The organism is Paenibacillus tabacirhizosphaerae (assembly GCF_040812395.1).
Classification (GTDB): domain Bacteria; phylum Bacillota; class Bacilli; order Paenibacillales; family NBRC-103111; genus Paenibacillus_E.
Genome location: NZ_JBFNXH010000006.1, coordinates 1,626 through 59,296 on the forward strand (window position 1 = coordinate 1,626; position 57,671 = coordinate 59,296).

48 protein-coding genes, 2 pseudogenes and 1 riboswitch (1 of these 51 only partly in view) are annotated in these 57,671 nt (G+C 45.6%); of the genes and pseudogenes, 12 read left to right on the top strand and 38 right to left on the bottom strand.

Annotated features, from left to right (window positions below; translation table 11 throughout):
* On the bottom strand, positions 1–1,260 hold a 1,260-nt coding region (locus ABRS97_RS12505; protein ID WP_367814303.1), incomplete at its 3' end, for a DUF7948 domain-containing protein.
* A gap of 503 nt (positions 1,261–1,763) precedes the next feature.
* Positions 1,764–3,050 (bottom strand): DUF3800 domain-containing protein, encoded by a 1,287-nt coding sequence (locus tag ABRS97_RS12510; protein ID WP_367814304.1) that lies wholly within the window; start codon positions 3,048–3,050, stop codon positions 1,764–1,766.
* Positions 3,051–3,543: 493 nt separating this feature from the next.
* Between ABRS97_RS12510 and ABRS97_RS12515 the strand changes: the two genes are divergently transcribed.
* Positions 3,544–4,248: a toll/interleukin-1 receptor domain-containing protein gene (locus ABRS97_RS12515; protein ID WP_367814306.1), complete on the top strand. Its 705-nt coding sequence runs from the start codon at positions 3,544–3,546 to the stop codon at positions 4,246–4,248.
* Between the two features lie 440 nt (positions 4,249–4,688).
* Here the strand turns inward: ABRS97_RS12515 and sigK are convergent, their stop codons facing one another.
* A complete protein-coding gene (sigK, locus tag ABRS97_RS12520; protein ID WP_367814307.1) occupies positions 4,689–5,390 on the bottom strand; it encodes an RNA polymerase sporulation sigma factor SigK in 702 nt (233 codons plus the stop codon).
* Between the two features lie 327 nt (positions 5,391–5,717).
* Here sigK and ABRS97_RS12525 point away from each other — a divergent pair, with 327 nt between their 5' ends.
* Positions 5,718–6,425 (top strand): HEAT repeat domain-containing protein, encoded by a 708-nt coding sequence (locus ABRS97_RS12525; RefSeq protein ID WP_367814308.1) that lies wholly within the window; start codon positions 5,718–5,720, stop codon positions 6,423–6,425.
* Between the two features lie 55 nt (positions 6,426–6,480).
* Positions 6,481–7,167, top strand: a complete 687-nt coding sequence (locus ABRS97_RS12530; RefSeq protein ID WP_367814309.1) for a hypothetical protein — start codon at positions 6,481–6,483, stop codon at positions 7,165–7,167.
* A 116-nt stretch (positions 7,168–7,283) separates the two neighbouring features.
* Here the strand turns inward: ABRS97_RS12530 and ABRS97_RS12535 are convergent, their stop codons facing one another.
* Entirely contained in the window at positions 7,284–8,018 is a 735-nt protein-coding gene (locus ABRS97_RS12535; RefSeq protein ID WP_367814310.1) for an MBL fold metallo-hydrolase, read from the bottom strand.
* A 220-nt stretch (positions 8,019–8,238) separates the two neighbouring features.
* A riboswitch (purine riboswitch) is annotated at positions 8,239–8,337 on the top strand.
* A 59-nt stretch (positions 8,338–8,396) separates the two neighbouring features.
* Here ABRS97_RS12535 and ABRS97_RS12540 point away from each other — a divergent pair.
* Together ABRS97_RS12540 and ABRS97_RS12545 are read left to right on the top strand one after the other, a co-directional pair.
* A pseudogene (locus tag ABRS97_RS12540) lies at positions 8,397–8,795 on the top strand (FAD-dependent oxidoreductase); the annotation flags it as partial.
* 158 nt (positions 8,796–8,953) lie between these two features.
* Entirely contained in the window at positions 8,954–9,316 is a 363-nt protein-coding gene (locus ABRS97_RS12545; protein ID WP_367814311.1) for a LytTR family transcriptional regulator DNA-binding domain-containing protein, read from the top strand.
* A 47-nt stretch (positions 9,317–9,363) separates the two neighbouring features.
* On the opposite strand, the gene ABRS97_RS12550 is transcribed toward ABRS97_RS12545, so the two are convergent.
* The 14 genes and pseudogenes from ABRS97_RS12550 to ABRS97_RS12615 all read right to left on the bottom strand — a co-directional run bounded on the left by ABRS97_RS12550 (position 9,364) and on the right by ABRS97_RS12615 (position 23,995).
* A complete protein-coding gene (locus ABRS97_RS12550; RefSeq protein WP_367814312.1) occupies positions 9,364–9,789 on the bottom strand; it encodes a hypothetical protein in 426 nt (141 codons plus the stop codon).
* A gap of 99 nt (positions 9,790–9,888) precedes the next feature.
* Positions 9,889–10,015 (bottom strand): annotated as a pseudogene (locus ABRS97_RS12555) (sodium:solute symporter family transporter); the annotation flags it as partial.
* A 50-nt stretch (positions 10,016–10,065) separates the two neighbouring features.
* Positions 10,066–11,325, bottom strand: a complete 1,260-nt coding sequence (locus ABRS97_RS12560; RefSeq protein ID WP_367814313.1) for an MFS transporter — start codon at positions 11,323–11,325, stop codon at positions 10,066–10,068.
* A complete protein-coding gene (locus tag ABRS97_RS12565; protein WP_367814314.1) occupies positions 11,322–11,771 on the bottom strand; it encodes a MarR family winged helix-turn-helix transcriptional regulator in 450 nt (149 codons plus the stop codon). The genes ABRS97_RS12560 and ABRS97_RS12565 overlap by 4 nt, the downstream gene beginning before the upstream one ends.
* 633 nt (positions 11,772–12,404) lie before the next feature.
* Positions 12,405–12,773 carry a hypothetical protein gene (locus tag ABRS97_RS12570; RefSeq protein ID WP_367814315.1) on the bottom strand — a complete coding sequence of 123 codons (369 nt, stop codon included), beginning with the start codon at positions 12,771–12,773 and terminating at the stop codon, positions 12,405–12,407.
* A 60-nt stretch (positions 12,774–12,833) separates the two neighbouring features.
* A complete protein-coding gene (locus ABRS97_RS12575) occupies positions 12,834–14,603 on the bottom strand; it encodes an ABC transporter ATP-binding protein (RefSeq protein WP_367814317.1) in 1,770 nt (589 codons plus the stop codon).
* A gap of 256 nt (positions 14,604–14,859) precedes the next feature.
* Positions 14,860–15,948: a lactonase family protein gene (locus tag ABRS97_RS12580; RefSeq protein ID WP_367814319.1), complete on the bottom strand. Its 1,089-nt coding sequence runs from the start codon at positions 15,946–15,948 to the stop codon at positions 14,860–14,862.
* Between the two features lie 108 nt (positions 15,949–16,056).
* Positions 16,057–17,160 (bottom strand): GerAB/ArcD/ProY family transporter, encoded by a 1,104-nt coding sequence (locus tag ABRS97_RS12585; RefSeq protein WP_367814321.1) that lies wholly within the window; start codon positions 17,158–17,160, stop codon positions 16,057–16,059.
* A gap of 68 nt (positions 17,161–17,228) precedes the next feature.
* Positions 17,229–18,362, bottom strand: a complete 1,134-nt coding sequence (locus ABRS97_RS12590; RefSeq protein WP_367814323.1) for a Ger(x)C family spore germination protein — start codon at positions 18,360–18,362, stop codon at positions 17,229–17,231.
* Between the two features lie 2 nt (positions 18,363–18,364).
* A complete protein-coding gene (locus tag ABRS97_RS12595; RefSeq protein WP_367814325.1) occupies positions 18,365–19,459 on the bottom strand; it encodes a GerAB/ArcD/ProY family transporter in 1,095 nt (364 codons plus the stop codon).
* A gap of 46 nt (positions 19,460–19,505) precedes the next feature.
* Positions 19,506–20,627, bottom strand: coding sequence for a Ger(x)C family spore germination protein (locus ABRS97_RS12600; RefSeq protein ID WP_367814327.1), 1,122 nt, complete (start codon positions 20,625–20,627; stop codon positions 19,506–19,508).
* A gap of 37 nt (positions 20,628–20,664) precedes the next feature.
* A complete protein-coding gene (locus ABRS97_RS12605) occupies positions 20,665–22,203 on the bottom strand; it encodes a spore germination protein (protein ID WP_367814329.1) in 1,539 nt (512 codons plus the stop codon).
* Between the two features lie 164 nt (positions 22,204–22,367).
* A complete protein-coding gene (locus ABRS97_RS12610; RefSeq protein ID WP_367814330.1) occupies positions 22,368–23,000 on the bottom strand; it encodes a DUF2238 domain-containing protein in 633 nt (210 codons plus the stop codon).
* A gap of 152 nt (positions 23,001–23,152) precedes the next feature.
* A complete protein-coding gene (locus ABRS97_RS12615) occupies positions 23,153–23,995 on the bottom strand; it encodes a helix-turn-helix transcriptional regulator (protein ID WP_367814332.1) in 843 nt (280 codons plus the stop codon).
* A gap of 133 nt (positions 23,996–24,128) precedes the next feature.
* Here ABRS97_RS12615 and ABRS97_RS12620 point away from each other — a divergent pair, with 133 nt between their 5' ends.
* From ABRS97_RS12620 to ABRS97_RS12630, 3 genes are all read left to right on the top strand, one after another.
* Complete coding sequence (locus ABRS97_RS12620; RefSeq protein WP_367814334.1) at positions 24,129–25,133, top strand: Gfo/Idh/MocA family protein; 1,005 nt, start codon at positions 24,129–24,131, stop codon at positions 25,131–25,133.
* A gap of 24 nt (positions 25,134–25,157) precedes the next feature.
* Complete coding sequence (locus ABRS97_RS12625; RefSeq protein ID WP_367814336.1) at positions 25,158–26,096, top strand: aldo/keto reductase; 939 nt, start codon at positions 25,158–25,160, stop codon at positions 26,094–26,096.
* 211 nt (positions 26,097–26,307) lie between these two features.
* The gene (locus ABRS97_RS12630) at positions 26,308–27,063 is read left to right on the top strand and encodes a DeoR/GlpR family DNA-binding transcription regulator (protein ID WP_367814337.1); all 756 of its coding nucleotides are present in this window, start codon (positions 26,308–26,310) and stop codon (positions 27,061–27,063) included.
* A gap of 71 nt (positions 27,064–27,134) precedes the next feature.
* Here ABRS97_RS12630 and ABRS97_RS12635 read toward each other — a convergent pair whose 3' ends face one another.
* The gene (locus tag ABRS97_RS12635) at positions 27,135–27,863 is read right to left on the bottom strand and encodes an SDR family NAD(P)-dependent oxidoreductase (RefSeq protein WP_367814338.1); all 729 of its coding nucleotides are present in this window, start codon (positions 27,861–27,863) and stop codon (positions 27,135–27,137) included.
* 438 nt (positions 27,864–28,301) lie between these two features.
* Here ABRS97_RS12635 and ABRS97_RS12640 point away from each other — a divergent pair, with 438 nt between their 5' ends.
* Positions 28,302–29,279 (top strand): ABC transporter substrate-binding protein, encoded by a 978-nt coding sequence (locus ABRS97_RS12640; RefSeq protein WP_367814339.1) that lies wholly within the window; start codon positions 28,302–28,304, stop codon positions 29,277–29,279.
* 157 nt (positions 29,280–29,436) lie between these two features.
* On the opposite strand, the gene ABRS97_RS12645 is transcribed toward ABRS97_RS12640, so the two are convergent.
* From ABRS97_RS12645 to ABRS97_RS12685, 9 genes are all read right to left on the bottom strand, one after another.
* Positions 29,437–30,687 (bottom strand): MFS transporter, encoded by a 1,251-nt coding sequence (locus tag ABRS97_RS12645; RefSeq protein WP_483312509.1) that lies wholly within the window; start codon positions 30,685–30,687, stop codon positions 29,437–29,439.
* A gap of 195 nt (positions 30,688–30,882) precedes the next feature.
* On the bottom strand, positions 30,883–32,238 hold the full coding sequence (locus tag ABRS97_RS12650; protein WP_367814340.1) for an extracellular solute-binding protein: 1,356 nt from the start codon (positions 32,236–32,238) through the stop codon (positions 30,883–30,885).
* A complete protein-coding gene (locus tag ABRS97_RS12655; RefSeq protein ID WP_367814341.1) occupies positions 32,235–33,842 on the bottom strand; it encodes a response regulator in 1,608 nt (535 codons plus the stop codon). The genes ABRS97_RS12650 and ABRS97_RS12655 overlap by 4 nt, the downstream gene beginning before the upstream one ends.
* Complete coding sequence (locus tag ABRS97_RS12660; protein ID WP_367814342.1) at positions 33,839–35,656, bottom strand: cache domain-containing sensor histidine kinase; 1,818 nt, start codon at positions 35,654–35,656, stop codon at positions 33,839–33,841. The genes ABRS97_RS12655 and ABRS97_RS12660 overlap by 4 nt, the downstream gene beginning before the upstream one ends.
* Positions 35,657–35,788: 132 nt before the next feature.
* Positions 35,789–36,259, bottom strand: a complete 471-nt coding sequence (locus ABRS97_RS12665; protein ID WP_367814344.1) for an OsmC family protein — start codon at positions 36,257–36,259, stop codon at positions 35,789–35,791.
* A gap of 162 nt (positions 36,260–36,421) precedes the next feature.
* On the bottom strand, positions 36,422–38,140 hold the full coding sequence (locus ABRS97_RS12670) for a methyl-accepting chemotaxis protein (protein WP_367814346.1): 1,719 nt from the start codon (positions 38,138–38,140) through the stop codon (positions 36,422–36,424).
* Positions 38,141–38,609: 469 nt separating this feature from the next.
* Positions 38,610–39,386, bottom strand: coding sequence for an AraC family transcriptional regulator (locus ABRS97_RS12675; protein WP_367814348.1), 777 nt, complete (start codon positions 39,384–39,386; stop codon positions 38,610–38,612).
* Positions 39,387–39,411: 25 nt separating this feature from the next.
* Positions 39,412–39,987, bottom strand: a complete 576-nt coding sequence (locus tag ABRS97_RS12680; protein WP_367814350.1) for a LysE family translocator — start codon at positions 39,985–39,987, stop codon at positions 39,412–39,414.
* 202 nt (positions 39,988–40,189) lie between these two features.
* The gene (locus tag ABRS97_RS12685) at positions 40,190–41,026 is read right to left on the bottom strand and encodes an SDR family NAD(P)-dependent oxidoreductase (protein WP_483312450.1); all 837 of its coding nucleotides are present in this window, start codon (positions 41,024–41,026) and stop codon (positions 40,190–40,192) included.
* Positions 41,027–41,186: 160 nt separating this feature from the next.
* Here ABRS97_RS12685 and ABRS97_RS12690 point away from each other — a divergent pair, with 160 nt between their 5' ends.
* Entirely contained in the window at positions 41,187–41,630 is a 444-nt protein-coding gene (locus tag ABRS97_RS12690) for a MerR family transcriptional regulator (protein WP_367814354.1), read from the top strand.
* Positions 41,631–41,774: 144 nt separating this feature from the next.
* Here the strand turns inward: ABRS97_RS12690 and ABRS97_RS12695 are convergent, their stop codons facing one another.
* Positions 41,775–42,293, bottom strand: a complete 519-nt coding sequence (locus ABRS97_RS12695; RefSeq protein ID WP_367814356.1) for a DinB family protein — start codon at positions 42,291–42,293, stop codon at positions 41,775–41,777.
* 127 nt (positions 42,294–42,420) lie between these two features.
* On the opposite strand from ABRS97_RS12695, the gene ABRS97_RS12700 reads away from it, so the two are divergent.
* Positions 42,421–43,371 carry a helix-turn-helix transcriptional regulator gene (locus tag ABRS97_RS12700; protein WP_367814357.1) on the top strand — a complete coding sequence of 317 codons (951 nt, stop codon included), beginning with the start codon at positions 42,421–42,423 and terminating at the stop codon, positions 43,369–43,371.
* Between the two features lie 41 nt (positions 43,372–43,412).
* Here the strand turns inward: ABRS97_RS12700 and ABRS97_RS12705 are convergent, their stop codons facing one another.
* Complete coding sequence (locus tag ABRS97_RS12705) at positions 43,413–44,765, bottom strand: DJ-1/PfpI family protein (protein WP_367814359.1); 1,353 nt, start codon at positions 44,763–44,765, stop codon at positions 43,413–43,415.
* Between the two features lie 905 nt (positions 44,766–45,670).
* A complete protein-coding gene (locus ABRS97_RS12710; protein WP_367814360.1) occupies positions 45,671–47,449 on the bottom strand; it encodes a methyl-accepting chemotaxis protein in 1,779 nt (592 codons plus the stop codon).
* A gap of 247 nt (positions 47,450–47,696) precedes the next feature.
* Here ABRS97_RS12710 and ABRS97_RS12715 point away from each other — a divergent pair, with 247 nt between their 5' ends.
* A complete protein-coding gene (locus ABRS97_RS12715) occupies positions 47,697–48,635 on the top strand; it encodes a diacylglycerol/lipid kinase family protein (RefSeq protein WP_367814361.1) in 939 nt (312 codons plus the stop codon).
* On the opposite strand, the gene lplT is transcribed toward ABRS97_RS12715, so the two are convergent.
* The 7 genes from lplT to ABRS97_RS12750 all read right to left on the bottom strand — a co-directional run.
* Complete coding sequence (gene lplT, locus ABRS97_RS12720) at positions 48,632–49,807, bottom strand: lysophospholipid transporter LplT (RefSeq protein WP_367814363.1); 1,176 nt, start codon at positions 49,805–49,807, stop codon at positions 48,632–48,634. The two genes, ABRS97_RS12715 and lplT, sit on opposite strands and share 4 nt — an antisense overlap.
* A gap of 1 nt (position 49,808) precedes the next feature.
* A complete protein-coding gene (locus ABRS97_RS12725) occupies positions 49,809–51,986 on the bottom strand; it encodes an AMP-binding protein (protein ID WP_367814364.1) in 2,178 nt (725 codons plus the stop codon).
* Between the two features lie 815 nt (positions 51,987–52,801).
* Positions 52,802–53,809: an LLM class flavin-dependent oxidoreductase gene (locus ABRS97_RS12730; protein ID WP_367814366.1), complete on the bottom strand. Its 1,008-nt coding sequence runs from the start codon at positions 53,807–53,809 to the stop codon at positions 52,802–52,804.
* A 67-nt stretch (positions 53,810–53,876) separates the two neighbouring features.
* Positions 53,877–55,307, bottom strand: a complete 1,431-nt coding sequence (locus ABRS97_RS12735; protein ID WP_367814368.1) for a DUF7402 domain-containing protein — start codon at positions 55,305–55,307, stop codon at positions 53,877–53,879.
* Between the two features lie 14 nt (positions 55,308–55,321).
* On the bottom strand, positions 55,322–56,185 hold the full coding sequence (locus ABRS97_RS12740) for a class I SAM-dependent methyltransferase (RefSeq protein WP_367814370.1): 864 nt from the start codon (positions 56,183–56,185) through the stop codon (positions 55,322–55,324).
* A 22-nt stretch (positions 56,186–56,207) separates the two neighbouring features.
* Entirely contained in the window at positions 56,208–57,059 is an 852-nt protein-coding gene (locus ABRS97_RS12745; RefSeq protein WP_367814372.1) for a sugar phosphate isomerase/epimerase family protein, read from the bottom strand.
* On the bottom strand, positions 57,049–57,671 hold the 3' portion of the coding sequence (locus tag ABRS97_RS12750; protein WP_367814373.1) for a hypothetical protein. It continues 337 nt past the right edge of the window; 623 of the gene's 960 nt are visible here — the last part of the coding sequence; its start codon lies beyond the right edge, outside the window; the stop codon is at positions 57,049–57,051. The genes ABRS97_RS12745 and ABRS97_RS12750 overlap by 11 nt, the downstream gene beginning before the upstream one ends.

Here is a 57,671-nt window from a genome sequence, read left to right on the forward strand (position 1 = left end):
GCTGCCCGCTTTGTCTGGATACCCCGAGTTAAAAGTTGTTACGTCGTAGGAACCACTTTCAAAACTTTCCTTGTACCAATCAATATTTTTATTTATTGTGTTACCATTATTATCATATGTCCAATTTTGTTCTAATCTTTTACCATATTTGGAGAAAATAAATGATCGTAATCTTCCCGAATTATCATAAACATATCTATTCATACTATAGTAACTTGAGTCTATAATAACCATTTCCGTAGTTGGATCAATAACTAAAGGATACTGTAACCCTTTATCTTCCAACGTCATCTCAATTAATGTCTTGTCCCCTTTCTGCTTCACATCCACCTTCAACTTGTCATAACGCTTGGCATCACTCGAAGTATCCTGAACCCACATTTGCGGTATCTTGAATTGGACTTTCCCATTCTTGTCTACAAAATCAATAGAACCATCAGAATTTAATCGAGGTTTCACACCTTTTGTTTTCATTTCAAATGAAAATATCTTTGGCGCCCTGTTATCCTGAAGAATCATCTGCATCTTAAGCTGATCATTTTGCACCTGATACTGTAAATCCGTACTCTGCCATGCATTCGGATAAGTGATGGTGTTTCCATATACGATTCCCGTAACATCGTTCATCCCTTCAGCTTTATATGTAACAGCTTGATCATACACCGAGAAGGTGACTGATTCTTTGCTGCTACGGCTATCGAGCTTCACCTTAAAATTGTTTGCCAGTACACTATGCGTGAAAGAGATATCATTATTGCTTACGACTCTCATTTCGAAACTAGGGTCAGTATTATCTAGTCGAATCGTATTATCGATATCTTGCCAAGCTTGACCATCAAAGTAATGTAGCGAATATGTAGCAGTCTGGACTGTTGTTGTTCCATCGTTGTTAAGGAAAGTTTTACTGTTTCTTGTGCGTTTATTGATGAGTTCTTTTACCGCTTGCGTAGGATTAAATATTTTGGATTTCTTATCATTGTATGTCACTGATGAAACAGTACTTGATTCATGGGGATTGAATGAACTGATAGCACTTGCAAATATATCCGTATTATTTGAGGATTTGTTTGAAAATAGAATCTCTGATGGATTCGTTAAATTATTGGGTGTTTGGGAAGTGATTGGAGCAAACGACTCATATAAAGGACTAGCTAATGGTTCTGTTAGAGGCAATGCTGCAATACCTCCAAACGGTATTAATGAAAATAAAACTGTACTCACTATAAGCGTCGATACTCTCTTTCTCCACTTCCAAGTCATATACTGACTCCTTTCGGTATTTAATTCCAATAGAATCTACTATATCGTACATAAGTCTCCTTATCTTTGAGATATATTGTCGAATCGAGTCAAAATTAGTGAAATTTGCATTAATTTTTTTGAGCATGAAAAATAGCCCTCTCAGCTTTAAAAAGGGCTGCGTTATATACAATAATATTCGACTAGTCTCCCCGATATAGCCTTACCACGCGCACTCCACATGCCTTGAATAGATAATAATGATGCTCTAAAAAGCTAGTATTCCATTGGTGGAAGATGTTTATCTCAATCATATCAATAAATACTTCCTTCAATCTATTAGACTATAAAATCTGCATAAAAACTGTCATTACATTTTGTAATCGCTACTTTTGAGGGAAAATTACTAATCCCCATGTTTGCTAGAGCTACACAGTCCATTGCCCACGCATATAATTCTTGGGGCAGCTTATAGCAAACAGGAACCTCACTTTCACTAACTGTAATCACTGGAGTCCCATCCTTCATAAAACATTTATTCTTAATGGCGGTTGCTTACTCGAATCAAAGAAGACTTTTCCTCCTCTTTGGTTAAAAAAATAATCCTTATCAGTCTCTGCTATCTGATCAACCTGCAATTTTGATCTCATATCATCATAATGTTTTGCTAAGCGTTCACATACCAGTGTATTAAAGTATTCGCCATGCATCTTTTTATCAATGGCTCTAACATCATCAATTGTCCTGTAGCTACTCATATAATCGAGCAAAGAAATAATAGCAATCAGGTCATCTGAGTAATTTCCTGAAAAAGCCTTATACCACGCATTATTCAAACGGCATATGACATGTAACAATCGTTTATATAAATAGAGTTGACGATCATTTAATTCGAACCACTTTTCCCCTAATATTTTCTTATTGACTCCATCTTCAAAGGAATCATATTGCAATTCAGTATGTAAAGATTTAAGCAATTTAGAGATTATACCAGCCAGCATATCCGCCATCCTAACCCCTACATGTTCTTTTGAATCAACCTCTGTAACAGGGGAGAGTCCTACTTGTTTTGCCGCTTTCAACGTATCGCTATCATCACCTTCTTTATCAATAAACAGCGCATATTTAGAAATATTTTTCTCTAACAAATATTTTTTAAAACCATCAAAAGCAATTCGATAGTTCCAATTAATATCCCTGTGCTCATTAATATCTTCAAGTAACCTTACTATTTGCGAAAAAGCTGATGTTTCGTGCCTCTTCAATTTTGTGTTTGCTCGATTCGCAGCGATTCGTTTATGGAAAAATGCTTTTAATAACTGAACCAATTCGCCTGTGTTTTCATACATTCCACTAATAATTTCCTGTGGTCTGTACATCACTATTGCCTTAACGATTGAATACTTCAAGGCATCCGCATCTACAAATACACTATTCATATAATTTAGAAAGAGTTGGTTTACGATATATTCTATTTTGCTTGTTACAGAAAAATACAAAAAGATGCGATTGTCAAACACATCTAAAAAGTCATGGATAAATGCTAAATTGTCGGAGCTTAAAGAAGCCAATCCATTTTTTAATTGTTTTGTCTTCAATGTCGAGCTTTTTAACTCTCCATTTGATTTGCGGTCTGAAAGCTTCTCTTCAAACTCAAGATATCGTTGAAATATAGAATTTTCATCTTCAGTACGCCATCCAACAATTGTTGTAACAAAATTATCGTAGTAATTATCAGAAACAACTGTAGAATGATTAATTTTTCTACTATGCTCAGATTCATCATAATAAAAATTAACGTTGTTTTCCATAAACACTATACCCCTTGTAGTATACGAAGTATTATTCCATTTATACCATGCAGTAGTAACTTGATCACAAGAACTAAAATGATTCACAACTCACTTTATAAAACACAAAATACTATTATAGCAATAAATATAGCAAGGGAGACCTTACACACTACAAAATCCCTCAGTGCAGTCACTGTCACATCTCCATTTCCGCACCATTATTATTAGGCGCTCCACATGTGAGGAGCACTTACGCTACTATTTGCAGATTGAGCATTGCCGCTCCCACCTTCAACTCGACCCTCTGCTTTACCACACTATCGATGATACAGTTCTTCGTTTCCTTGCTGAGGTGAATGAGCACCCGTCTGAATTTATTACAGTTAAAACAGGAAAGTAACGTGGTGGGACAGCTCTACGAATCAAGATTCGACAACACATCAAATATATGGAATTTTTTCCTGTTTTAAATTACTATAATACTAGGAAAATCAAATTAGGAGGTAGGGACATGACTAGATGTACAGCTCCAGTAAACGGACATCGCTCAGCAAGTGCCGCAGCCAACTGCCCAGCGTGCAGAGGGCGTTATGGCCGCTATGGTAGTGGTGGCGGCTACAATTCGTACTCGCCCTCATCTTACTCCTCGTCCTTGACAAGTGGAGGGGGTCGAAGCAGCGGCGGCGGTTCCGTCCGCAGTTCAAAACCACGCTGGTCAGGAGTAGGTTCGTCCATATTGTACACTTCTGAAGAAATTAGGTCATTAACACCAATCCGCAACAGCGTCGAAACCCTAGCAAAACAACCTGACCTTCGAGACGTCTTCCTTTGCCATGCGTGGGACGACCGGAAGGGAGCCGCAAAGGAGTTGCACGATCTGCTTGAGTCACACGGTGTCTCCGTCTGGTTTAGCGAGAAAGACGTTAGCCTCGGTGTTCCGTTGCTTCGCGCTATCGACAAAGGCTTGGCTAACTCGCGAGTTGGAATTGTGCTGGTGACCCCTGCACTGCTACGCCGCCTCCCAGCAGAGGGCATCGCCGACAAAGAACTTTCGGCACTCCTTGCAGGTGATCGGCTCGTTCCGATTGTGCATGATACAACGTATGAAGCTCTCCGCGAAGTCAGTCCCTTGCTCGGATCACGAAGCGGCTTGAACACTGCAGAAGAGCCAATGGCAGACGTCGCGGCCAAGCTCGCAGAGTTAGTCGCCCTTTAAGCTCTGTTGATCTACCAAAGTTTGCTGTTCAGTTGGGGCTGTTAGGATGCTTTACCGCTTCTCGCTTACTTGGCAGACGCCGTTGTACAAGGCTTAGTAAAGGAGACCTTGCATATAGCAAGGTCTCCTTTACTTTAGACTTGAGCAGTACTGTCACATCTCATTTCGCACCATCAATATTAGGCACTCCACATGTGTTATGTGTGGGTACATAAAGATAGGTGGTTCCGTAATCTGTTGAAAACTGGAAGATCGAGTATTTTGCCAAGAAATTGAGTGCTTTTAAAGAAACTAATCCGAAAAGAGAACAAGTAAGTATGTTAGGTAGTATGAAATTGCCACCGCGACAGACGAATTCGAATCGAAAAGATGCAGATGATCAAAATGGGGCAGATCGAATTTAAATTTTGTTGCCCCATTTTGTTCAACTCTATGAAAAATCAACGCTTCGCCTTATAAAACTCATGATAAAGCTTCATGAGCGCCCTTTTCTCAATCCGCGAGACATACGAGCGGCTAATCCCCAGCTCCTTCGCAATCTCCCGCTGCGTCCGCTCTTCCCCGCCGAGCTCCAACCCAAACCGGCCCACGACGACCTCTTTTTCCCGCTCATCCAATATATCTAAATTCTTATAGATTTTGCTTTTCTCAATCTTGAGCTGCACCTTATCCACGACATCATCCGCTTCAGTCCCGAGGATGTCGATCAACGTAATTTCATTCCCCTCTTTGTCCGTTCCGATGGGATCATGCAAGGACACATCCTTGCGCGTTTTCTTCAGTGAACGCAGATGCATGAGGATCTCGTTCTCGATACACCGCGCGGCGAACGTCGCGAGTTTCGTCCCTTTATTCGGCGAGAAGGATTCGATCGCCTTAATCAATCCAATCGTCCCGATGGAGATCAAATCCTCGAGATCTTCACCTGTGTTGTCGAATTTTTTGACGATATGCGCAACTAATCTTAAATTGTGTTCGATAAGCATGTTCCGGGAGTGATCATTACCTTCTGCCATGAGCCTGAGATGCTTTTCCTCTTCTTCTTCGGTGAGAGGTTGCGGAAACGCGTTATTTTTGACATAGGATACGAGCAAGGTTAGCTGTTTAATTAATATGGCAATCGCACTAAACAATCCAGGCATACCAGCCACCCCCCTTTAGTGTTTGCGGATCATAGCTGTTTCGGAAGCCTCCGCGCAGAGATTAGTATTAGTGTATGTGGGTGGGTGCCTAGAAGTGCATGTACGCAAAAGATAACCTCAATCACTCACTTTCCCTTCATCATAGATAAGAAAAGTTGCTCTTTTTGGTGTCATTTGTTGATGCAAAAAAACTGAATTTCATGATTTTGCTAACATTTTTTAGATGAATAATCATTTCTCACCATCATATATTTGAAATGTCTGAGCCTCAATTGCAGTAACAAAACGCTGCTATTAGGTTGGCAATATTTTATTAGGAGGATACCTGTGAGTAAAATCAAGAATGATTCCCCGAAAGTAGCGAAAGACAATTCACTCACGCTGGAAATTAAGTCGAAGGCGTTCAGCTTCAAAAGTTTCCCGGACAATCCGCTGAATGAGAAGATCGCCGAAGCAGTTAATGGAATGGGGCGCGTAGGGGCGGATGCCGACCACAAATACCAGAAAACCTTAGCGGGTCTGTCAAGATCCGCCAAAGAAGTCACGGCGCTAATCTCGGCCGAATACCATCAATTGCAGGAAGATGAATATTTGAACCGTTGGTCTTTGGTTCAGTTGTTGAATGATTTGAAACAACCGTCGACGTTAACAGCGCTGGAAGATATTGTTGCAAAGGCGATCCCGCCGGAGAGATCGGATGATCCGCACAGTTTTAGCACAGTCGGAGAAGAAGTCATTATTCGAACTACAGCGATCGAGGCGATTACCCGGATAGCGGCTTCAGGCGACGAACATGCGAAAGCGCTTTTACTTAGACACACGGCTCACGACAACTTTTCAGTAAAAAGAGCTTCAATCCAAGGGTATTTAACATATGGCGGCAAAGACGCGCACGAAGTGCTGTTAAAAACACTCCCGGAGGAAGATCATTACATTCTCGATATCAAACGGACGGATGTACGCAAAGTGCCGCAAGCGGAAGGCGGTCTTCATGTTGTCAACCGTGATAAAGATGTGTTACCCCCGCCGGTATAATGGTTCATAATGAGCTGCTGTTTTCCATAACTAACATCACCTGAGGAGGTATTTTATGGCAAGCTGTACATATACGGTTCCTGATAAAAATGTAAGCGGGGATAACTTTTACGGAGCTATTATTTGCAATCAGGCTTATATCGATTATTTTTGGAACACTTACGGTTTCAGCGGAAATAAAGATTATTGGGACGACGGTTTCGGTTGGGAAGATCCGTGCAATACAAACAAACCGCTCGCACGCGCTTTTAATGCTTGCTATTTGCTCACTTATTCAGCGGAAGACTACTCGAATGAAAGTTGGAGCTCCCCGATTCTCAACTGGGGCCGACGCTATGTTCGGGATAATATTGACGATTTGCGTTCTCTATGCGGCGACGGCAGTGCGATTGCCAGATCCTATTACGGGCCATTCACAGACGATCGTGTTGAGCTGTACTTGGGTTTCTTCTACTCTAAGGATGTTCCCGGCCGTGCAGAAACGCTCATTCATGAAGCGCGCCATATGGGAGGTAAAAGCCACAATGCCAATTTCCCGGCTGGTTCGGTCTTCGGCGGCGGAAAAAGCGGAGCAGATTCCAACTGGGGCTATGAAGGCGCGTGGATGTATGGGGCTCTGTACTTATGGTGGTTTTATGCGGCCGGCGCCCGCACCACTTCGGCTATGAGGGAGCGTGCCCGCCAACGGGGCAATCTTGTCATTGATAATGCGTTTGCGACACATCCCGGATTTAACATCTGATTCAACGGAACTTGGATGGGGCTGTCTCATAAGTCAAGAAAATGGCTTATGAGAGGCCCCTGCCAATGAATTTGGCGTAAGACGCTTTTGCAGTATTGAAGAAGCCGAGCGTCGGGTTATCTGTACCGCCACACGGGCTCCGCCAGCCGAACCCTATGTGACGCATGAAACTGCGCCCTCGCACCAGGTTCCACATAATCGTCCACATAGTGCATTAAAATCAGCTTCTCCTGAATCTCCTCAGGCAAAGTGAGCAGCTCCGCGAGCGACGTATGCGATGGCAACTCATCATTTTGCATGTGGCACTCATGATAAATCATGCGCACATTATCTGCCACGCTCCGAATGTAGCTCGTATCCAATCTTGTATCCCCGCTGAAATAGAAATGCGGTTTGCATAAGATCCCGTAGCTTAGCATGCCCGGCACATGCAGGGTTGGGATCGCCTCAAAGGTAACGCCAGCTATCGAGAAATGTTTTTCCACACGTTCCATATCGAAATAATCGGTCAGCGTTCGTTTCCCCCGCGTTGTCAATTCGAGACCATGGCGCAGACATTGCCATAAATCTTCTTCGAGGCCACCGGGCACAAAAAGCTTAGGCTTTACTTTGCCTGGATACACGCGATGAAATAAAGCCAGCTTCTGCAGTCCGTTGATATGATCCTCATGCAGATGCGTGATGAAAATGTTCGTGATTTGATTCAAGGACAAGCCCAATTGATGCAAGGCATAATGATTGGATTCCGGAAAATCAATGGCCAGATGTGTGCCTTCGAACTCAAACATGGCGCTATTGTGGCCTTGCAGAACGCTAAATCCATCCCCGCAGCCAAAAAAAGTAACTTTCATGCTAATCTAACCCCTCCAACTCCAAATGAACCCATCCGTATACGCCCGCTCTTTAATTTCCATCTATGAATACCGTTATCCATTGTACTACTTACAGACTGCACATTCTACTCAACTGCGCGCCCCGTCAGAAGCACTGATTGCAAAAGCAAATATACGAACATTAAACCATTGACATCATTTAATGTTCGTATTATGATATTCAAGGCATTAATAAACAGCTACATAGACTCGAATCGTTCGTATATCCTTGAGAATTGGCTTAAGGGTTTCTAGAGGGAGCCATAACTTCCTAGCTACGACGGGGCCGCTTTGGCATACCCGTGTGGCTGGGATTTTTTGCGTTTTCATGCGTTAAAAAAAGGAGATCGAATCGAAATGAGTACTTATGACTTCATTGTAGTCGGTGCTGGACCTGCCGGAATTTTTGCATGCTATGAAATGACGCTTCGCCATCCCTCAGCCCGCATCTTGCTAATTGATAAAGGGCACGACATTTACCGCCGCAGCTGCCCGATCCTCGAAAGTAAAATCAAGCTTTGTCCACCGCCTGCCGGGAAAAAGGATTTCGCAGGCTGTCTTCCTGCCTGTTCCATTACTGCCGGCTTCGGCGGCGCTGGCGCGTACAGCGATGGCAAATTCAATATTACAACCGAGTTTGGCGGCTGGATGACCGATTATTTGGCTCCATCCAAGGTGCTGGAATTGATTCGCTATGTCGATGACATCAACTTGCTTCATGGCGCAACGCCGAATGTAACAGACCCCACGACTGAAGCTAAACCACATACAAATTCAAACGAATTCCTTGCTGCAGCAGGCAATTCGTTCTTTATTTTTTTAGCCCGGAAACCCTTTCCCAAACGTTAATACTGTGTTAAAATGAAAGCGTTCTCAGTTGTAAGCGTTAACATTGTATAAGAGGGGGCCAAACAATGAATGTAGCGCTCGATATGAAAAACACCTATGAAGACTTTGTACTCCAAAAAGATATTGTGTACTTTCGGGTCGGAGAACGCGGACTTGTCAGTTTTCACGGTAAAAACTATCATATCAAGAAACGCATGTCGACTGAGGAGATTGTTGAAATCACTTCAGATCTCGACTTCTTTAAAGTCAACACGGACTGTTACGTAAATACGCGGAAAATCAGCCAGATTCAAGATAACAAGGTCTTCTTTGAACTCAAAGGCGCTGAATCCAAGTATGTAACGATTACGAAGCTCCGTCAGTATCGATTGAAGGAAATCTGGCAGCAGCGTAAAACAGAAGCCATTCTGGAAGACATGATGAAATAGACGAAAAAGGAGCCAGCGATAACTTTCGCAAGCTCCTTTTCTTCATCTTATGAAATTTTGGCGAGCGCCTCTTGGTGATGTTCGCGAATTAGAAATTTTATGTAACTGACCGTTGTATCCTTTGCCTTCTTGGCCTCTTCCAAGGTTGCAAAGCTGTATTCCGCATGGTCCGTGCTTCCATACTTCTTCAACTCCTCGTACCCCATCCCCAGCGTGGAGAAATTATGTACGAGCTCATAAGGTGTATTCGCATCCGCATGTTTCACAAAAATATCTTTGCTGAAAAAAGAACCCTGCTTCTCAACTTTAAAAATAACCCGGAACGGTTTATCTTTATCCGATACGAAACACTTAATAACAACATCGATTTCCATCGTTTTATAATCCACCGGTTGGGCAGGTACCTGCTTCGGCATACGCTTCCATTTTTTAAGAAATCCCAGCATCGTCTTCTCCCTTCCCGTTCCCGACATGAATCTACATCATATTGTAGTGGATAGGTCGAAAGTTGACAACCTAATATTTGGATATTCCCGAAAAAATGAGTCTAATTTCCTACTTTTCAACGAATCCGCGCTTAACAGTCCTGTTAACATGCCGGGCACCGCGCCGGTCGTATTAAATCTTCGCCAGAAGATGGGGAACAGAATGACGGGTAGACGCGCTTGCCGCAATCGCGAAAGCCACCGAGACGAGGAACTATGCAAAAAACCAAGCTATCGAACGCTTGGTTTTCATGAGATATAGGATTAGACGGCGGCTTCTTCCAGCAATCTTTTTTTAGGCCCTTTTTTAAATTTCCAAATGATTAGCAAACAAAGCAGTCCACTTAATATGCCGCAGCTGAGAAAGGCACCGTTCGCCCCGTACCGGTCGGCGATGAAGCCCGCAAACAAATTTCCAATCGGTGTAGATCCTGCGAACACGAGGGAATACACACTCATTACCCGCGCTCGATATTCCTCTTTGGCATGCATTTGCAGGTTGGAGTTGCTATTGGTTGCAAACATGATGTTAAAAAATCCGGTCAGCGCCAACAGCACCCCCACCAGCCATGCGGAGCTGCTTAATCCATTGAAAATCAAGCACATAGCCACTAGCAAGCTGCATACGCTGCTGATGATGATCCGCGGTCCTTGTTTGCGGAATGACATCGTCAACGCCCCGGCAAAAGAACCGATTCCTAAACAAGACATCAACGTTCCGTAGGTCGTCTCTCCCAAGTGCAGCACATTTTTCGTGAACACCGGGATGAGTACGTTAAAGTTAAAAGCGAGCGTTCCAATCACTGTGACAAGCAGTACGGTTTGGGCCAGCAGCGGATCTCTGGCGATGTAGACAATCCCGTCTTTGATTTCTTTCAACACGCCTTCGCTTGACCTTTTTTTCCGCACATACGGGGCGGCTTTAATATGCAGCAATCCATACAGCACAGCAATAAAGCTGATCCCATTCAAAAGAAAGCACCAGCCTGCGCCGAGCAGCGCCATCATTACGGCGCCAATGGATGGACCCACAATCCGCGCCATATTGAACGTTGTTGAGTTTAAAGCGATGGCGTTCATCAAATCTTCTTTGCCCACGATTTCAATATTAAATGCCTGCCGCGTCGGCATATCCAGCGTATTGTTAAGCCCGAGCAGCAGTGCAAGCACCAAAATATAGCTGTATTTCACTGAATCCGTCAGCACAAGTATCGCAAGGGTGAAAGCGAGGATCATCGATACCGTCTGCGTGACGAGCAAAATATTTTTCTTCGGAAATTTGTCGACGATAATCCCTGCGAACAAGGAGAAACAAAGGATCGGCATAAACTGAAACGCGCCTACGACGCCAAGCTTAAACGGGGATCCCGTTATCGTGAGCACGAGCCAGGATTGCCCGATATTTTGCATCCACGTGCCGATGAGTGACACACACTGCCCCAGCCATAAATAGCGATAATTGCGATGCGTCAACGCATGAAAATGCCGATCGATAAAGGTCGTTCCCGCAAGTCGTAAATTCATTTCTCCACCTGCTCCTCTGCGAAACGCGCTGCATTGTTCCCCATTTTCTCCAGAATCGAATGCGCCATTTCCTTCTCTTCCTCTGTCATCCCGTATGTTAAGCGTTCCCGCCAATCGACAAGTACTTTGCGAACATCGTCCTTGATCAGCAGCGCTTTCTCGGTCAAATGCACTTCGTTGCAGCGCTTATCCTTTCTACTAACGGTCCGCGTTATGTAGCCTTGCTCCTCCAGCTTCTTTAACGCTTTTGCCGTCGTGCCTTTATCTATTTTCAAATACTCGGCCAACTCTTCCTGAGTCAGACCGTCTTCCTTGTACAGTGCATTCAAGAAAATATGCTGCCCTCTGCCAATGTCGTAATTTTTCAAGTGTTCGCCAATGTACATTTGCCCATAACGATAAAGTAGCGATACCCATCTGGGTATCGAATTTTTAGCATCTATCATGTGAACCCCCCTGTTCGCGATCCATATAGGAAATCGTTGCATTTGCCACTATTTCATCATACGCGCAATCGGTTGCAAGTGCAACTAATTTTTGCGATAAAAGGAGCCCAGGTTGGAGCAGGAGTTGGGTGCGAAGGCAGCTTGAGCTGGGCAGCTAGGGTGAGTGGCGGAACGACAATTCTCTATTCCACTAAGTAACACTAGATTCACCCGCAAAGAGGAACTATGGTGCGCTATATTGCTAGATGGTAACTGGAAATTCACTGTTTCTCATAAATAACGAACTGACGTTCCGCGAAAGTACCAAATTAGCATGTTTACAGAACGATAAAGCATCTACGTTCCGCTCATGCTGCAACTAGTGCAACTTTCGCATATAGTGGATGCTAGTGCATCTAGCGGTATACACATCCAACGCATCTAGAACATCTTGCTCAGCTAACACTTCTATCCCGTTCAACACACTAGCGCATCCAGCGCATCTATAGCAACTAACGCAACCATCAGCTCATTTCCGACCGTTCGCACAATGCCATCTTTGCATCAAAGGCACCTGCACAATCCTCCAAATCTATCGGCTCATCCAAAGCGACGGCATAACAAAAGCCTCTCTCGAGGCTTTTGGCATTCCTTCTATACTTGCAATGCTGGACTAGTTGACACACCAGATCCTTCAGTCTCTTTCAGCATCCGCTTACGTGATATCCAGCGATGCTGAACGAGAACACCGCGAATCCCCTCATCGAGAATTATTGCCGCATACACAGCGTAAAGCAGCCAACCGAACTTTAAGGCGAGGAGATACGTGCGACCAACCGCAACAACCCACATCAAGATCATGCTAATATTCATCACATGCTTCGTGTCGCCAACCGCATTCAGCGAGTTTTTCAGCGACATATTCCACATCTTGAGCGGCTGAAGAATCAAATCCAGCGCCAGGATGCCGACATCCGCTGCCGCATCGTCCGAAATACGGCTAACCATTCGTGTAACACGCATTCACAACACGAAATTCCTGCACAACATTTACATCTCCAGCTTCGATCTCGCGTCCGGGACCTAAGCTTGAAGTGCCTTTAATTTATAAAACTCACCGCGCTTCTCCATCAGTTCCTCATAGGAGCCCATTTCCGCAATCTGGCCTTTATTCATCACCACGATGCGGTCCGCGTCCCGGATCGTCGATAGGCGATGTGCGACGATGAAAGTCGTGCGCCCTTCAATAAGCCGTTTCATCGCCGTTTGCACATGGAGCTCAGATTTATTATCCAGCGCCGATGTCGCCTCATCCAAAATAATGATGGACGGATCACGCACCAAAGCTCTGGCAATTGCCATCCGCTGCCGCTGTCCGCCGGATAAACGGCCTCCATGCTCGCCAATGCGGGTTTCCACACCGTCCGGAAGACTTTCTATCACTTCGCGCAGGTTCGTCATATCAATGACCTCCCACAACTTTTTATCGGTGATATCTTTCAGTCCGTACGTTATATTTTCGCGAATCGTCCCTGAAAACAGAATGTTGTTCTGAAGCACAACCGCAAGCGATTTGCGGTATTTGCGTATATCCAGCTCCTCCATCGGAACACCGTCAATCCAAATGCTTCCTTGCGTTGGCTTATAAAATCCGATCAGCAGGTTCAGAATCGTCGATTTCCCTGCGCCTGACTCCCCGATGAAAGCTATGCATTCTCCCGCCCGGACGTCCAGACTCAAATTATTCAGTACATGCTTAGGAGACTCGCGATATTGAAACCCGACCTGATCGAAACGGACTTCCCCTTGCACACGCTCCAGCTTCTTGGTGCCAACATATTCTTCGGTATCTTTGGAGAATAAGATTTCCGTCACCGAGTAGATCGATTCAAAGCCTTTGGCAATGTTCGGATATACATTCAATATGGAGGTGACCCCCATCATAATCATGTTAAAAAATCCTTGAAACATCACAATATAGCCAACCGGTATCTGACCTTTATACGCCAGGTAGCCTGTAAAAATAAGACAGCCGACTTGGAAGATCTGAATCGTCACCCAGTTGGAAGAACCGAATAGCGCCTCCAGAATGTCCAGTTTATAGCCTTTGCCGCGCAAATTATTCAGCGTAGAATCAATTTTCTTAATTTCCACCTTTTCCAGCCCATGCGCACGGGTGACCGGAATCATTTCCATCATTTCCGACACTTTGCCGGACATATCTTCAATTTCTTTACGAAATTCACGGTTCGTCGAGCCCATTTTGCGGCGGAACAGCCACACAATGACTAGCAGGCCCGGAATCGTGAGCGCAAAGAACAAGCTTACGATCAGGCTGTAATAGAGCGTTATGAAGATAGTGACAATGACGGTGACCAGTGCGGGAATGATCGAAACCATGATCTGCTTGGAGAGAAATTCGATGGCCTCTACATCCCTAAGCACCTTAGCCTGCAGCTTGCCGGTCTGCAGTTCGCCATGATAGCTCATCGATAATCGCTGCAGCTTCCGGATCAATGTGCTTCTGAGGCTTGCCTCCACATGGCGGATCGCCTTGCTCATGTAACTGACATAGAGCGTGTTCGTAGGAATGTTTTGGATCAGGATGACCGCCAGTACGATCACGTTAATCCATAGTTCTTTGAGCGAATGCTTCTGAGGCTCGCTTGCGAAATTGATAATGCGGGCCGTCACGATCGGCAGTACCCAAGTCGGCGTATGCTTGATTAGAAAAAACAAACTCGATAATACAATTTTTGAATAATTGCCTTTGTACATAGCGGATAGAATGGCTATTGGTTTTTTTTCTGTTAGCCCTTCATCCTCCAGTAGATTGCCTAAACCGGGTTGCATGGTTGCAAGCCTCCTATCACAATTACGATCTAACATATGGTCTCATCCACGCCATAAACGCGCGTTCAAAGAAATGGACATTCCCTAGTATAGCACCATGTTCCGAAAGCGGATAGCGGAAATTTTCTTAACGGCTTAAGCCGTGGAGGCAGGCTGCTCGATCAGGAAGCCGTGAGCTGCGTCATCCGCGGCGCAACCAGAAAAAAGACCGTACGCAGCAAACGCATCATGCGCTTGCCCCGTACGGTCTTTTTCTTTACAAGAACTTCATGCAAACCGGCTTCGATACCTCTGCCGTTTGCCCTGTCTCTTCCAGCTTACCGGTTTCCGCATCGACGCGGAATACAGTAATGCTGTTCGAGTCCTGATTCGCCGCGAGCAAGTAATCCCCCTGCGGCGTCAAAGCAAAGTTCCGCGGCGTCCGCCCCAGCGTCGCCTGCAGCTGCACCAGGGACAGCGTGCCGCGCTGCCTGTCCACCGCATAAACCGCGATACTATCGTGTCCGCGGTTAGAAGCATATACATAGCGGCCATCTCCCGAAAGATGGATGTCCGCGCCAGAATTATCGCCGATGTCATGCCCTTCCGGCAGCGACGAAACCGTCTGAACCGCGGTCAACGTTCCAGCGGCCGCATCAAGTTCCATCGCTGTCACGGTGCAATCCAGCTCGCCAACCACATACGCGTAACGACTATCCGCGCTAAGGGCAAAGTGCCGCGGGCCTGAGCCCGGCTTCAGATGCGCTTCCCCGTGGGGCGCCAACAAGCCGCTTTCCGCGTCAATCGCTGAAATAACAAGCCGATCGAGCCCCAGATCGGCAGACAACGCGTAGCGGTTGTTCGGCAACGCATCAACCGAGTGCGCATGCGGAGCCTCTTGGCGATCCGCATGGGGCCCTAATTCGCCCTCATGCTTCACTAATTGCGAGCGCTCGCCAAGCCTTCCGTCCGCTTCAATCGGGAATACCGTGACGCTGCCGCTTCCGTAATTCGCCACTAGCAGCATGTGGCCCATTTGATCCAAGCTGACATAGCAAGGAGCCGAACCATGGGTCGGCACTTGATTCAGCTTCGTCAGCTTTCCTGTACCCGCTTCGATGTCATAAGCGGCAACCGAACCGCCAAATAACCCATTGTATGCTTCGGTCTCACTAACCGCATACAGCTTGGTGCACGCTTCATTTATCGTCAGGAATGATGCATTTGGAAGGTCGCTATACGGCTCAACAAGCTTGATTTCCCCACGTTGCCGATCAAAAGCATATAGACCAATCCCCTGTGCACATTGCTCATTCGTATAAGAACCAACGAACATATAAAGTGTACTTTGAAGTTCCTCCGCCATTTTATCCAATAACCTCCATCCGTACTTCCAACATTTTCTTCAACATCTTTTTATTTTATCACAATGCCATCTCTATATCCTATTGGGAAACCTACGGTTACCGCTTGCTCATTCGTTCTTTCTCCACACAAAACGATCATGTATCCATAAATAAATAAGTAAACAAACGGGAAATACATATTCGAAACCTAAACCGATCTTACCGAGAAACGCATTGAGCTTATCACTTTGATTGTTAGTAGGCATGAAGAAGTACGTGCCTATGGCAATAACCAGCCAAAACAGCCGAAGATGACCACGGTGTTCCTTCTTTCCTAACAGCCAGCTTGTGCAGAACAAGCTCGCATACATAGAGGGTAACCATCCTAATGAAAAAATGAGGATGTAAAACGCGATAAATAGCAATTCGATCCGCTCTAAAAACTTAAACTCGATTAACTTCAATACGCTAATTCCTGGCTGGTTAAACACCCTTATTTCGTCAGGACTGAAATAGACGAAGCAGACAAGCGTAATGAACAAATAGGCAAGCAACGTCAGCGTAAGGGAGGTGACAATGCCGATAGAAGCCTTTTGCTTATCCTTCAAGAACGGATAAAAAATAAACGAGGTTGCAAAGCCAAGATAATAAAAGAACGTGGAGGGGACAGCTGTCCATACAGGTTTCCATCCTTCCTTGATCACGGGGAGCAGATAGAGCCAGTGTGCGTTCTTCAATGGGAGTAAATAAACAATCGGTATCCACAAGGAGACGAAAATAACGATCTCTGCGTATCTGCCCACGCTGCGCATTCCGCCGCGTATAATAAGATAAGTGGAAACAAGCAGCAGCAGCATGATCAAATAGGCCTGAGTTTGCGGCAAAAGCCAATCTTTCGTAACCAGAACCGTCAGAACCATCCCGGTGTATCCGTAATAGAAGAAATAAAGGGCAAATAGAATAGCTGCCACTCTACCCGCCCATTTGCCCAAATACCGCGTCAATAGATCTAACAAGGTTCCGTCAGGGCATTTTTTCATCACTTGAATAACGACCAAGCTTGCCGCTACAGAAATGATCCAGCCTATCAGGAGCGCGATCCAGCCATCCGTTCCTGCTTTTTCGGCTAGTACTTGCGGTACTGTCAAAAAAACAACACTCAAGGACATACCGGAAGTGAGCAAAATATACTGTATGAACGTAATCTCATTGAACGCATATTTATTCATCATTCAACACCCTTCAGGCAATTGAGCCTTGCTTCTCTATCTATGTTGAAACGCTCATGCGCTTACAAGAATCACTTTACGGCCCCCATACTGCCAATGGCTGCTTTCACCGTAACATGAATGTCTGCTTTGGCGAGCGCTTCACCCCAATGGTCCTCCACTTTTTTGTATTGCTCATATTCAAAGGCACGCGCATAAACACCAAGCCCGATCGGATCGATTTGATGCTCCTGGATCTTCTTCATGAGCTGATCTAATTGCTTTTGCACTTGTTCGGCAATTTTATGCTCCAACTCTTTACCTTGATTTCTCACATCGTAAGGAAATAAATGCTCCGACAGTCCAACGTGCATTTGAATTTTCATATCAAACTGAAACTTGCCCTCGCGGTAGACGGTCTTGATTTTCGTTTTTATTTTATTTGAAGCAAAACTTAATTTATCCGTATGGAATGGCCCCGTCTTCGATTCGCCCGGAATGGATAGCGTCATGCTAAAGGATTTTTTCGCATTGTTTTGCAAAATTTTCAATAGAACGGTTTCCTTGGCGCTTAACGAAGTGACATATTTCCCTCTGTGATCCAATAGTGCAATACCGCTTAACTTAATCGCCTTGCCCTTGTACAATTGAATCTCGGAGATAGAGGGCGTTCCCCCTTTCTCATAGATTTGGCGGTGCAGCTCTTGCATCGTTGTATTTACTGTTTCCGATCTGGCGCTCTTCGTGTCGATCATCCCTCGCAGCAATAGGGGCAGCATAGGCTGGTCCGTCATCGTTAAGTTCATTATTTCAGATAGCGATCCATCGTAAACGACGACTTTTGAAGACACCGCGTTTTTACCGTCGCGAAATAAGACATCCATCAATCGGAACCAGTCTTCGTGCTGCACAATGCGTTTGCTGACAAGTACGACCGCTAGCTTCCTTCCATGAAAAACTCCAGCCGTTTGAGCGTCCAACTGGTCTCTTCCCTGACGAGTCGTTATAGTTTTCACTTCAACAACTTGCGTTTTTTTCGTAGCAAATTTGCTGAACGCAGGATTCATTGTAAAGAAATGAATCTGATTATCTTCATCGAGATCATAGCCAATTAATAGGGAAATCGCTGAATCTTCCATATCCAACCTGTCACTGCACCCCGAAACGAATACGGCTATCCAAGCGATAAGTATAACATTCAACAACCGCAACAACCGCTTGTTCATACCTACTTCCTCCAACCCAGACGATCATGAATCCATATATAAATAAGTAAACAAGCAGGAAATGCATATTCAAAACATAAACCAGCCTTAGTAAGAATTTTATCCAATCGATCACTCTGGTTAAAAGTTGGTATATAGAAAAACGCGACCAAGGCAAGTGCTAGCCACAGCACCCTCAAATGACTGCGGTGATCCTGCTTTGCGAAAAGCCAGCTTGTGCAAAATACGCTTATATAGATGGTGGGTATCCATGAAAATGAAAATATAAATAAATAGAAGGCGATAAACAGCATTTCAATCCGTTCTATAAACTTGAACTCAATCGTTTTCAGCACATTGACCACGGGCTCGTTGTACGCTTTCATTTCGTCCGGACTGAAATAGGCGAAACAGACAAGGGTAATGAACAAAAACAAGAGCATCGACATCGCATTGGAGATCGCAATGCCGATTGAAGCTTTGGGCTTGTTTTGCAAAAACGGATACAAAAATAACGTTACTCCAAATCCCAAATAAGAAAGAATCGTTGCTTGAAACGCTGACCATATCGGTCTCCATCCTTCCTTGAAGATAGGGAACAGATGCAGCCAGTGGGCGTCCTTGAGAGGCAATAAATAAACAAACGGTATCCATAAAGAGAGAAAAATAACAAGCTCTACATACCTGCCTATGATTCGAAGCCCATTACGAGCAATCGTGTAAGTGGGAATAAGAAGCAACAACATTGTGATATAGCCCGGAGTTTGCGGCAAAAGCCATGCCTTCGTATAAAGAACCGTTCTTACAAGCCCCAGATATCCGTATAGCAAGAAATAGAGGGCATAAAGAATCGCTCCCGCTTTGCCTGCCCACTCACCCAAATAGTGTGTCAATAGATCAAGTAAAGTACCGTCCGGGTATTTCTTCATCACTTGAATAATGACCAGGCTAGCCCCTGTGGAGAAGATCCAGCCGATGAGAATCCCCATCCAGCCATCTGTACCTGCCCGATCGGCTAATACTTGCGGCAATGCCAGTAAACCAATGCTGCTTTGAACGCCAAAATTTATGAAAATAAACTGCATGATGGTAATCTCATTCAGCCCATACTTTTTCATGCTATCACCCTTCAGACAAATCATCGTACCGATGAACACAACTAGGTTACTTCACAGGCCCCGAACTGGTCAGGGTTACCCTCACGGCAATATGGATGTCCGCTTTGGCGAGCGCTTCTCCCCAGTGATCTTCTACTTCCATGTATGGGATGTAGGCATGAGCCCGCGCATAGAGTCCCAACCCGATCGGATCGATTTTGTGCTCCTGTATTTTATGGATGAGGCTCTCCAATTGCTTTTGCACTTGTTCAGCGATCTGTGCCTCTAACTGCTGTCCATCCTTTTGCATATCATATGGGAAAAAGCGTTCCGTCAGCTCAGCAGGCACATCAATTTTGAAATCGAATCGAAATTTGCCCTGACGGTAGAAGGTCTTGATTTTCGTCTTTACTTTTCCGGTAGCTATGCTTAATTTATCTGCGGCAAATGGACTGCTCTTCGGTTGGCCGGGAATGGAAAGCGTTAAGCTCACGGACTTTTTCGCTTTATTTTGCAAGATTCTCAATAAGATGGTTTCCGGCATGTTCAAAGAAAGTACATAGATGCCCTTATGATCCAACAGGACCGTTCCGCTGAGCTTAATTTCTTTATTCTCCAGTTTAATTTCGGCGATAGAGGGCGTCACCCCCTTCTCATTCATTTGCCGGTGCAGCTCTTGCGTAGTCGTCTTTACCGTTTCCGATCTGGCGCTCTTCGTATCGATCATCCCCCTCAGCAACAAAGGCAGTGATGGCTGGTCGCTCGGATTTAAATAAATAATTTCAGAAAGCGGTCCGTCGTAAACGACGAATCTTGCCGTCAAGGGAACTTTCGGATCACGAAAGTAGACATCCATCATTTGAAACCAGCCTGGTTGCTGCAGAAGGCGTTTGCTGACAAGATTGACAAGAAATTTGCTGCCTTGGAAAGTGCCCGCCGTAAAGGCGTCCGCCTCTCCTCTCGATTGACGAAGCGTCTGTGCTTGCAAACCGATTTCTTGCGTTTTCTTCTCGATATTCTTGCTGAACACTGGATTTACCGCATAAGAGAGGAAGTTGTTATTCTTATCGAGATCATAGCCTGCTAACAGGGGGATGGTTCCATCTTCCAAATCCAGCCGATCACTGCAACCCGTAACGATGACTAGAACTATCGGGATGAGCAAAGCATACCGAAGCCGCTGATTCATAGGTTCTTCCTCCACTGGAAATGATCGTGCATCCCCATTAATTCCCATCGCCTTTAGGACGATTCGAGCCTTTCCTGTCGGATTGAATCGCTCTTGCGCTTAAAGGACGCTTCACCATTTTCCATAGCGGCAAACGGACGAAAGTATCTTTCAAATCGGCAAACCGTACTGGTGCGAACGGAGAACTGTACGGCGTTCCAAGCGATTCAAGCGCAATCAGATGCCCGATCATCGTCATCATCCCGACAATAATGCCGACAAAGCCAAACATCGCGGCAGCGAGCATCATCGCGAAGCGAATGAGCCGGACGGCGGCGACAATGTCATAGTTAGGCAGGATGAAAGAAGCGATAGCGGTGAAAGCGACAACAATTACCATAATATTATTAATCAGCCCTGCCTGTACGATCGCTTGGCCAATGACGATGCCCCCGACAATGCCTACGGTTTGCCCGACCGGAGCAGGGAGCCGCACCCCTGCCTCCCGCATCATTTCAAGCGTAATCTCCATAATGACAGCTTCCACAAACGGCGGGAACGGCACGCGCCCTCGGAACTCCCCAATAGTGAGCAGCAACTTAATCGGGATAATCTCAAAGTGATAGGAAAGGACCGCGATATAGAACGCAGGCAAAAAAACGGCAACGAAAAACGCGAAATACCTTAGCAGCCTCATAAACGTAGCGATCGACCAGCGGATGCTGTAATCGTCAATGTTTTGAAAAAAAGAAGCAAAGGTCACCGGGGCAACCAACACACTCGGCGATCGGTCTACGACAACCACGAATCTTCCCTGCAAAATTTGCGAAGCGGCGGCATCCGGCCGTTCCGTCAAAATAAATTGCGGGAATGGAGAGAATGGATTGTCCTCGATATACTCCGCCAACTCGCCTGCGTTCATGAGGATATCGACATCTAATTGCTGAATCCGGTCTTTCAGCTCTTGCAGTACATCCGGATGCGCAACATCGGCCAGATAGAGAATAGATACGAGGGACTGCCCTCTTGCACCAACTACTAGTTCTATTATTTTCAGTTCACGGTTGGGAATATAGCGACGGATTAAGGCGATATTCTGAGTGCCGGTTTCAACAAATCCTTGATGCGCTCCCTTTAAAGAAACCTCAAGCTGCGAGTCTTCAATCGCCCTCTGCGGCCAACCTTGCGTTCCTAAGGCATAAGCTTCCTTGCTTCCATCGACTAGCAGAACGCTGCTGCCTTGAAAAAAAGCAGACTCGATATGCGACCATGTATGCAGCTTATTGACTTGTCCAACCATTAAGGTGAGTTCGCCGCCAGCGCTCACACTTCCCAGCTCATATTGAAGCGGACGAAGCACGTTGTTATTAATCGCGTTTTTATCGGTAAGTCCATTTAGATAGATAAGCGCTGCCTGATCCCCTGTCTGTTTAATTGTAAATTGCCGCACAATAAGATCAGGAGCCTGGGTGAATGTAGTATGTGCGTATTGTATATTTTCCGGCAATGATGTACTTATAAGGTCGTTAGGCCTCGGATTGTATTGTTCTTTGGGCGAATGGTACTTCTTCCTGCCAAACCAGCTAGAAAATTGCATCGGTCGTCTCCACATTCATCCATATAGTTCCTTTTATTATCTGATGCAATGGAATTTTTATGCATGGATAGAACCGTATACGTCCCACGCCACAGACAAAGAGACCGTACCTAAGCTCAAACAGCTTTGGATACGGTCTTTAGTGATCATAATTTAAAATCGACTCATTTTCTAATTTTTTTATAAATCCAGATTCTTTTGCATACGGCATTCACCACCATGGCTAGAACCGCCCCATAAAGCGCAAGTTCCATATCATGATGAGAATCCCAAGGGTCACCCTGTATCCCCAGAAACATCGTTCCGATCTCAGGCGCAACGATATGTGCTACCCACATTTCGATCAGCTCATATAATGCGCCCGTAGCCAATACGATCGTGCACGTAATCACATACAGCCATTTCGACCCTAACGCGGTCCAAGCGCGCATGACCTCACGAATCGGATACGCCAAGAGCAATCCATAGCCGAAATGAACCAACCGGTCATAATTGTCACGCTCCGTATGAAAAATCTGCTTTAACCAGATATCAACAACATTCTCATTGTACGAATAATGAGCCCCAACTGTATGTAAAAGCAAAAATATTGCAATAAGCGCGTACGACAAGTTGCAAAAGGCAAAATGATAATAGGTGCTGACAAGCGCGATCAATACCGCCCAAATCAACAAATTTTCCAACACCCAATCGAATCTGCTGTAAGGTGCAATCGCCAGCCAGATCCACAAACCTGCATACACAACAATGATTAGATGCAGCAGCCAGTTTTTCGCAAAAGGAATTTTGGTGTTCATATCCAGCCCCCTTATTTTCTCTATAAGGTAGGTTACCTCATTAACCCAATTTCTAGAAGTACTAACTTTTTGTAGTACCCTTGCTCCTGCGAGTTATCGTAAAGCAGGTTCGGTTTGCTGCATGAATAGAACCTATTCATATATCCGTCACATCAGGACAAGCCCTTGACATACAAGCTTCGAAATTCGCTCGGCGTCATGCCTTCATGATCATGAAAGCGCTGGTTGAAATAGCTTGCGCTGGCATAGCCCGCTTCTTTCGCAATGTCTTTGATATGCCACTCTTCTTTCTCAATGAGCCGCTGCTTGGCAAACTGAATACGACACAGCGTGATAAACGAGAGCGGCGTCATCGACATCGCTTTGCGAAACAATTTGCAGAAATAGTGGGGCGTAACGCCAGCCAGTTCAGCCCATTCCTCCAGCGCGAATGGTTCGCAAGCCTTCTGCTGCATAGAAGGAAGCAGGGCAAGTATGCGATCTATCGACTCCATCCCCCTGTTACTCGTTAAGGGCGCCGCATAGCTCATAAATTCGCTTAAAATCATATAAGTCAGCGTCGACAGCTTCGTCGTGCGGAGAATATGATTCGCTTCCGCTTCTACTAACAGCTCATGAAAGGCTTCCTCTAATTCACTCCATCGTTTGAGCGACCACAAATTACGCAGAAATCCCTTCTCCAGCAAGAACTCTTTCAGATGATCGCCATAGAAATGAACCCACCGCACATTCCAAGGGTCATCTTTACTGCTGTAATATTTCTGCCTTTGATATGGAAAATATAAGAAGGCATCGCCTTTTTGCAGCAGGTGCTGGGTGCCGTCCAGCTCGACATAGCCTTTGCCGGAAATAATAAAATGCAAGCTATAGCTCGTCCAAACCCCCTCCGCCCGGTCAACGCCATGATGCGGCGTTTGGTTGTACCAGCCGACGGATTCCGGAAAAATAAAATAGGATGACTGCTGCAGTGTAGGCAGCATGACATGTCTGTACATCACGCTCTCCCCCTCTTCCAAAATGACAATATTACGATATCAGATACAAAATATTATCATATTCATTTTAAATAACTGGTTTTATAATGACAATATAACGTTATAAATTAAGTATACAGGGGAGTTGATCGAAATGACAAAGCTTCGTTGGGGAATTCTAGGTTGTGCGGGAATTGCAATTCGAGCTTGCATTCCAGGCATACAAAATTCAGAAACTGGCATCGTGGCTGCTATCGCCAGCCGTAACCTGCAGAAATCGCAAGAAACCGCAGCCGATCTTAATATCCCTACAGCCTACGGCAGCTATGAAGAGTTGATTGCCGACCCAAATATTGATGCTGTCTATATACCGCTGCCTAATCACTTACATAAAGAATGGACCATTCGCGCTGCACAAGCAGGAAAGCACGTACTCTGTGAAAAACCGGCGGCTCTCAACACCGCTGAAGTCGAAGACATGGTTGCTGCTTGTGAACAAGCCGGCGTCCTGTTTGCTGAAGCCTTCATGTACCGTCATCACCCGCGTTATGAGCGTGTCCAGGAAATCATCCAATCTGGAGAAATCGGCGACATTCGCGGCATTCACGGGGTATTTACCTTTAACAATCCAGACGACTCCACAAACGTGCGCTTTGTCAAAGCATGGGGCGGCGGTTCTGCCTACGATGTAGGCGTTTATCCCATCAGCGCTGCACGCATGCTCTTAGGTCGCGAGCCGGAAGCCGTAACAACGCACGCTCTGTTCTCTCCCGAGCATGATGATGTCGATATGATGATGTCCGGACTTATTGAGTTCAGTGGCAGTGTCGCGCTGACCTTCGATTGCGGCATGTGGGCTGATTTCCGCAACACTATAGAAGTGCTGGGAACGCTTGGAAGGATTGAAGTCCCTTCCGCATTCATTACGCCAACTGAAGAGAGCGGCCATTTCATGGTCTCGACAGCGGCAGGACGCCGGGAAGAAAAAGCTCCTTTCCTGAATCAATACACCCTGCAAGCCGATGACATCGCTTACGCGGCATGGGGAAAGAAACCGCTGCATTTCGCTCCGCAGGATGCCGTCAGCAACATGAAAGTGATCGATGCTTGCTTGCAATCAGCGCGGGAACGCGCCCGAATCGTTCTCAATCACCAATAAGTGCAAGAATGGAGATGACTACACATGAAGCATATCCAAATTAGAGGGCTAGACAAGCCAGTCTCCCAACTGATCATGGGCTCCGATTTCTTCAGGCTCGATAATGGTCAAGAAGTCAGTGATATTCTCGGTCACTACCTATCCATTGGCGGGAATACGATTGATTCTGCGTTCATCTATTCTGGCGGCCAAAGTGAACAAGCCATCGGTATTTGGCTGGAACAGACGGGCAATCGCGAAGCGCTGAACCTATTCACCAAGGGCGCACACCACGATGATCAAGGTCCGCGGGTCAATCGTGACGCGATCCGAAGCGATTTGCACACGAGCCTGGAGCGTCTTCGCACCGACTACGTCGATCTTTATGCGCTTCACCGGGATGATCCCGCCGTCCCTGTAGGGGCTATCGTGGAAGCGCTTAATGAGCAAGTCGAGGCTGGAACGATCCGCACCTTCGGCGGCTCGAACTGGACGCACGCACGCATTCAAGAAGCCAATGACTACGCGCAGCAGCACGGACTGATCGGCTTCAGCTTCTCTAGTCCCAACCTCAGCTTAGCCAAGGTAAATGAACCGTTCTGGGCAGGCTGCGTTTCGGCCGACGAGCGCGATCTAGAATGGCATGAAGCGAAGCAGCTTCCGCTGCTTTCGTGGTCAGCCCAGGCGAGAGGCTTTTTTAGCGGTCGCTATACGCCGGATAACCAGGAGAATCCAGACCTGGTTCGCGTGTTCTACAACGATGGCAACTGGACGCGCCTGCGCCGTGCCGAAGAGCTAGCCTCACAGAAAGACGTAACCGCCATCCAGATTGCGCTCGCCTATGTGCTGAACCAGTCTTTCCCGACCGGCGCGCTCATTGGCCCCCGCAGCGAAGCGGAGATGAAGTCTTGCTATGAAGGCGCACAGCTCAAGCTGTCGCCACAGGAAATTGCTTGGCTCGACCTGACTGAGTCAGCAGTATAAATGAACGCCCCAGCAACGAAACGGCTGGGGCGTTTTTATGTCTCGTATGACGTTCTGCGATTGCGTTTCATGGATAGACGTTGCTTCATAGGCATGATAAGATACGAATAAGCGTACTCAAGCTCTGAAATTCAGCTTTCTTAACAATGGAAGGCTCTCAATATATGCTAACGATGCCCGCTTTCCTGACGGAAAGCCCATAGGAGGAGCCATGGGAAAGACAGACATTCGCCGAGATGCGATTATGCACGTTATCAAAGATAAAGGTTCGATTGCATTAACAGACATCGTACAGCAATTTGCCGTATCCGAGGCGACTGCACGGCGAGACCTCGAAATTCTTGAGCAAGAAAAACGCTGCATTCGTACGTTCGGCGGTGCTGTACTGGAGAGCTTGAAGGTTGAAGTCCCTTTTTTCAACAAAATGGACCTGTACACCGAGGAGAAAAAAGAAATCGCCGACAAAGCGCTGCGCTATATCGAAGATGGCGATATTATCGGTTTAACCGGCGGCACGACAACCACCTTCATTGCCAAGAAGCTGAATCAGTTCAAAAACTTAACGGTCATCACCAACGCGGTTAACATCGCTTATGAATTGATCGGCACGCCTGGCCTTCAGCTGATTGTAACGGGCGGCGTCATTCGCACCCAAACCTTCGAGCTATCAGGACCGCTCGCCAACGCTACGCTCGAAAACCTAAGTATTCGCAAAACCTTCATGGGCGTGGACGGCGTTTCTCTGTCGCGCGGCATGATGATCTATAATGAGCTTGAAGCAGAGACGAATCGCTGCATGATGAAACGCTCCATGGAAACGTACCTCGTTGCCGATCATTCCAAATTCAGCCGCAGCTCGCTATTCGTTATTGGCGAAGTGCAGGAAACCGCTGGCATTATTAGCGATTCATCCATTACGCCGGAAATGACCCACGCTTTCAAAGAGGCCGGAGCGCCATTCTTGTAATATCGCAACAACCAAAAAAACTCAATTCCAGCAGGCGGAAGCCAGCTGAAATTGAGTTTTTTGCATCCCACTTAAAACATAATCATACCGCCTGTTATATTAATGGCTTGGCCTGTCATATAGCGAGCAGCCGGAGATGACAGGAAATAGGCAACGTCTGCCACCTCATCAGGTCGGCCGAGCCTCCCTAACGGTGTTTTCTCCAGCCAATGATCGGCAGACTTCGGCGCGTCCTTCCCCATATCCGTCTGAATAATCCCAGGGCACAGGCTGTTAACCCGAATGTTGTGCGGGCCAAACTCCATAGCCATGATCTTCGTGAGCTCGATAACAGCTGCTTTACTGGCGCAATAGGCCGATTCAAGCGGACCCCCCAGCTTGCCGCCCATGGATGCCATATTGATGATGTTCCCTGCACTGCGGTTTATCATTTCGCGCACAATGGGCTGCGTGATCAAATACATCCCTTTCACATTGACATTGAAAGTAGCGTCGAAATCTTCCTCCGTCGTATCTAAGAAAGACCGCCACTTTAGAATCCCGGCATTATTGACTAGCACGTCGACAAATCCGAATTCGTCCAGTACTTGAGCTATAACCCGATCAACATTCGATTTGTTGGAAATATCACACGAAAAATAGCCCCCATTACTGTCAGAGATAAGCGTTAAAGCAGCATCGCTCGGCTTCTCAGGCAAATCAAGGATGATCACCCGATCTCCTTCAGATCTAAACCTATTTCCTATCGCAAGTCCTATGCCTCGATTGCCGCCAGTAACTAAAACAGTTCTTTTGTCCATTCCAGCCATTTCCCCTTCCATGCTCTAAGTTTGCACCAAACTTTAGCACAAAGGATTCCTCGCATCAATGATGTCAGGTAACATTTCGTATTCATACACAAAAATTAGAATATTCATTGTTTTCAATGCTCATTATGTCAATTTTTGCGTTAATATGATTGACTCCAGAAAAAAAAGTGAGCTATCATATGACCAATGACACAGTCATGTAATATAAAATGACATTAATTTAACATATTTTTTAGATCAACTCCAATAGCCACTTCTCCCTAACTCCCAACTTTCGCAACTCGTACCCTAAGGATGGCCATGCATCTGTTGCTATCAGCTTCGATGCTTTTCGTTATAGGTCAAACAAACACAGAAAGGAGCGCTTTTTCTTAGCAAGTCCTGAGTATAGTACGAACAGAAGGGTTTACAATCGGAGGAGGAAGAGACATGCGAAAATGGATTACTTTTGTTAGCTTACTTGTTTTAACATCTGCCCTATTGACCGCTTGTGGTTCCAGCAATTCAAACAAACCTCTGACCAAGGTCTCCCAAATCGTGGGCTGGACTCCCCAGCCTGAGAGCGGAGGCCAATACGCTGCTTTGATGAAAGGCTTCTATCAAGAGGCAGGACTGGATATGACGATCGAGCCTGGCGGGCCGCAAATTACGCCAAGCCAATTGGTTGCATCCGGGAAGATACCATTCGGGATGGCGAAGGGGGACGATTTGCTGCTTGCCAGACAGGAAGGCCTTCCACTGGTCGCCATTGCGGGTATCTTTCAGAAAACACCGCAGGCTCTCATGTTCCACAAAGGCGAGCCGATCAAGGATTTCAAAGATCTAAACGGGCGCAAAGTATATACTTCTCCAGGAGTCGTATATTGGGAATACATCAAAAAGGCCTACAAACTGGACAAAGTCGAAGATTTGGTCTATAACGGTCAATTAGCTACTTTCAGCGCAGACAAAACGTCCGTCAGCCAAGTGTTCGGGACTAACGAACCTTTCTACGTGAAACAGCAAGGCGTCGATATCGATCTGCTGTGGGTCGCCGATTCCGGATACTCGCCATACGATAATATTTTGATAACGACAGAGCAATATATCAAAGATCATCCAGACATTGTCAAGGCCTATGTAGAAGCTTCAATCAAGGGTTGGAACTACTATAAGGATAACTACGAAGAAGTGAACCCTTTTATTAAAGAAAAAAATAAAGAGCTCAATACAGAGGCCATGGCTTATGCTTCCAAAACGATGAAGGATCTCGTTTACGGCGGCGACGCGGCAACCAAAGGGGTTGGCTACATGTCAACCGAGCGCTGGGAAGCATTGATGAAACAAATGATTGACCTGAAAACGCTCAAACAAGAACAAGATCTCTCTAAAGTGTTCACAACCAAGTATTTGCCAGCACCTAAATAAAAAAAGCAGCTCTTGGATGGCAAATATATAAAATCGTATTCGCCCAAAAACAAGCACCCCTCAGCATGCATCGGATGAACCAAAAGGTTGTTCCAATGCCGTTCTGAGGGGTGCGCTTCAAATTACTATTGAATTCTTATTTTAGATAACTAGGGGATCATTGTACTTCTTTCTGAACCTGCCCTTTATTTTTCAGCGTAGGCAGCATAATGAGAACGCCGATAACGAACAAGGCAGCCGAAGTCAGATAAATAGCTTCCAGCGGGAACGACGCTTTGATCGTACCTGCCAAACTCATCGTGATAACCATTGCTCCCATAAACAATGGCGTTAAAATACCATTCACCCTGCCAACGAAGGCTTCCTCCGTATTGCCAAGGATCATCGTGCTGATCCCAATCTGAATGGCAGGCATCACGAGTCCAGAGAAAAATTGAGCAATAAGTGCTAACCACAGCAAGTGCGTCGAGCCCATAACGGCGATCGTTACAATATTGACGGCCATCCCTAAAGTCAACATGACCTGCGGCGACATTTTTTTGGCGAAGCCCATGGCCAAGCCACCCCCGACGATCATGGCGACCCCGTTCGTGGCCATGAACCATTGCAGATTTTCCTTAGGCAAGCTCAAATTCTCCGTCACAATGTAAAGTCCAAGCGGACTAATCAAACCTAAAGCCAGACCGGCAACCGCGAAGCAGGCACCTAACGTCACGAGCATTCTGTTCTTAAGCACGTACCGGAATCCTTGGCCCATCTCAGCGAAAATATGGGTGGATTGTTCTTGCTTCGCCGTATCCTCTTTGCGATCCGAGGGAAGGAACGTCAAAACGCCCGCCGATAAAAGGAAGCACATTCCCATAATTCCGATTGCCACTTTAATGCCGTAGTGGAAATATACGAATGTTCCCATAATAGGACCAAAAATCATAAAAATAGCCATCATTGACTGAAACATCGACATCCCTAGCTGCATTTGCGACTCATGGACGTGAACTTTAAATAATTTCATCCCTGATGGCTGCGAGAATTGTGAAAGAATAGAAGAAACCAACGTCACAAAAAATATCGCTTTCCACGAGCCATAATAAAGCGTGAGCATGACCGCAAAAACGGAAACAGCACTAAGAATATCACACCAAACCATCGTGAGCTTCGGTTTCCAGCGGTCGGCGAACGCTCCGCCAATAAATGAAAATAAAAATATCGGACCAAATTCGGCGACCGAAATCATTGAAAGCGAATATGGATCGTTGTTGGTCATATCCGTGACATAGAGCAGAATTGCTGAGTTCCTGATCCAAATTCCCATTTGAAGGAACAAACCGCTCAATAAAATCGACTGCACAAAACGGTTCGCGAAAAAATCTCGCATCGATGGCGGTACGGTTGTTGCAGATTGTGACAAACAAACACCCCTTTTACATATATATGGCCTACTCCCCCACCTGCTCTTAACGAAATAAAACGCATAAAGGTTTCATTAGCCTATCTAAATGTAACGAATGGGGTTTAGTTCGTCAAATGCAATTCGTCATATGACTAGTCACATCTAGCAAAGGTGACGACACCTTGCGCCGTTCCAACAAGCTCATAAATAGGCTTACTTCGTATGCGCCTCTTCTTTATTTGAAGCATCCTGCTGCTTCTGAATGTCTGCCATTAATGCTTCCGGTGTGATGCGGCCGCCAATCAGCTCCTGCATGCCGTGCTCCAGCTTTTCTCTGACTTTGGTTTGGATGCGAGCGTCAAAAGCAGGGAACGTCCCCTTAGCGCCTGAAGATACATTCAAAATCTCGGTAATCGCTGGATTGACATTCCCCACATCCCGCAGCTTCATTGCCGGAGGCATGCCTTCTTCAAGCAGCTGTCGTTTTTGCATCGGTTCATTGTACATTTGCTTAATGAATTCTTTGATCGCAACTAGCTGCGCATCGCTCACCTTTTTGGAAAAGCCATAGGCGTTGGACCAGCCTCCATTGATATACCCGTCGCCAGGACCGCCCATTGCCGGGAAATTAATGAAACCTACATCGTTCACAATCGACGATTTCTCTGGATCGAGCAGCGGCGTATTCGCCCAACTGCCGTCGAACATGAAAGCAGCTTCGCCGCTGCTGAATTGATTCTGCTGTTCCGCATAAGCTAGGGCCAAGCTGCCATCCTGGAAGTAGCCCTTTTTTACCAGCGTATCGTACTTGGTAAAAGCTTCGACCACGTCCGGATCGGTCCAGTGCTTGCTCCCGTCAAGGATGCCCTCGATGGCATCTACCCCGGCCGTACGCACCCACATCGTATTGATCATCATATTAATGACCCAGGAATCTCTGGCGGCCATCGCAAAAGGCGTTATTTTTCGGGCTTTCAACGTCTCTGCCGCTGCGAGCAGTTCGTCCCAGGTTTGCGGCGGTTTTACGCCGTTCGCCGCCAAAATCTTTTTATTGTAATATAACCCTTCCACATAGCCGGCCATAGGGATGCCGTAAATTTTACCATTAACTGTAAATTCATTTAAGCTATTGAACTTGTCGATCAGCCCCAGCTCGTTCAAAATCGGTGTCAATTCCAGCAGACGATCCGCTTTCACATAGTCCCTCGTATCGGTCCCACCGAACAAATCGAATATTTCCGGCGGATTGCCTGCGGCCATTTCTGCGCGAAGCTTCTCGAACCGGTTGACCTTGTCTTCTACGCCGTCCAGCGTAATCGTCAGACCAGGCACCTTCGCTTCGGTGGCTTTAACAGCCTCTTGCAGCATCGCGAAACGCTTCTTCTGCGTATCCTTTACTTGCGTATGGCGAATCGTTAAGGCAATCGGTTCCACCTTGGCGTTCGCCGAACTGCCGGAAGCTGCCGCCGCAGTCGAATCATTCTCCTTGCTATCGGACGTTCCGCAAGCGGATAGCAGGAACGTAGAAGCAAGCGCAGCCGCTGCGAATATCAACGTTCTTTTTCTCATTGTCCATGAGCTCCTTCCCGTCTCTTATCGCGGAACTCGGAGGGGATTTCCCCCGTAAATTTTTGAAACACCTTCGTAAAATAACGTCGCTCCGTATAGCCGACCGCTTTGCCAACATCAGAAATGCTTTTATCGCTAAGCAACAGCATCGACTTCGCTAATTCCATCCGATGCTTCGTGATGTATTCAACGAAGGTTTCGCCAAAATGCTGTTTAAACAGCAAACTGAAATAGGAGCTGCTAATGCCCAGCGTACCCGCAATATCTTCGATGCCGAAGTCCACAGCGTAATGCTTACGGATATATTCCTTCGCTGCTGCCATCAGCAGCTCGCTGTTTTTCTTCTTATTTGTACTTTCCAGACCTAGAGATACAAGCTCCGCCATGAGCTGAAGCAAGTGCTGAATGCTCTCACACTTATCGAGCTGGCGCCATACCGCTTCTTCCTCATGGCTATCGATGCTGTTCATTTCGCGCAGTTCGCGCAGCAGATGAAGAATGAGGAAGTGCAGCATTTGATAGGCTCTGGCAAAAGAGCTGTTCGGCAGCCCCTCCAGCAGCACCTTCAATCGACCGAGGGCGTCCTCAGTTTTTGTCCGGCTCAGTTGTTTCAAGCCGGTAACCATATCCTCAACTAAATACCACAGAGAAATGTTGGCATCCACTGGTTCCTTCGGGTCCTTATAGCTGAGGACGGATTGCTGCTTGCCTAGACTGAGCTGCATAAGCCGCTGCAGGTTCTTGTAGACGTCCGAGAGCTGCCGAATGCCGACAGTCTCCGGGTAAAAGCCAACGATAGTCGCTAATTTGACAGTTCGCAGAACGTCCGCTTGGAGCTGCTCAGCCAACTGCTGCATGGAAAGGGCAGTGCGCTGAGCTTCCTTAGGCTCGCACTGAATGAGCAAACACCATTCTCCCTCACGCATTTGAAGCACTTTAAACTGCAAACTTTCGCCCTGAAGCGAATCTTGCAGCACATTTTTAACAGCAAAATTCCACAGCTTCCGTTCTTCCTCAGTCCACTGCAGCGACTTTTGCGAATATTCATCGACATCCACCATCGCAAATGCGTACGTAAGATTTTCCATGTCCATTTCATCGATTGGCAGAAGCGTGTTTGGCGTAATTTCCGTGTAATTCATGAGCACATCATATAAAATTTTCTCGTAGGCCAAGCTTCTCATTTTGCCCCATCGCTGCTCTTCCTCGCGTTTGCTCTGTTTTTTTGTGCGAATGCGCTCAGCCAGATTACGAATGGTTTGCTCCAATTCTTCATAATTAATTGGCTTCAGCATATAGTCGCTGACGCCAAATCTGATTAAAGCCCTGGCATATTCAAAATCTTGATAACCCGTAACCATAAGCACTACACAGCTTTCATTGATCTCGCGCAGCTTCTCCACGAACGTAATCCCGTCCATCTGGGGCATTCGGATATCACTCATGATGAGATCCGGATTATGTTTACCGGCAAGCTCCAACGCTTCAATGCCATTTTTCGCCGTGCCCACAATATCAATATCCAGCTCATCCCAAGGGATAACCACCTGTAAATTCCGCAAAATATTCGGTTCATCATCAGCTAGTATTGCCTTCAATCTCACAGGTGCACCTCCTTATTTTTCGGAATCACAATTTTCGTCGTTGTTCCATAACCTTCCATACTGCAAATAAATATGCCGTAATGAGCGCCATACTGAATACGAATGCGATCAGCTACATTGCTGACGCCAAGCCCTCTCCGCTCTTCATTTACATTTTCCATAATTTCATGGAAAGGTGTTTCAAGCTCCATTTTATAACGGAATTTGGCCAACTTTTCTTCACTAATGCCTATGCCATTATCCGTCACATAGATGCCAATGCGTTCATCTTCATCTGCAACACGAATCGAGATAAATCCCATATAATCGATCGGTTCAAAGCCATGCTGCAAGCAATTTTCAACTAATGGCTGAAGCGTCAGCTTCAAAATATAGAAATCCATCAACTCGAGCGGCGCCTCAATGTCGTAATGAAATTGATCTTCGAAACGATATTCTTGAATTTCCAAATAACTTTTCAAGTGCTCCAGCTCTTGCCTGAGTGTGATCTCCTCTTTGTTCTCCATTCCGATACGCAGCAGATTACCTAATCGGTATACCATTTGGCTGACTTTTTTCCCTTGGTTTTGAATCGCTAACACATTAATGGATTCCAGCGTATTAAATAAAAAATGAGGCTTAATCTGGGCTTGAAGCAGCATAAGCTCGGCTTTATTTTTTCGGTCCTGCTGCCGCTTGACCTCCTCCAGCAAATCTTCCACGCGTGCCACCAAGCTGTTAAAGCCCCTGGCAAGCGCTTGGGTTTCATCTTTGCCGCTGACATCGATTCGGGTCGACAGATCCCCGCGTTCCACTTTTTTCATGGAGGAAACAATGCGCAGAATAAACTGGATAATTCGTCTGATGAAGACCAGGTTATAAACCAGCGCAAAAAACAGGCAGACAAAGGTGATGCCCGCTACCCACTTCATAATGGTCTCCATTTCCCCCGCCACATAGCTCCATGAAGTAATGGACACAACACTCCAGTCCTGAACGCCCATCTGATTCAAATCCAAATGATACAAGGAAACGAGGCTCCGTTCATCTTGAAAATCAGCCTGAAAGCTCCGATTCGGTTTCGCCATATCTAATTTACCCGGCAGCAGCTGCAGAACATTAGACCCTTCCAGCTTTTGTTTATTGTCATAGAAAATTAACCCGCTTTTATTTACAAGCAAATAGCGTTTCGAGCTTTCTTCTTTCGTGTTATAAGAACGAAAAATTTGATCTAATTCATTAAATCGGTATCGGAGCAGCATGTAGCCGCGGTTGTCCATCGTCCAGAAATCTTTAACTAGACGCGCTTGATAAAATTCTCGATGACCGACCGGAAACTCCGGATACTCTGCCGGACCAATCCAAAGCGGGCTTCCATTTAAGCCCTGAATTTGCTTGAAAGCCGCGCTCCCCAACAGAGAAGTCCATGGCAACGCACTGCCGCTCGTCCGACCCGCATTGAACGATTTACCATGATTATTATAAATGACGACTGACTGGACGGGAGAATAAGTAAGAATCGAGCTGCGCAGCAAGGTATCGAATGTATTTAAATCGTAGGAAGAAAGCGTATTCTCATTCGGCCTGACCTCATCCATCGATCGATATATCCCTTGAATCCCTTCCTTCACCATCCAGAAATCAGAGAAATAGTTCGCTTCCTTAAACATGTAATATATATTGCGGGAAATCGCCTGAAGAGTCACCTCAGTCAAGTCTCCGTATTTCTTTTCGATGAGCTGTTGCGAGATCGTGTACACAGCGCTTCCTAACACGAATAAAGGAATAATAATGAAGGCAAGAAAACCAATATACACTTTCTTGTTTAAATTCATCTACAGGCACAGACTCCCCTCCAAATAGGATTAGGCACCCCTTTATGAACTGGCGCCTGCCTACATCTTTTTATTATAAATTAAGCTTAAATCCAGCTCCTAGGGAGAGGTTTCAATTCAAAAGGGATAAAATCATCTATCTTTATTCATCCCGTTTCCAAAAGCGTCAATAAACCTTATTTCAGGTTCCACTTCGACTTCCACATTGCCTCTCATCGCTTTAGAGATCATACAGGTTTGCTCTGCTCGATAGGCGCATTTTCTTATTTTATCCAATTGTTCGCCAGATGTATGAGCAGCAACAGAAATACATGGACGATGAATAACCTTATTCACTTTCATTGATGGCTTGCTGCTCACCAGTATCTCTGAACGAAGCTCAGCTTGCATAACGCCAAGTCTTTCCAGCAAAGCGCCTAGTGTTATTAAATAACAGGTAGCTGCGGCCCCCAACAGCATTTCCTCCGGATTCGTACCCACTCCCGGACCTCCAAGCGGCGAAGGTATTGAAATTGAAGAGGACATACTTCCTGATTGCATATACCCGACCCCATGGAGACCGCCTGACCATATAGCTTTTAACGTAAAAGAATGTTCGCTCATTTCATGGCCTCGTTTCTATGTCAAGCTCTTTTTGATTTATTGTAATTCAACGCGCATGGTAATACCAGAATGCAGAATGCTTTCTTTCTTACCTTTAAAAATAGAAAAAGATCGTTCTCCGCTTGTCTTTGCTAGCAAGCGGGAACGATCCTATTTTACGATTTAAACCTTAAATCGATTAATCAATTGTCTCAGCTCTCTGGACATGTCTTGCATGGACACAGCCGATGCCCGGACTTGGTCCATGGCGCCGAGCTGCATGCCGGACGATTCCGCAATCTCTTCGAACTGATGGGCGGAAAGCTGGGAAATGCGCTCCATCTCATCGACGGACGCAGCCACTTCTTCCGAACCCGAGGAAACTTCCTCCGAAGCGGCAGATACCTCCTGCAGCTGCCCGGTCATCTTCTGCAGGCCGCCCAGAATGGAGCCGAAAGCGCCGCCGGCTTCCCTAACCATGCCAAGGCCTGTTTGCGCCTCCTCCGAGCTCGCATCCACACTTGCAGACAGCTGCGCAGTCTGCTCCAGGATCGCCTCGATCAGCTCGGCGATCTGCCCTGAGGAAGCTTGCGACTGATTCGCAAGCTTCCTCACCTCATCGGCCACGACGGCGAAGCCGCGGCCGTTCTCTCCAGCACGCGCGGCTTCGATCGCCGCGTTCAAAGCCAGCAGATTCGTCTGCGACGCAATCTCCGCCATCATTGAAACAATCTCTCCGATTTCACCGGAGCGGCTTTCCAAATGATTCGTCGCCGCCACCATCTCCGTCGACGAGCGTACGATCGACTCCATCTGCCTAACGGCCATCACGATGGAGTCATGGCCTCGGTGCGCATCATCGGTTGTTTGCTGCGACACCTCGGCTACGATGGAGGATGACTCCGCAATGCGCTGCATGCCGGAGGTCATCTCTTCCATCGCTTTCGTCATCTCCGTTGCACGCATGACCTGTGTTTGAGCGCCCCGCGAAGCATTTTGAATATTCGCGGTTATCGCATTGCTGGCTGAAGCCGTGCTTGACGCATGGCTAGAGACACCTTCCGAGGCAATCTGCAATCGATCAGAACTATGCACCATTGCCTGAATAACCTCTCTGGTATCTGACACAAGCTGCTGGAAAGTCGCAGCGAGACGCCCGATTTCATCCTTGCGACTTATCTGAATCGTTACCGTCATATCCCCTTCTCGAACCTTGGCTACCTGCGAAGTAAGCTGTTTAAGCGGTTGCATTAAATACCTCGCCAACACAAACACGATGAATATACTGACGACTAAAATGCCAATCGCAATCATAATCATTGTTTTCCGCGAAGAATCCATCAGCGCGTATACAGCCGTTGCATCGAAGTCTGCTCCAATCACACCGATGACTTTGCCGTCTTTTCCCTTGAAGGGAAGGTACGCAGTTATCGTAGCTCCATACTCATCCTTGGTCAGCTCCCCGAGCGTAGAATGCTCTTTCTCAAAGGCTTCAATCATGCCCGGGTATTGATTCTCTTCCATTTTACCGAGCGGCGAGAAATCATCCCCCTTGGCATCTTTCGGTGCGCCATCGACGATATAAACGTAGGTGGCCTTGGCGTCTTTTTCAATTTTCGCCAAGGTATATAAATATTTCAACCCATTCGTCTCCCGAAGCTCGTTCAGCTGCGCTCTGAGCTTGCTGTAGTATTCCGTCTCGCCTGATTGGGGAGTCAGCTGAGAGTAAGCCTCCACCTCAATGATCTTCGCCGCGCGTTCAGCGACAGCCTTCGCTTGGAGTCCCATTGAATTTTCAATTAATTGGGTTGAAGCCTCATACATTGTAAATCCAAGAATTGTCCCCGCCAGCAATATCAGACCCGAAAAAAACATAACCATACGTCCAAGCAAACTGTTCAAACCGTAATGCCCCTCCCTGTTTTTACCATCCTATAGACAACATTCTACAAGAAACGATAATTTTTTCCTATCCTATTTTTTGTAGAACATACAAAAGGCCACTTTCATCCCCTCGGATAAAAGCAGCCTCTTACTATTGATATCTATGAATTTGCGTAATAACTTTGTGTTGGAATCAAAACAATGAAAGCCCTACCTCTCTTCCATCCTTGCGGCTCCAATGACCGCGCCAGTGCGAATTGCATTACAAACACCTGCTGCCGAAACACTAAAACGCCGCCTCGGGTTTACCATAAATGAGCTGAGTTTTCTGCGCATTGGGAGAAAAACAAACAAGGAAAGAGGGTTAAACTTTCGTCTCGCTAATCGTTCGTGTGGGGTAAATGAGGTTTGGTTTGAAGTGTTTATATGTTCCATTTCAATCAATTTCCATATTATAAACGTATCCTATGAAATTGTCAAATTGTAATTAGTTAAAATGTGACCTATATTCATATGCTGTTGTTCCATATACGCTTTTAAAGTGTTTATTTAAATGGGTTAAATCAACAAAACCACATTCAGCTACCGCTGAATAAATATCCCCTCTTTTTTCTATTAACTGTTTGGCATGTTCTATCTTGCAGTTAAGAAAGTATTGGTATGGTGAAATTCCTGTATGAGCCTTGAAGAATCTGATAAACTGAAACTTTGATAGATTTAGCTCTTTACATACCTCCTCAAGTTTAAGTACATTTTCTAAGTTGGCATGAAGTATATCCTTTGCCTTTCTAATTAGAGCGTTATCTTTTTTATCGTTTGTAGAAAGATTCGTTTGAATAAGGCTCTCTGTAAGTGATAAGAGTAATTCACTGCACAGAGCCTCCTCTTTTTCGCTTAATATGGCATGAGAAAGACTTCGTATTCTTTGTTCAAGTCTACTATCATACACAACCGGCGTTGAAAAACGTACGATATCCTTTTTCTCAATAACCTCTAAAAGCAATTGTGGCTCAATATATAACATAACATAATCAAGACTAGACTCATCGTTTGCCATTCCGTCATGGGCCTGTTCTGGATTAAAAAGCATAACGCCATTTTGATAGGATAGTTGTAGACTGCCATCCAAATTATACCGTTGAATACCACGCAATGTTACACCTATTGCATATTCCTTATGAGAGTGTTTTTTATACGTAAAATCAGTCATGCTTGCTGACAACGCAGTAATGCCTGCCGATTTTTTATAGATAAATTTGTCCACTTCAATCACCTCAAGATTTGCTTGCCTACATCCATATCATGATTGCAGCATAAACTAAAAATAATGCCATGATGACATTTACAACTTTTCTATGACGCTGTAAAAAACGCTTAAAGATCGCACCGAAAAGAACCCATATCATAAAGGCTAGAAATCCAATAGCTGAGATCGCCACAACACTTATTATCACCGTGGGCAGTGCCGTATAATAGGGCAAAATAAAGGTAGGTATTACAGTCATTGTAAATGTAACTACCTTTGGATTTAAAAACTGCATGAGAAAGCCTGAAATAAAAGTGCCCGTCCGTTTTACGGTTGGTTTTGATGTATCCATTTTATAGATTTGATAAGCTAGATAGAGCATATAAATGCTTCCGATGATCTGCATAACAATCAAAACTTTTGGGATTACTGTTATAAGCATTGAATTCAGTATAGCAGATATAGCAAGTAATGAACCAAAAGCAATCGTTGCTCCATATGTGTACTGCATTGCCCTTTTCGTCCCATGATTATTCACTGCGGATAGTATGTCGAGATTCGTCGGGCCTGGTGTAACCGTAACAATAAAACAGTATAATAAAAAAGATGTAATGTTCATGAGGAAGCTCCCTTCAGGATATTCTCATGTGACTATACATCTTTTTATTTGATAGCATATAGTATATTATTGCAGGATTATATTGCCCGTTTTCGTCGTCATGCCGGCTCAGACGAAAGGGTTGAATCAACTTCCGCGTCACCTGGTCCCCATGGCACAGCCATTTACAATACGGTTCACCCGTTGACTGAAACGGCAAGTTTCAGAGACTCTTAAACTCCTGCCTATAAATCGCATCAACTTGTTCTAACACACGGCGTCCTTGATCAATGAATTTCAACTTCGCAACTCTTCCTTTCATAAAAAAAACACCATTTAAACCGCCATGCTGACCCAGTGCTGCATCATAGAGCAAGGATGCTCCTTTAGTGGGAGCAGAAAAAAATAATTTCATAATAGGTTTTAGATAAAAGGGCAAGCCCGAACTGTTCCCTTTACGAATTGTGTTGTTCCCGCCTGGGTCCGCACTTCTTATTCTTATGCCGTCCGGCTCGACAAGTGGAGCAATTTCCTGAGTCCATAGCGACAGCGCAAGCTTTGTAGTTGCGTATGGTCCAAATAACTTTTTGAACGTACTCGGACGCTCTAATGTTTCCGGATTAAATGATTGGAGTGTGGTAAAAGCGTTAGTTGATGTGTTGACAACAGTTCTAAGAGATCCTTTATGCAACTGCTCCTTTAATTCCATAAAAATAATGTATGGAGCTACCGTCTGCAGCTCGAAATGCATCTCACGACCTTGTTTGGAGTAACTTAGTTCCGCTAAACTTCCACCAGCATTGTTGAATAATACATCGATTTTCGTCTCTGTAACTTTAATCGTATCCAGAGCCAGCTTCAGCTGCCCAAAGTTCGTCAAATCTGCTTTGTATTCCCGAAGCTTCCCTTCACGCATCGCGTGTTGGATAAATTCGTCATCAGCAGAGAAACTTGAACGGTTTAGTCCTATAACATGCCAATCCTCGGATAGCAATTTGCGAGTCAATTCAAGCCCTATTCCACTGCTTGCACCTGTAACGAGCGCTGTCAAATTATCCATTTCTGCTCCCTCCATATTTCATACAGTTTGGATTTTTCTCCATGAGTTCAGTCTACAAGTTGAAGTCGACTTCAAGTCAAGTATTGAATGGCAAGTATTGACTTGGAGTTTACTCCAAGTTATAAGATAATGTTTGTAAGGTTAAAGGAGGGTTGAAGCTATGGATGAAACATTAACATTTTCAATAAAGGAGACAGCCTCTCAAACTGGACTAACGGAGGCTACAATTCGTTACTACGAGAAAATTGGTCTGTTGCCTCGTGCGGAGAGGAAACAAAATAGTCATCGCGTGTATCGTTTGGTGGACGTGGAGACAATGAAGATGATTACTTGTTTTAAAAAAACAGGGATGTCCTTGGAAAGCATGAAGCCCTATCTTCAGCCTTCTCATAACGATGATTTTAGCGCACATCCAGAGCTAATCTCACTGATGGACGAGCACAAAAAAAAGATTAAAAATCAAATCGATTCCCTGCAACAAATTGTTGATTTTCTTGAGAGCAAAATAAAGCCGGGCGGTACACGTATAAATCACGAACCCTGTACACTAGCAGAGCCGGAGAAACGGTTGGGAAGACCACACCTAAATGATTCCATTAAATAAGTAACCATTAACTATTCATTAGCTGAAGTGATGGGGTTATTAATAAAGTGACCAGGGAAGCAGATGCCCACCCGGTCACTTTTGCTATGTCTTAATATTGTAGTCATTCAAGTCTACAGTTACCTTCACTCTTCCTCCCACAGACTATAGCTTCCAGGAATTCGAAGCCGGTCCATACAGATCAAACATCGATACTGGTATGCCCAGTTGCTTCATGTAAGTGAACATTTGGCCCCGGTGATGATAAAGATGCGTGGTGATCTCTATCAGCCATTTGATCTGGACAGCCGGTTGATGTTTGGCAAAAAAGGGGGAGGTCGATTTGTAAAGCAGCTCCGTTTCATCCAAAGAATTCATGTAGTCTTTTAACGCAGCGACTCCGCGATGCATGACATCCGACAAGGAAGCAGCATCTTTTAGATGCATGATGGACACGACAAGGCCTCTTACCTGTTCCATAGAGTGTTCTTGCAGAATGGCTAGTTCTTGTGCGGGCACATGAACGAGATGACGGGCAAGTTCGATTAAACTCCGCATATTTTCGTGGGGGCGATACGCCCAATGATCCTCTTTGATCACGGAGAGCAATGAACACGTCGTGGTGAGCGCAAGCTCCATTTCTTCAAAAATAAGGTTCTTGATGTGGGAAATTTCCTGATTCATCTTTTCTCATCCTTTCTATATGTGCAAGATTGGTTTCGATTATGACTATAGCATATAAATAAGTCAGATCTTGGCTTATTTGGCGTGGTAAAATGGAAGAAAATGTGCGGTGAGGGATGCGTTTATTTTGATAAAATCACAGCGTTTAATTCGATTAATGATGGTGATCAATGCGAAAAAATCGTTTACCGTTAGGGAGCTTGCCGACGAGTTTGGTATGTCTCCGCGTACGATCACCCGAGATTTGCAGGAACTTAGCGAAGTGGGCTTTCCTATCTATACGGTGCAGGGCCGCGGCGGCGGTTATCGGCTGCTTCAGGAAAGGATGCTGCCACCAATTGCCTTCTCGGAGAACGAAGCGGTCGCCGTATTTTTTGCCTGCCAATCGCTGCAATATTTTGGCTCGGTTCCCTTTGATGAAAGTGCGGCCTCCGCGATTCACAAGTTTTATCATTACTTGCCTGCCGATGCGAAGGAACAAATAGATCGGCTGAGGAATCGGGTCGTGATTTGGAATCCTCATCGGACGATGTCCGCGGACTGCCTCCAGACCCTGCTTCAAGCGATCATGAACGATAGCGTCGTGACCATTGCATATAAATCCAGTGATGGCGTCACACAAAGAGATATTCAACCGGTTGGTCTTTATGCGAGCGAAGGATACTGGTATTGTCCGGCCTATTGCTTCCTGCGTCGAACGTATCGTCTTTTCCGCGCGGACAGGATCAGCTTCGCCAGTTTGAATGATGCGATTCCTTACCGGCAGGATCTGAGCGGCAGATCGGTATTTGATTGGATCACACCGGATTTGGCTCGATTTGATCATCAGTGCGATTTAATCGTGGAGTTAAGTGAGGAAGGCGTGCGTTCGCTTGAAACCAATGTTTGGTTCAGTTCTCATATTGAAGTTCACGAAGATGGAGGAGGAACCTTGCGATTTCGGATTCCTGTTCAGAAAATAGCATTTTTTGTTGATTTGGTTTGGCAGTTAGGGGTAGAAGCAAGGATTGTAGAACCCGCAGAAGCTATAGATTATATAAAACAAAAAATAGAAGCGGTGAGACAGCGCTATCTTTGATCCCCTGGATTGACCCATCAAAATAAATAACCGCCAACTGTTTATTTACGCTTTCGAATAAACCGTCTATCGATCAGTAAAGCGATACATAGCGAAATTACGCCAACCAAAAGCAAATTCCCGTAGGCTTCATATGAAAAGGGGCTTCCTTCAAGTTTGAGTTGTCCCGTGGCGCGGTATTCCAATCGTTTCGCAGCAAACGAGGCCGTGCGAACGTCTTCTTGCTTTGCCAAATCCTCTAATGCAGGCGCCATAGCGAATTGTGCCGGTTCATTCCTGTGCAATAATAGAGTCTCCGCACTCTTAGAAGTGTCTTTCCATTGTTGGATGTCGCCCGCGGCAAGCGATTGTGCTTCGGTACCGGCTACGATCATTTTATCCAATCCCGGAGCATGCGCAATTTGATATCTGGCAATCAGGTTCAAGCGGTACTTACTCATAATCGGTTTATCCGCGCTCGAGACGGTTATCGTATTCGTCGTACCCGAGGCAGAGTACGTATCGAATACAGAAGCTAAAGCTGCCTCGTCTACACCGTTATAAAGAAGTACTCCTGCCTTTTTCTTGTTCCACTGAAAAGCATTGTTTACTACATAATCAATGTCGCTAAGCCCCGCGTAATAGGGCGTCATGTATGGATTTTGAACAAACCCGTACGAAGGGTAGTTGAGTTGTTTCGCTACGTTAGCCGCCATAGCTTCGCCAAGTTGCTCTGATATGACAAAGAGCACTGCATCAATACCCGATGTAAGACCCGCTGAAGAGACGACATTCCCGTCGGCTACGTACCGATGGTCTCTTTCCCAATGTGTTTGCGGATATTTTTTTTCGAGCCTGCCAATATCCCCCCAATGCGTCGCTGCCGATTTACCGTTCAGTAATCCGGTTTCGGCTAGATTTTCTGCACCGTTACAGATCGTTATTAAGGTAGTTTTGCTGCCAGAATTTTTCTTGATCCATTCTCGGACGGGTTGATACTTCTTTTCGTCCAAGATGGGCATATAAGGGATTACGATGATGTCAGGACTTTTACCTAAAATTTGATCCATTTCCGCAAAAGAATGGTGCGGTACCACATCCAGTCCGCCCGTTAAAGACTTTACATTTCTGTCTGGGGCAACGGCAACGACATTATAAGCTTCTGTCATCGCAAAAATCTCATACGGCACAAGAAAATCAAAGACCTCCGTGACTTCGTTTGCAAGTAAAACCGCCACCGTCGGCTTATTTGGATCATAGGTTGGAGGCAGCACTTGTTGCGCCGGAACTAATGTCTGATTTTCATAAAGCGACATGGAGTCGTTCATCGTATTAATAAAACCTATCGAACCGATTCCACCTACTGCAAAAGTCAACATGCATATATAAATAGCAATGCGCCGTATGCTTTTCATTCGTTCGATCCCCCTTTTTTTGTTCATTCCTTAATAAAATAAGACAAAAGAACCGGCACCACAACCATCCCGGGCAGGGGGAACAAGCCCGACCAAAGTCAATGGGTTGCCAGACCAAAGGCTTGGAGTTAAAGGGCCATATTACAACCCCTCACTCTCATTGGGTCCCCAAGCATTTCGCCTCCGTGTCCGTCGTCTGTCAGGATTCACTACATAATACGGCCTGCTGATTTGCTCGCTCCCTTCTTAGGGATGCTTTGTCACAAGGCTTCAGCCCAAGGATCTCTCCATCAGTTGCCTGTCAGCTACGAAGCGGCTCGGCTATCACCTCGACGGGGCTTTCACCGGCCATGTGTGCCTAGCTTGGCTAGGCACGCTCTGCAAGAAAAAAGTCTGCCGCATCCTTGGTATAAACCATATGTTGGCGCACGGGGAGTGGATCGGGAATGGGGGGGCCGACAATTTCAAATACGGGCGCTAACGCTTCTCCACCCCCAGTCTCAGTCCCACTTCTGTTCTACTTTGAGCTGCCTTCCACTTCTCTTTCTATCATGGGTTATCACCCAGATGTAACGACGGAACTACGGTGCGTTATCTCTTTGAACTCCCTGTTTTTTTACCATGGAGAGGAACTATGATGCGTTAAACAGGTAATTACTAGCGTGAAACTCCTATTTTCCGATGCATAGCGCACTGCAGTTCCGCGAAATACCCATTCAAGCCATTATGACTAGCCATAACGCACCGTAGTTCCGCTAGCCCGCTCATGATAACGCTTTCAAAGAATCCAATGAGTTCGGTGAACCGCTTACAGCACCATCTCTCCAAACCAAGCTTGCTCCCCTTAAAGCAACATATACATTCTATAACCTGCAAAAAACCGCGGGCATCGCCCGCGGCTCTTTTCAAACCTTAAATTTCTGCAGCGACTGCTGCAGCTCTTCCGCTAATCCAGCCAACGATTTTGCCGAATTTTCGATGTCTTCGGTCGTTGCCATTTGCTCCTCGCTTGCAGCCGAAGTCTCTTGACTCACACTGATGCCAGTCTCCGAAACAGCACTAACGACGGTCATCACCTCTTCAATACGCACGTTTGCGCCGACAAGATGATGAATCGCTTGATTCACAGTGTCAACCTTGGCATTCACTTTATCAACGGAAGTCTCAATATGGTTAAACGATTCCTCCGCATGCGCGGAGATGACTAGGCCTTCCTCTACTTTGCTGGCTCCAATATGCATCGAGGTAACAGCGTGATTAATTTGTTGTTGAATGGTTGATATCAGATTCGTAATGTCACGGCCTGAGGTCGATGACTGTTCCGCCAATTTCCGAACTTCGCCTGCAACAACTGCAAATCCGCGCCCCGCCTCGCCTGCTCGCGCTGCTTCGATAGCGGCGTTCAATGAGAGCAAATTAGTTTGTGAGGCGATTTCATTTATGATGTTAACGATTTTCCCGATTTTATGTGCATTTTGACCAAGTTCAGCCACTACACCGTTCACTTCTGTGACGGAATTCGAAATTTCGTTCATTTGACCTACAATGGAAACAACAGACTGTTTCCCATTAAGAGCCGCAGAGGTTGCTTGCTCAACCAACACCGTAACCTCTTGCACGGACTCATCGATTTGTTTTGTACTCGACAACATTTGCGCCACAGCCTCGTTGGCCCTAGTAACACCAGCAAACTGCCTTTCAAAATCTTCAGCCAATTGTTGGCTGGACGCGGCAACCTGACTTGCCGCATTCGAACTTTGCTCGGAACTCGCAAGAAGCTCTTCAGAGCTAGCCGAAAGTGTTATGGCATTATTCGCAATCTGAACAACCAAATTACGCAGCCCTTCCGTCATTACATTAAAGGAACCCATCAGTTTGCCCACTTCATCTTCATACGGATAGTCGCCTTTGACAGATAAATCTCCACCTGCCGCTTTCTCCATAAGCTTCTGCAACTGCCGGATTGGATTCGTTATGATCAAATTTAATGCCAATGCATTCATCGTAAGAACAAGGCAAGCAAATATAATCGTTATCACGATAACCAAGTGGGAAACTTGTGAATCGCTGGTGTTGCTTTTGGCAAATTGCTCTGCCGCAGACTCCTTAAGATTAACCAAAACATCCAGCGCTGCAATGGTTTGGTTTCCCCGAGGCGAGACCTGAAGACTATATATTTGATAAGCAACCTGGTTATTTTGAGTTGCATGTTCAATCGCCGTCGCGCTAACGTCACGATACTGGGCATTGAGCTCATCGAATTTTTTAAACGCGTCATCTTCCTCTTTATTCATTGGAATTCCGCTCAATTTCGTAACCAAATCATGATTAGCTGTAATGTTTGCGGCCAATTGATCTTTCAAGTTTGTTTTATATTTCGTATCTGTCGTCAGCATCATTTCCAGCAAATTAGCTTCAGTTTCATTAAAATTCGCCTTCAACTGATGAATCCATTTGACAGACAGCAGACTTTCCTCGTACATTTTAGTAGAATTGCCAGCCATTTTATCCATGTAGTGATAACCTGTAATCCCTACGATGAGCAAAAATAAAATAGCAATAGCATTCATGTACAGTAATTTATAACGAAGCTTCAGGTTGCGCAGAAACGACATATTTACTTTCACGTTCTTTAAACCATCAAGTGACTCTAGGTTCAAGTTCAACTTCCGTTTCGTTTTCAAATCGACAGTTCTCCTCCTGATTAGTTAATCTGACGCCTGCCTTATTCAGTCGAAAGAAAACTATCTCATCTCATATTTGGTGATATAAAAACTAACATTGAATTAGAATAATTTACCTATGGTTTATTTTACAAAAACGAAGCATTTCTGTAAAGCTAAAAATCGACATAAACCGCGCTGCATCAAGAAAAAAAGCACTTCCACCTCCCTTCAAGGAGGATAAAGCGCTTACGTTAGGAGGAGTTTCATGATAGGCATTATTGTGAATCCGCTTTCAGGTGATGGGAGAGGATCTGACATATGGAAAGAAGTTCAATACGCACTTCAAAAGAAGTCCATTCGTTACGCTGCTGCAGTGACATCTCAAGCTGGAGATGCTGGTCAAATCGCGAAGACACTCCTAGAAAATCATAGCGAAATGGACAGAATGATTGTAATCGGCGGGGATGGCACGATCCATGAGGTAGCAGGGGGATTATGGCAGGCCTGTCGTTTAAGCGATTCCACGTGTCATTTAGCGGTTATTCCGGCTGGAACCGGCAACGATTTTGCCAAAGCCTATGGAATTCCCCCAGATCCCCTTGAAGCACTCGAGCTCGCTTTCTCAGAAGCACCTGTCGACATTGACCTGCTGCGCATGAAGGATGGCCGGCTTGCGGTGAACAGCATCGGAGCTGGTTTTGATGGCATGGTCGCCAAATTAACGAATGAATCCGGCTACAAAAAGCTTTTGAACCGGATCGGCCTAGGCAAGCTTTCCTATTTCATTACCATTTTACGTGTTTTTGCAAGTTATAAACCATGTACAGCTACTCTAGAAGTTGATGGTATCGTTCACGAGCTTCCTCATATGTGGCTTGCGGCAATTGCGAACATCCCTTTCTACGGAGGCCATATTCAAATTTGCCCGACCGCCTCTCCTTACGATGGTTTGGCTGATGTGGTTGTGATTCAAAGCGAGAACCGTTTCCGGCTGCTGCCCATTCTTTTCACAGTATTCCAGGGAAAGCACACCGGGCATCCCGCAGTTTCTTTTTATAAAGGAACTTCTATTCAGCTTCGCACTGATCATCCACTGCTCATTCAGGCCGACGGGGAGTTCGCGCAGTCTACGCCTCTGGACATCGAAATTGTGCCCGCAGCACTAAGCGTTATCTGTCCAGCCACCAAGAGATTAACGAACTAGGACGCCGACGCCAACCGTAATTGCTTACGTTGTAAGACAAGGTAACCGACGAATACGGCCAGTATTGCCGCGATTCCCGTTATGGAAAGATCGGTAGAGATGCCGGCTTTAGAAATTTGTGTATACAAACCAACGCCGCCGAGCATCATGGCATTTTCCAGAAGATTTTGAACCGCTATGGTTTTACCCGCTCCGATCATGCCCTGCCCCTTGTTCTGAAGCACTGTATTCATCGGAACAATGAACACACCGCCACTGAAACCGACTAGCAAAAGAAGCGCTATGGTTACATACAAATTGGTGATTAGTGGAAATAGAAGAATACTTACAATCATTAAAAGTCCAAAAACATAAGAATTATAGTATTTTCCAGGAGGTATAAGCTTAGGCGTCAGAAGTGCGCCGAGTATAATGCCTATGCCTGTGACCGCCACCAGCATCGATATTTGATCAACGGATTGAATGCCCAAATGAGCAGGCACCCAAGCAATAATAGCTAGACGAACGACCGAAGAAGTCATCCAAAATGAACCTGTGCCTACTAGCGAAAAACGAGTAGCGCGATCCCGCAGCAGGGTTGAAACATCCTTGACGAAAACTTTCGCTTCATGAAGATATCGGATGTTCGGATTTCCTTGGATAACGGGTATCTGCAGTGTCATCAGCAAAGATATGAGATATAGGGCTAAGCAAGCTAGGATAGCGCCAACAAGCGAAAACTTAGCCAGCAACCCTCCGCAAACGAATCCAAGCAAAATAGCCATTATGGTATAACCTTCAATGCGGGCATTCGCTTGTAAAAGAGCAGACTCAGAATGTGTAAGCGAGGGCAAAATGCCGTACTTGGCCGGCGAATAGACCGCCGCTCCAATGCCTACAATGCCATAGCTCACTGCAGGATCCATGTTCATGAACAGCGCGATAATGCCGAGCGCTTTGATCGCATTGCCGACGAGGAGCACATGCGACTTCGCCCTCTTATCTGCGAAGGCTCCCACGAATGGAGCCAGCACCACGAAAGCAACGAGAAATGAAGCCTGAACGACGCCAATATAGTAATCCGGCAGAGCCTTCTGCTGAATAATCGCCAGCGTAATGAAAAGAATCATATTATCAGCAAAGGCGGAAAGAAATTGTGTCACATAGAGCGTTTGAATCGGCTTCATTTTCATATTAAATGACTCCCTTGTTTTCTTCGTAGTGGTGTGCCTGCAATGCGATTTGTTTGATCGTCACATAATCGATTTTGCCGCTCCCGAGGAGTGGTAGCTGTTCTATAAATCGCAGCTCCGAAGGCATATAGATGGGCGGATGGCCCTGCTGCTTCATCGATTCTTTCACTTGCTGGATAGAAGCCGCCGGATCATTATGATAAATGATGATTCGTTCCCCTTTGCGCGTATCCGGAACGCTCACCGCCGCACAAACGGCTTGAGGCAACGCCACGGCAATGAGCTCTTCCACCATCGGGAGCGAGATTTTTTCCCCGCCAATTTTCGCGAATGACTGCAGCCTCGCTTGAATCGTGATGAAGCCCATTTCATCGATATCCACGATATCTCCGCAGCTGTACCACTCCGGGCAAGGCACGAAGCCTCGTTCATGAATCAAATATCCCTTCATGACGTTGGGGCCTTTCACCAGCAAATTCCCCCCATGAGCAATCCCATCAACTGGCTCCAAGCGGTATTCCATACCAGGCAGCATACGGCCTACTGTTCCTTTTTTCATATGCATAGGCGTGTTCAAGGAAACAACAGGAGCGGTTTCTGTCGTCCCGTATCCTTCAAGAATACGAATGCCGAATTTGTCAGACCACTCTTGGCGCACCTCTTCCTTGAGCTTCTCAGCGCCAGCGACCACATATTTTAGCGAATAGGCAAAATCGTAAGGGTGAGCTGTTCGGGCATAAGCCGCCAGGAATGTCGAAGTACCGAACAGAATCGTAATATTGCGATCGTACACGATCTCAGGAATGACCTTGTAATGCAAGGGATTCGGATACAACACGACTTTCATGCCTGAAAGAAGGGGCAGTATCGTTCCCGCCGTCAGTCCGAAGGAATGAAACATGGGCATAGCCCCAAGCACAACGTCAGTCGAGTTGAAAGCAATTGCCGTCCTCGCCTGCTGAATATTTGCGTACACATTCCTATGGGTCAGTACGACGCCCTTAGGTTTACTTTCACTTCCTGAAGTAAATAGAATGATATCATTTTTATCAAGGTGGATCGGTCCCTTTGCTTTGCCGGCATATTGCAACAAACCAGCTGCTTTGTCTTTCCATGTTAAGTTCATCTTGATATCTTCCAGGTAAATGATCTTATACGGGCCGGCTGATGTTTCGACAAAATCGCTCAAACCTGCTTTGTCAATGAACGCCCTTGACGTAATGATTGTTTTTACGGCAGCGGTTTCACAGGCATCCAGCATCGCTTGCTTGCCTGCAGAATAATTGAGTATTGCCGGTGCTATGCCTAACCGGAATAAGGAGAATAACGTAATTACATTCGCGGCGGCATTCGGCAGTAACACCGCTACCCGAGCTTGTTCGGCGAGCTCCTTCTTGAGCCGATTAGCCATCGTATATATGGCGAGCAGCAGCTTGCGATATGTTAACGAAGTATCACTGGCGATATCCTCGCAAATGAGGAAGGATCCGCTGTGCTTTTGAGCTGCGATAAGCAATTCATTAAATAAATTAAGCTCAGACTTCATCCGGCTTTGCAGCAAATGGTTCTGCATGCGACTGCGGATGGCTTCCGTAGCCATTTCCTTTTGCATACGCATGGATCGCTGCTCGCTCGTCATCCGTACTTGAAAGGCTTCGCCAATGACAATCGAGACAGCTGGGAACCAACGCTGGTTGAGCTTCCCGCGCAGGTAAGATAATTTCGAGTGCTCCAAGCCATTAATTGCGATTGGAACCATCCGCGCCTGCGATCTTAACGCGATATAACCAATGCCCCCATACACCTTCATCATGCCGCCCGTTGTTGTCACGCGCCCTTCCGGGAACACAACGAGAGGCTTTCCGCTTTGTACGGTTTTAAGCATTTTTCTTACGGAATAGGGGTTGAGCGGATCGACCGGAATATGCTCCCGGAAGAGCAGCGGCCAAGCGAATCGCTTCGCAATCTTCGTGTTCACGACGAACGCCACTTCTTTGGGTAAAATGAGCGCCAGCAGAACGGCGTCCAGTAAGGAGACATGGTTCGGGATAAGCACCGTACGTTCCGTTAAATCCAGCTGCTGCAAGCCGCTGATCCTTACACGGAAGCTGGCCAATATAACGGGACGCAGGATAGGAAGCAAGATTTTGACTATAGCGTAGAACAACCATTTGATCAAGGTAGATCCCTCCTGACACTTTTCTCATGAAGCTGATATTGTTTGGGCTTCTCTTAATACCTGGTCATAATTACATTGTATGCATTTGTTCCAAAGGTGATAGTACTAATTTTGTGTAGTACCGCCTCTTTGAGCTAAGCTTGTTCAATACGAAGAACCTAGCCTGCGGCTAGGTTCTTGTCTACACCCATGCGTCCAGGCATGGGGAGGGAATTGGGTGTGGGGTTTCAGACGCTATCGCTTTTCCACCTCATACACATTCCCTTTCTGTGCTACATTGTGCTGCCTTCTTCTTCTCTTTTCCCTAACCGTTCCTCGATTCGGTATTCCTATCCATGAACACCCCTGTAAGAGAAAGATTCCGGATACATTTCACCTCCGCAAGCTTCGCGAGAAAACAGAGGAGTTGCAACCGGACCGCCTATTCCCCATGCACAGCGAAATTGACGGAACTACGATGCCTTATTCCACGGCAACGCTCGCTTTTCTCCCTCTGAAGAGGAACTAGGGTGCGTTAAATGAGCGAAACTGTGCCTAGAACTCAGCATTACCTGCTCATAACGCACTGTAGTTCCGCGAAATGTCCCTACAATCGAAAATACCGCCTCTTAACGCACCTACGTTCCGCTCCCCCGTGCAAATAGACGATCTATCGCAGATCGAGTCGGTATTTCAATAATCCAAACCGCGGTGGCACTTCCGGATCTTCTACCTCCATCCTGTCAAATGCTGCACCGCACGATGCGTGCGGAATCTCTCCGCTCTGTTATGAGGCACGAAGAACCTAGCCTGCGGCTAGGTTCTTGTCCTCTTTTTTATTCAAGCAGCCTTTCGGCCCGGCTAAAAACTTCGAGCGTATGCGCAAAATCGCTTTCGGTCTCTAGTCCGCCTACAATGCATTCTGATATGCCGCTTTTCACATATTTAGCCACATATTGCGCAACATCCTGATAACTGCCGACGAATAAAGGATGATTTGCCTTTCCGCTAATGAATCCGCCCATCCAAAACACGTCATCATATTCTTCAGAATGAACCCCTAGTTTGGCCAAATTTTGCAGCCAAATCGATTCTGAATTCGTCTTGGCGAGAATGGATAATCGGCCTAATGTATCCGGATTAAATCTGTTCCTCGCTATTTCCCACGCTTCATTTTTGTTTTCCCGTGCGATAATACCAACCTTAATTGCTTTTCGAATTCGATGGTTGTTCAGGATTTCCGAATAATTTTGCTCAAATTGATGAATTGGCTCCGGATGAGTAATAAAGGTGTCGGCATGTTGGAGCGCAGTTTGTACGCTTGCTGAAGATGATCCCGCGACAAAAATTTGTGGCGTTAACCGCTGATCGATGTCCGGTTTTAAATCAATGGAACGGTAATGATAGTATTTTCCGTTATAGCTGGTTCTCTCTTCATTTCTCAACAATTTTCTCAAAACATCCATGTACTCAGCCGAGCGCAAATAGCGTTCATCGTGATCTAATGGATCACTTACATGCTCCAGTTCACTTTTGGCTGCTCCGGTAATCACATTCAGTATGATTTTGCGATTATACAAAAAGGCTATGCTTTGTATCATTTTTGCGACAGACAGCGGAGATTGATAGTAAGGCTGAACGGCGACAATCGGTTTCAATTTTTCAGTATGCTGAATAATAAAAGTCGCTAAGATCAGCGGATCCAGCATATGGTGATTAAAATGAAGCAGAACACCCTCAAAATTGTATTTTTCAGCATATTGTGAAATATTGCGAATAATTTCAAATGATCCGGGTGCCTCGTATTGAATGTTGGGCAGATTGCAGTAAAGTTTAATTGACATCACAACTGCTCACCAAAGAATTCAAGAAGAGCTTTTAGGGACAAACCACATCACTGCCTCTCGCCTCTTAATAAACTTTAATCTGGCTTATACTAACGCTGTTCCCTATGCCATTCAGGCCTTCCCCTTTCTCCGAATCCCCGGAGCTTCCTGTCGTTTGAAATTTCAGCCAAGTGATCTCCTGTTCGGGGAAGGTTAACTCCTTGGGCGTTCCGTCCTTTGGAATATCAAGAACTTCCATAACAAAGCCATTGCTAAGGCTAAGGATACCGCTATTAATGTTAATGAATTGATACGTTGAATCTCGAATAATGAATGTAGTCATCCATTGCGGAGATTCCCAAGAAAGCTTAATCCACGCTGAATCCGTCTCGTTATTAGCCCGCCATTCCGTATAAAACAACCCATCGTTTATATTAGAGACGGGATATCGCTGTTCGTGGGAAGACGCGGTTGCCGTTGCAAGCAATGCCAAATCCATATTTGAAGCCGGAGCTGTGATACCTGAATCCGATGTTTGCTTTGCAATTTGCATAAGTTCGCTCGCTAAGGCTTCTTCCAGCTTCGCCTGCTCTCTCAGGAGCTTGGCCAACCGACTCGGCGTATCGTTTGGATCGATCATATACAATTTCAATAGCTTGTTTTTGAAAACTTGCCATTTATTGATGCACACTTCAAATCGGTCATGAAACGCCAATAGTTCATTCACCTTGAATTTAGTTGCCAAATGACTGATCAGGTTTAAAAATTTAACTCTTCCCATGATGGCCGTTTCAATGCTTATAAAGAGCGGAGATCTCCAGATATCGTTAACATTTCCAAACTCTTTAGACAAATCAACGCCATTTTCCAACTCGTCCGCCAAATACTCGATGGCTGCAAAGGTGTTGATTCCCATGCCGTGGCGGCCATACAAATTTGAAATCGTTTTTTGAATAAGGCCACGCCAATCTTCTTGGAGAGCTTCCTTATTTTCCATTTCCTGAAACGTTAAAAGGTTTGGACCAAAACCATTTCGGTAAAAATCAAGAGGCAAATCCACATCGCCTTCTATCCCATGAAATGGATCTATACAGATCAATTTGTCATTTTCTTCATCTATACCGACAGCTATGCAAGCATGATATAAGAAATGCTCCTTCTGATAAATGTGGTCCCATGGCGCCCAGAAACCGTCTATATAAATAACAACAGGTTTCTCCGCATAAATCTCGGACTTGATTCTGGCCAGCGCTTCATCGAAATCCTGGATGAGATGCGTTTTGACTTCAATGCCCGTATACAAATTAAAGTTGCTCATTTCCACTCTTCGGGAATACCTGATTTTATTGCCGAGCAATTCATCCGGATCGTGATCCAGCATTCTATATTCGAATCTCCAACTCTCGGCAAACCCGTAGATATACTCTCGATTCCACCAATTTGACACTGTAATAATGGAATCCTCATAACAAGTGGCGCCAAACAAATGCAATGGCTTTATATCCAGTTTAAGCATGCCTGTTTACTCCTTTATAGACGCTTCTCAAGAACAAGAAGAATGCATCTCGTATTTTGGTCAGGGATCTGTACGGCATATTGATACTTGTTCCAAAAATAAAATGAAATCAGGCTAGGTACAATAGGCAGCTTGATCTTCTTAAAAAACTCTGTAATTCTTTTGATCTTGTGAATGTTTTCCGTCAGCACACCGTCATTTAATTCAAGCTTCCCCATCGGCTTTTCGGAAAAATATCGAATCTCTTTTGTTTGAAGGCCCGATGGCCCAATAATCCGCTCTTCCAATGACTTTTGATTGTAACGATGCTGATAGAAAACGATTCCCTCCTCACTTGACCAATAGGGGGCATGATGATACTCATCAACGGCATCGGAATGGTAGGGGAACGTAAAAATTGCGGATCCTCCAGGCTTCAAGCAACGCGCAATTTCCTTCATGGCAACACTATCGTCATAAATATGTTCAATCACTGAAATTGAAAAAATATAATCGAACTCTTCGTTTGAATACTTGAGCTTCGTGGCATCTGCCGTATCGTTGAACAGGTTTACTAAATTCAACTGTTTTTTTATTTCTTCATAATCAGGAATAAAATAATCGATAAGATCCGTCGAATGAATGCTGGAATTGCTGGTTGACGCCAAATACAGAGAAGACAGTTTAGGACTTCCGATATCGAGCACTTTTTCGCTTGAACCATTCAGTTTGATAAAGCTTAGAGCTTGCGGAATTTCCTGAATTCTCCAATAATCCATAGGCTCCATCAAAAAATCGGCAATTTCCTTCACCTTAAACAATTTGGGCTTAAAAAGCGATTTGACCATTAGCCTAAATACAAATTTATATATATCCTGCCTCATGTTTACCGCTTCCATATCCAACCCTCCTGATGAGTGGCTAATTTAACGAAGCCTGTATCGCAACGTCCTCCAACCATTTCATTTCCCTTTTTACATACTGTGACGGATTTTTGCCGAACCATTCTAGTGCAGCAAAATGCGTGAAATCTACTGTTTTTAAGTTTTGAATGAGGGGGGCAAACAAGATCGCTCCTTCACCCAAGGCGGTCATTCCATCACGATTTCCATTTGGCGAATAAATGTTCCCGGGTTCGAAAACATGTAAGTGATTGGCATTCCGGACATTTTTCAAATGGACATTTAGCACCCAAGGTTGAAGCCTCTGATAGGCTTCCAAGGGATCAGTGCCCGCTTCCCACAGATGTAAAAAATCAAGATTTACTCCCAGAAAAGGATGATCGATTTCTCTGATTATTTGCATAGTGGATGCCAAGCTGTCTGCTAAAGTTCGAGGATGTGTCTCAATGACTGTGAAAATTTCAAATTCTGATGCCATTTGAGTCAGTTCTTTGAGATTCTGGATGCAAACCTCCCAATCTTGCTCGGAGGCTGCTGTACTCGATTTGTTCCCTGCAAACAGGCGAATTTTGTTCGTATGAAAAGATAGGGCAAGATCAATCAATCGCTGCCACTTGTGTTTACTTTCTATAAAAGTGCTGGTATCGCATAAAAGCTCAACATAATCACTAATCATTGAAATGCCAATCCCGGCCCCTCGCATTTCCTCCAATTCACAAGCCAGCAAAGAAGGTTCCTTATGAATCAAGGCCTCAGCATGAACGCCCCATAATTCAATTCCGGAAAATCCTGTTTGTGCCGCTAGATGAATCAGCTCGCGAAAGGAAATAAGCTCATGCCGGAAAGAAATTGAACAGATGCTATACCGCACAAAGGACACATCCCTTTTTATAGATAAATTCCAGGAAAGCCCTTTCTTGCAGGCCAACTTCTTCAAGTCGTTTCTGGATCGTGCTTATTAAGGTTTGCTTGGACGGACTCCGTTTTAATTTTATTAACAAAAAGTTAATGGTCATCCATAGTTTGACGATTTCATTAACGGCATCATCGCCCTCCTGCACTTCTTCCGGTTGCAACAGGTTTAGTTCACAGAAATTGTTCCATACGATGGAACGCGTTTTCGATATTGAAGATACGGTAATGTTGTTTTGTTCAATCCATAGATCCAGTTCTTCCGACCTCATCGTCACGCTTTCGCTCAGCGCTCGACTGAACATTTGAATCGCTCCGATTCCGGAATTCTCATGTAGACAATAATTTTTCAAGTTGAGGTTTGCCTGATACAAGAAGATATTTTCCCGGGAGGGGGTTTCTGTTCTCTCCGAGGATAAACTTACATAGAAATGCATCTCCTCTTGACCTACACTGGCAATCCTTAATTCGGACTCACTCATCTCACCAATGAAATCCGCGATGGGATCAATGACCAGAAAGCTATTTGTTGCTGGTTCAAAACCGTGAATTAAAATAAAATGATTAAAGT

Excerpts from the sequence above, each read along its gene's own strand:
- ABRS97_RS12685 (WP_483312450.1), bottom strand. The coding sequence starts at position 41,026 with ATGGATAATTTGACAGCGCTCGTTACAGGTGCAAGCAGTGGAATAGGG.
- sigK (WP_367814307.1), bottom strand. The coding sequence starts at position 5,390 with ATGCCTGGATTGTTTAGTGCGATTGCCATATTAATTAAACAGCTAACC.
- ABRS97_RS12740 (WP_367814370.1), bottom strand. The coding sequence starts at position 56,185 with ATGGAAGCGGTAAACATGAGGCAGGATATATATAAATTTGTATTTAGG.
- ABRS97_RS12715 (WP_367814361.1), top strand. The coding sequence starts at position 47,697 with ATGATAGGCATTATTGTGAATCCGCTTTCAGGTGATGGGAGAGGATCT.
- ABRS97_RS12600 (WP_367814327.1), bottom strand. The coding sequence starts at position 20,627 with ATGAATCAGCGGCTTCGGTATGCTTTGCTCATCCCGATAGTTCTAGTC.
- ABRS97_RS12610 (WP_367814330.1), bottom strand. The coding sequence starts at position 23,000 with ATGAACACCAAAATTCCTTTTGCGAAAAACTGGCTGCTGCATCTAATC.
- ABRS97_RS12565 (WP_367814314.1), bottom strand. The coding sequence starts at position 11,771 with ATGATAGATGCTAAAAATTCGATACCCAGATGGGTATCGCTACTTTAT.
- ABRS97_RS12560 (WP_367814313.1), bottom strand. The coding sequence starts at position 11,325 with ATGAATTTACGACTTGCGGGAACGACCTTTATCGATCGGCATTTTCAT.
- ABRS97_RS12510 (WP_367814304.1), bottom strand. The coding sequence starts at position 3,050 with ATGGAAAACAACGTTAATTTTTATTATGATGAATCTGAGCATAGTAGA.
- ABRS97_RS12630 (WP_367814337.1), top strand. The coding sequence starts at position 26,308 with ATGGGAAAGACAGACATTCGCCGAGATGCGATTATGCACGTTATCAAA.
- ABRS97_RS12590 (WP_367814323.1), bottom strand. The coding sequence starts at position 18,362 with ATGAACAAGCGGTTGTTGCGGTTGTTGAATGTTATACTTATCGCTTGG.
- ABRS97_RS12730 (WP_367814366.1), bottom strand. The coding sequence starts at position 53,809 with ATGTCAATTAAACTTTACTGCAATCTGCCCAACATTCAATACGAGGCA.
- ABRS97_RS12660 (WP_367814342.1), bottom strand. The coding sequence starts at position 35,656 with ATGAATTTAAACAAGAAAGTGTATATTGGTTTTCTTGCCTTCATTATT.
- ABRS97_RS12550 (WP_367814312.1), bottom strand. The coding sequence starts at position 9,789 with ATGTCGGGAACGGGAAGGGAGAAGACGATGCTGGGATTTCTTAAAAAA.
- ABRS97_RS12535 (WP_367814310.1), bottom strand. The coding sequence starts at position 8,018 with ATGAAAGTTACTTTTTTTGGCTGCGGGGATGGATTTAGCGTTCTGCAA.
- ABRS97_RS12580 (WP_367814319.1), bottom strand. The coding sequence starts at position 15,948 with ATGGCGGAGGAACTTCAAAGTACACTTTATATGTTCGTTGGTTCTTAT.
- ABRS97_RS12695 (WP_367814356.1), bottom strand. The coding sequence starts at position 42,293 with ATGAATCAGGAAATTTCCCACATCAAGAACCTTATTTTTGAAGAAATG.
- ABRS97_RS12515 (WP_367814306.1), top strand. The coding sequence starts at position 3,544 with ATGACTAGATGTACAGCTCCAGTAAACGGACATCGCTCAGCAAGTGCC.
- ABRS97_RS12625 (WP_367814336.1), top strand. The coding sequence starts at position 25,158 with ATGAAGCATATCCAAATTAGAGGGCTAGACAAGCCAGTCTCCCAACTG.
- ABRS97_RS12620 (WP_367814334.1), top strand. The coding sequence starts at position 24,129 with ATGACAAAGCTTCGTTGGGGAATTCTAGGTTGTGCGGGAATTGCAATT.
- ABRS97_RS12585 (WP_367814321.1), bottom strand. The coding sequence starts at position 17,160 with ATGATGAATAAATATGCGTTCAATGAGATTACGTTCATACAGTATATT.
- ABRS97_RS12545 (WP_367814311.1), top strand. The coding sequence starts at position 8,954 with ATGAATGTAGCGCTCGATATGAAAAACACCTATGAAGACTTTGTACTC.
- ABRS97_RS12640 (WP_367814339.1), top strand. The coding sequence starts at position 28,302 with ATGCGAAAATGGATTACTTTTGTTAGCTTACTTGTTTTAACATCTGCC.
- ABRS97_RS12705 (WP_367814359.1), bottom strand. The coding sequence starts at position 44,765 with ATGAAAAGCATACGGCGCATTGCTATTTATATATGCATGTTGACTTTT.
- ABRS97_RS12735 (WP_367814368.1), bottom strand. The coding sequence starts at position 55,307 with ATGCTTAAACTGGATATAAAGCCATTGCATTTGTTTGGCGCCACTTGT.
- lplT (WP_367814363.1), bottom strand. The coding sequence starts at position 49,807 with ATGAAAATGAAGCCGATTCAAACGCTCTATGTGACACAATTTCTTTCC.
- ABRS97_RS12595 (WP_367814325.1), bottom strand. The coding sequence starts at position 19,459 with ATGAAAAAGTATGGGCTGAATGAGATTACCATCATGCAGTTTATTTTC.
- ABRS97_RS12650 (WP_367814340.1), bottom strand. The coding sequence starts at position 32,238 with ATGAGAAAAAGAACGTTGATATTCGCAGCGGCTGCGCTTGCTTCTACG.
- ABRS97_RS12680 (WP_367814350.1), bottom strand. The coding sequence starts at position 39,987 with ATGAACATTACATCTTTTTTATTATACTGTTTTATTGTTACGGTTACA.
- ABRS97_RS12605 (WP_367814329.1), bottom strand. The coding sequence starts at position 22,203 with ATGCAATTTTCTAGCTGGTTTGGCAGGAAGAAGTACCATTCGCCCAAA.
- ABRS97_RS12570 (WP_367814315.1), bottom strand. The coding sequence starts at position 12,773 with ATGCGTGTTACACGAATGGTTAGCCGTATTTCGGACGATGCGGCAGCG.
- ABRS97_RS12530 (WP_367814309.1), top strand. The coding sequence starts at position 6,481 with ATGGCAAGCTGTACATATACGGTTCCTGATAAAAATGTAAGCGGGGAT.
- ABRS97_RS12690 (WP_367814354.1), top strand. The coding sequence starts at position 41,187 with ATGGATGAAACATTAACATTTTCAATAAAGGAGACAGCCTCTCAAACT.
- ABRS97_RS12615 (WP_367814332.1), bottom strand. The coding sequence starts at position 23,995 with ATGTACAGACATGTCATGCTGCCTACACTGCAGCAGTCATCCTATTTT.
- ABRS97_RS12665 (WP_367814344.1), bottom strand. The coding sequence starts at position 36,259 with ATGAGCGAACATTCTTTTACGTTAAAAGCTATATGGTCAGGCGGTCTC.
- ABRS97_RS12575 (WP_367814317.1), bottom strand. The coding sequence starts at position 14,603 with ATGCAACCCGGTTTAGGCAATCTACTGGAGGATGAAGGGCTAACAGAA.
- ABRS97_RS12635 (WP_367814338.1), bottom strand. The coding sequence starts at position 27,863 with ATGGACAAAAGAACTGTTTTAGTTACTGGCGGCAATCGAGGCATAGGA.